Source organism: Salipiger thiooxidans, assembly GCF_900102075.1.
GTDB classification, from domain to species: Bacteria; Pseudomonadota; Alphaproteobacteria; order Rhodobacterales; family Rhodobacteraceae; genus Salipiger; species Salipiger thiooxidans.
Genome location: NZ_FNAV01000004.1, coordinates 114,143 through 168,748, shown reverse-complemented (window position 1 = coordinate 168,748; position 54,606 = coordinate 114,143). Strand labels below are relative to the sequence as shown.

Below are 54,606 nucleotides of genomic sequence, written 5' to 3'. Positions count from 1 at the left end.
GAGGTCTACCTCGGCGGCGGCACGCTCTTCAAGGAGGACAGCCATGCTTAGCGTCGAGCGCATCCACAGCTACTACGGCAAGGCGCACATCCTGTCGGACCTCAGCTTCGAGGTCCGCCGCGGCGAGGTGGTGGCGCTGCTGGGCCGCAACGGCGCCGGCAAGTCGACGACGATGAAGTCGGTGATGCAGCTGGTGCGGCCGCGCCAGGGGCAGGTCACCTTCCAGGGCCGCAACCTGGTGGGCGAGCCCGCCTTCCGCGTCGCCAAGACCGGCATCGGCTACGTGCCCGAGGACCGGCGCATCTTCACCGACCTCACCGTGATCGAGAACCTCGAGGTCGGGCGCCAGCCCGCCCGCAAGGACGCCCCGCACTGGACCGTCGAGCAGCTCTTCCAGATCTTCCCCAACCTCTCGGAGCGGCGCGGCAACCGTGGCAAGCACATGTCGGGCGGCGAGCAGCAGATGCTGACCATCGCCCGGACGCTGATGGGCAACCCGTCGCTGCTGCTGCTGGACGAACCCTCCGAGGGCATCGCCCCGGTGATCGTCGAGCAGATGGCGGCCACAATCCTGCGGCTCAAGGCCGAGGGGCTGACGGTGATGATCTCGGAACAGAACCTGCATTTCGCCCGCGCCGTGGCCGACCGTGCCATCATCATCGAAGGCGGCGAGAAGAAGTTCGACGGCAGTTTCACCGAGCTCGAAGCCCATCCCGAGATCAGGGACGCCTATCTGTCGGTGTAAAACGGTGCCAACCATACGCTTCCGGATTGTCCTTGGGGTGAAATGCCGGTAGGGCAACATGCCTTAAAGGAGAACCTTGCCCGTGGATGACATCCCCAAAGCCCGCACCAGCGCCGATCACGGCTACCTGCTGGACGAGCAGATCGGATTCCTGCTGCGCAAGGCCTACCAGCGCAACTCGACGATTTTCGCCGAGACGGTTCCCGGCAAGCTGACGCCCACGCAGTTCTCGGTGATGCACCGGCTGGCCGAGGACGGGCCGATGTCGCAGAACCGGCTGGGCCGCTCGGTGGCGATGGACGGGGCGACCACCAAGGGCGTGGTCGACCGGCTGATCGCCCGCGGCCTGCTTCAGACCGCGCCCGATCCCGACGACCGCCGCCGCCATCTCGTGTCGCTGACCGCCGACGGCGTGACGCTGATCGACGAGGCGGTGGACGCCGCCATCACCGTCAGCACCGAAACCACGGCCCCCCTGCGCGAGCGCGAGAAGGAGACGCTGCTGCGTCTCCTGAAGAAGATCGGCGGCGACTGAGCCACGGTGGATCCGCCGGGACTGCCGCAGGCGCGTTGCCGGTTCCTGTGACGGGGTCTTGCGGAGCCTCCCCCGGCAGCCTCGCCGGTTCCGACGCACTGCCTCGCTCAGTCCGCTCTTGCTCCGGGTGGCCGCGTCTGTTCCCCAGCGTTGCCTTACCCCGACGCCACAAGGTCCAGATGCGGCGCATCCGTGTCCGTGCCGCAAGGTCGAGGCGCGACTTCACCGCCTCGTTGTCCCGGCGTCAGGCACCGCCCCTCCGCGCCACACGCTGAAGAGCCTCCCCCGCTTGGCCTTCTCCGATAAAACACCCGGCACCTCGGGCACGACGGCCCCGGACCAGGCTGTCAGGTCAGGGCGGCCGTCATCGCGCGGCGGACACGCGAAGGGCACGAAACCAACCCTCGGGGAGCTCCAGCACTTTCGATGTCAGGTCAGGGCGACGTCCCGCCCCGAGGGAAGACACCCGCGCTCGGCGCAGACACCTGTCCCCCGGCACGGGGTCAGGGCCACGTCCCGCGAAGGTCCGCCTCACCCCAGCTCAGGCGAGGAAGCCCTTCACCTCGGCGCTGCTCACCACGTGGCAGTAGATCATGTTGATGATCCGCAGCTCGGCCTCGTGCAGTTCGCGTGTCGCGGCGGCGCAGCAGTCCTCGACCACCACCACGCCGAAGCTCTCGTCTGCGAGGCTTCGCACCGAGGACGAGATGCACTGGTCGGTGAAGATCCCCGCCACGATCACGTCCTTGATGCCCATGTTGTGCAACGCCATCCGCAGGTTGGTCCCCGTCAGCGCCGAATCCGTGGTCTTGGTCACCACGATCTCATCCCCCACCGGCCCCACCGCGTCGACGATCTGGGAATCCTCGCGGTCCTTGGGCAGCAGCAGGTAGTTGAACCCCGGCTTCTTCTGGCTCAGCGAACGGTCGCGGCCGTCTTCCTTGAGGCAGGCGATGCGGGCGTGGATGACCTCGATGCCGTTGTCGCGGGCCCAGGCCTGCAGCTTCGCGGTGTTGGGAATGACCACCTCGTGCATGCGCTCGAAGAACGGCGCCCAGCGGCGCGCCTCGGCCGGGTCCTCGGGCAGGTCGAGGTAGGTGTTCTGGATGTCGATGACCAGAAGCGCCGTGCGCGGCGCCTCCAGCACGATGTCCTCGGGCTCGTCGGCGGTCTCGTAGTAGAAGCTGCGCCAGTCGGTCTTCCAGCCCATCAGATTTCCCCGATCGCCTCGAGGCTCTCGGGCAGGATCTGCCCGCCGTCCACCACGATCTGCTGGCCGGTGATGTAGCCCGCCTCGTCGGAGGCGAAGAACAGCGCCGCGTTGCCGATGTCCTCGACCGCACCCAGCCGCTTCAGCGGGATCGAGGCGGCCATGGTCTCGAGATAGTCCTCGCCCAGATCCTGCAGCCCCTCGGTGTAGATGTTGCCCGGCATCACCGCGTTGATCGTGGTGCCGTAGCGCGCAAGCTCCATCGCCGCGGTCTTGATGAACCCCAGCTGGCCCGACTTCGACGCGCCGTAATGCGACCAGCCCGGGTAGCCGGTCACCGGCCCGGTGATCGACGAGGTCAGCACCACCCGGCCCTTGCCCGCCGCCTCGAAGATCGGGATGCAGGCCTTCACGCAGAGAAAGCTCGACTTGAGGTTCACCGACATGACGTAGTCCCAGTCGTCGGGGGACATGTCGACCATCTTCTTCTGCGGGAAGATCCCGGCGTTGGCGCAGAGGATGTCGACGCCGCCGAAGGCGCCCACCGTGGCCGCGACCATGGCCTGAACCGAGGTCCAGTCGGCCACGTCGGTCGGATGCCACGCCGCGGTGCCGCCCGCCGCCTCGATCTCGGCCACCGCGAGCTTGGCGGAATCCTCGCCCCGGGCAGCGATCATGACCTTGGCGCCCTGCGCGGCGAAGACCTTGGCGATGCCCTTGCCGATCCCCTTGGACCCGCCGGTGACGATCACCGATTTTCCGGCAATGGATGTGAGCATGTGTCTGTTCCCTGTCTTTTCAGTCTGTTATGCATTTCTGTCGTTCAGGCGTTCCGCGCCGCGCGGGCGCGCTTGAAGATGAGCGCCGCCGTTAGCCCCAGCGCGAGCAGCACCGCCGAGGTCCCCACGGTCAGGATGCCCACCGTCGGCACCAGCGGCGAATAGCCCGAGACCATCTTGGCATAGAGCCATTCCGGCAACGTGCTGTCTGCCCCCGTCGTGAACAGCGACAGCGGAAAGTTGCCCCAACTCAGGAGGAAGGCGAAAAGCCCGGCCGAGATCACCCCCGGCATCAGCAGCGGGATGGTCACCTCGCGCAGCGTGTCCCAGGTGGTGGCGCCCATGTCGCGGGCGGCCTCCTCGAGCGCGGGATCGAAGCTGTAGGCGCGGATCGAGATCACCAGCGTGGCGATGGGGGCGATCCAGACGAGATGCGCCACCACGGCGGTCTTCCACGACGGGATGATGCCCACGGTGTTGAACCACATCAGCAGCGCCAGCCCCAGCACGGTCTGCGGGAAGAAGATCGGCAGCAGGATGAGCTTCTGGTAGGCCTTGCGGAAGCGCCACGAGTAGCGCGCGAAGGCGAGCGCGCCCAAGAAGCCTATGACCATGCTCAGCACCGTGACGATGCCCGCGACCTTGAGCGAGACCAGCAGCAGGTCGCGCACCGTGTCCGAGGCCAGCGCCTCGCCGTACCAGTCGTAGGCATAGCGCCGGATCGGGAAGGTCAGGTAGCGCGCCTTGGAGATCGAGGCGAGCCCCACCGACACCAGCGGCAGGTAAAGGAAGGCCAGCACCGCGCAGCCGTAGGCCACCAGCAGCCAGCCCATCAGGCGGGAGGTCCTCATCTCAGCGTCTCCCCATCATGCGGTCGAGATCGGCCCGACCGATGCCCCAGATCGCGATGCCGCCCACGATGACGATCAGCACCATCGCGAGCGCGGCCCCCAGCGGCCAGTTCTGGCCGTAGGTGAATGCCGTCTCGACCTCCTCGGCGATGACGATGACAGCCTGCCCGCCCAGAAGCTTGGTCTCGGCCAGCGCCCCCGCCGCCAGCACGAAGGTCAGCAGGCTGCCCACGAGGATGCCGGGCATGGCCAGCGGCAGCTCGATCTCGCGGAAGATCTGCCAGCGCGTGGCGCCAAGGTCGAAGGCCGCGGCACGGGCGTCCTCGGGCACCATGGCGATGCCCTGCGCCAGCGGGAACAGCATGAACGGCAGGTAGACGTAGCAAAGCCCGAAGACGATCACCGGCACGTTGTAGAGCAGCCCGTCGAAGCCGGTGCCGGTCCACGCGCGGATGTAGCCCTCGACCAGCCCTCCCTTCATCAGCGTCAGAACCCAGCCGAAGAGCCGGATGTTCTCGGACACGAAGAGCGTCATCACCACGCCGATGGTCAGCACCAGCGAGAACCGCCCGAAGACCTTGGCCATGCCGTAGGCGAGCGGCCAGCAGACCACGAAGAGGATCAGCGTCGCCGCCATCGACATGCCCAGCGACCACGCCACGGTCTTCCAGTAGCCCTGCGTGATCACCGTGTAGTAGGCGCTGAAATCCGGCATGTTCCAGATGCTGAAGACCTTGGGCGGCATGGTCGAGAAGGCCGCGACCAGCAGGATCGGCGCCAGGAAGGCCACCGCCAGGAAGACCCCGATCGGCAGCGCGTAGAGAAGCCCGAGCTGGCGGTCACGCCGCTGCATCGCGGGCCTCCGGCGCGATCAGGTGACAGGCCGAGGTGCCGAAGCCCATGACCACCGGCGCGCCGGGGCCACCCACCGCGTTCTCGCGCAGCACCTCGACGGTGACCGGGGCCGCGCCTTCGCGCGCCACGGTGTACTGCACCCGGCTGCCCAGCAGGTACTCCGACTCGATGATGCCCTCGAGCGCCACGTCCGCCTCCTCGCCCGGGGCCAGCAGCGCGACGCTTTCGGGGCGCACCACCAGCGTGCCGGTCTGGCCCACGAAGAGGTTCGACGCCCGCGGCCCGAAGCGCAGCCCCGGCACCCGGCCGTCGACCATGTCGAAGAGGTTCACCTCGCCCATGAACTCGGCCACGAAGCGCGAGCGCGGGCGGGCGTAGATCTCGGCCGCGGGGGCGATCTGCTCGAAGCGGCCCGCCTTCATGATGGCGATGCGGTCGGACATGACCATCGCCTCCTCGAGGCTGTGGGTGATGTAGATGAAGGTCTTGCCGGTGCGCCGGTGCAGGTCCTTCAGCTCTTTCTCGAGCGTCTTGCGAAGCCGGTAGTCGAGCGCCGAGAGCGGCTCGTCGAAAAACAGGATCTCGGGGTCGAATGCCAGCGCGCGGGCCAGCGCCACGCGCTGCTTTTCGCCGCCCGAGCATTCGTCGATGCGCTTGTCGTAATAGCTCGCCGGCAGCCGCAGCAGCTCGAGCAACTCCAGCGCACGGGCCTTGCGGGTGGCGGGCGCCACCTTGCGCAGCTTCAGCGGAAACTCGATATTCTGCCCCACCGAGCGGTGCGGGAAAAGCGCCAGCGACTGGAACACCATGCAGGTCGGGCGCTTGTTGGCAGGCACCGCGTCGATGCGGCTGTCGCGCAGCCAGATTGCGCCCTCGGTAGGCTCGTCCATGCCCACCAGCAGGCGGATAAGGGTGGTCTTGCCGCTGCCCGACGGGCCCACGATGGCGAGGAACTCGCCGTCGCGGACGTTCAGGTCGATGCCGTGCAGGGCGGTGAACTCGTTGAACCGCTTGGTGAGCGCGTTGATCCGCAGGATCGGTTGGTCGCCCATGGTGCCTCTTGGTCTTAGGGGTCTGGATCAGGTCGGGATCGGCGGGGGTCCGGAACAGGCCGAAGGCCCCGCGCGGGCCGCATGGACGCGCGCGGGGCCCCGTGGTCGGGCGCGCTCAGGCCCGGCGCGCGGCGGTGTAGAGTTCCATGAGCTTGTCGTAATCGGTCACCACGTCGTACTCGACCGAGTTGGCCATCTCCTCCTCGAGGCTGTCCCACTGGATCGCGTCCAGCTCATCCTCGTCCCAGAGCGCGAAGACCTCCGGGTCGCCCATCTGCGCCACCGGGTTGTAGGTGCCCTCGGCAAAGCCCACGGCCTTGCAGATCTCGGGCTTCTGCACGAACTCGAGGAAATCCTCGGCCAGCGGCGAGCCCTGCGGGTTGTTCACCACCGAGGTGAGCTCGATCCAGACCACGCCGCCCTTGCCGTTGATCGGCCCGGACCTGGGGGTAATCGCCCTCACGTTGGTCAGCCCGTCCAGCCGCGCCGGCGAGGCGGTGTAGGTACCGCCGGTGAAATAGGCGTCGATCTCGCCGTTGATGAGCGCGGTGTTCATCGCCACAAGATCGTCGGTCAGCAGCTTGGCGCCGGCGAAGATGGTCCTCGCCACCTCGTCGAACCTGGCGAACCCGGCCTCGTCCAGCGGCTCGAACGGATTCAGGTCGCCGGTGATGCACATGTGCATGAGGTTCCAGTTGTCATAGGTCAGCACGCCGTAGCGCCCCGCCATCGCCGGATCGAGGAAGATCTTCCAGCCCTCGTCCTCGGCCAGCTCGCGGCTGATGACATCCGTGTTCACCACGAAGGAGAACGGCCCGTAGCGCTGCGGCATCCCGATCAGCTCGTCCGCAGGCGAGAAGGCCAGCGGATAGGTGGGGTTCGAGAACTCCGGCGCCATCTTCTCGAAATAGGGCAGGAAGCGCTCTTTGTTGAGCGGCTTGATCAGCCCCTCGGGCATCAGCTGCCCGCGCGCCCAGGGCTGGTTGAGGTTGATGAGATCCCAGACGTTGACCTCGCCCGCGCGCAGCTTGTTGATCATGTCCGGATCCGAGGTGCCGCTCTCGGCGCGCACCGTGGCGCCGGGATGCAGGTCGCGGAACGGGCCCAGCACGTCATCGGTGTTGTAGCCTTCCCAGCACAGGATGTTCAGCTCGTTCTCGCGGGCGGCACGGGCGGCGCGGGGCAGCAGCGACGACGCCCCCGCGGCCCCGAGACCGGCGGTAAAGGCACGACGGGACAGGTTCATGGCAAATTCCTCTCTGTTGGCGCGGTCCGGTCATCTGCCGGCCCGTCGTTTCCGCTTGGCGGTATTCTGGAGAAATGCCGAAATTCTGGCATCTGACTAGGATGATTCCGGCGAGAACCTCCCCAGGCAAGCAAAAATGTTGCAAGCCACAGATTCTCCTCCTAGCAAATGAGGGGATTGCAAAGAAAAAGGGCACGGCATGGCAGGACTGTATGAGGACGGCTTCGTGGAGCGCTTGCGACAGGGGGTCGTATCGCTTGCGGACCAGTGGGACCTGAGCCCGGCGACCGAGGTCACGCTTCTCACCCTCTCCGAGAACGCCACCTTCATCGCCCGCGACCCGGAGCGCGAAGCGCCGCTGATCCTGCGCGTGCACCGTCCCGCCTACCACACCAAGACCGAGATCGAATCCGAGCTCGCCTGGATCAACGCCTTGCGCGACGGCGGCGCGGTCGAGACGCCCGAGCCGCTGCTGGCGCGAAACGGCACCCACATCGCCTCGTTCGAGGATGGCGACGAGACCCGCCACGTGGTTGCCTTCACCTACATGTCCGGGCGCGAGCCCGAGGCCAGCGAGGGGTTGGCGCAGGGGTTCGAAATCCTCGGCGCGATCTCGGCCCGGCTGCACCAGCAGGTGCGCGACTGGACCCCGCCCGAGGGCTTCACCCGCAAGACCTGGAACTTCGAGACCTCCTTCGGCCCGGCCCCGCTCTGGGGCGACTGGCGCGCGGCGCTCGGCATGACGCCGGCGCAGAAGGAGGTGCTCGACCGGCTCTGCGACGTGCTCGAAGCCAGGCTCGCCGCCTATGGCGCGGGTCCCGACCGCTTCGGCCTCGTGCACGCGGATCTGCGACTCGCGAACCTCTTGCAGGACGGCGACCGGCTCGGCGTGATCGACTTCGACGACTGCGGCTTCTCGTGGTTCATCTACGATTTCGCCGCCGCCGTGTCCTTCCTCGAGACCGAACCCTACATCCCTGCCCTGCAGGAGGCCTGGGTCCGGGGCTACCGCAGCGTGGCGGAGCTCTCGGACGAGCACGTGGCGATGATCCCCACCTTCATCCTGTTCCGACGGTTGCTGCTCACCGCCTGGATCGCCTCGCATTCCGAGACCGAGACCGCGGCGGCGGCCGGGCTCGCCGCCTATACCGACGGCACGGTGGCGCTGGCCGAGGCCTATCTCGCGGAGCAGGGCGCATGAGCAAGGTCCGCCAGATCCTCGACATGAACGCCTTCGACGCCACTCAGGGCGGCACCGGCGCCGTCGCGCGGCGGCTCGCCAACCTCGGAGCGGCCTCGGTGCTGTTCTACCGCGAGCCCATCGAGATGGTCTCGGCCAAGGGGGCCTGGATGGTCGCCCGCGACGGCACGCGCTACCTCGACTTCTACAACAACGTGCCCTCGGTCGGGCACTCCCACCCGGCGGTGGTCGAGGCGGTGTCGCGCCAGATCGCGGTGCTCAACACCAACACCCGCTACATCGTCGAGGTGGTCGACGCCTACCTCGAGGCGCTCAAGGACAAGCTCCCCGCCGCACTCTCCAACGTGGTGATGACCTGCTCGGGCAGCGAGGCCAACGACCTCGCGCTGCGGGTGGCGCGGGCGGCGAGCGGCGCGCAGGGGATCATCGTCACCGAGACCGCCTATCACGGCAACACCGCGCTGGTGACCGAGGCCTCTCCCTCGGCGCTCAGGCGTGGAACCCTGCCCCCGCATGTGGTCACCGTGCCGGCGCCCAGCCGCGCCGCGTTCGGCGAGGACATCGCCGGCGGCTTCCGCGCCGCGGTCGAAGCCGCCATGGCCGAGCTGCAAGGCCGCGGGCTCGGCACCGCCGCCTTCCTCGCGGATTCGATCTTCTCGTCGGACGGCATCTTCGCCGACCCCGCAGGCTTCCTGCGCCCCGCGGTCGAGGCGGTGCAGGCGGCGGGCGGGCTCTACATAGCCGACGAGGTGCAACCGGGCTTCGGCCGCACCGGCGACGCGTTCTGGGGCTTCGCCCGGCACGGCATCGCCCCCGACATCGTCACCATGGGCAAGCCGATGGGCAACGGCTTCCCGATGGCAGGCATGGCCGCGCGCCCCGACCACCTCGCGGCCTTCTGCGAGGACGTAGGCTATTTCAACACCTTCGGCGGCAACCCGGTGGCGGCGGCCGCGGGCCTCGCAGTGCTGCAGGTGATCGCCGAGGAGGGCTTGCAGGAAAACGCCCGCACCGTCGGCGCCCATCTCAGGGCCGGGCTCGAGGCGGTGGCCGCCGACGCTCCGCAGGTGGCCGCGGTGCGCGGCGCCGGGCTTTTCACCGGCGTCGATCTCTGCTCCCCGGATACGCCCGACATCCCGGATGCCGCCGTCACCGTGCGAATCATCGACGCCATGCGCGACGCGGGCGTGCTGATCGGGGCCGCCGGCCGCTACGGCGCCACGCTCAAGGTCCGCCCGCCGCTCTGCCTGAACAGGGACGAGGCAGATCGCTTCATCAACGCCTTCGCCAACGCCACCCGCACCACCCTGTGACCACACAGACCGGCCGGGCGCCCCGTTCGGCGCCCGCGCCAGCCCCTCCCCAAACGACCACCGCACCACCAAACCGCGCCCACGCCTCCCGCTCAGGCACCCCACTCTTCATCTTGCCAGACAAACTCCCGCCGGAGGCATCCGACCTCCGCCACCGGCACCGCGCCCCAAGACCTCAGAGCACCGCCAGCCGCACACCCACCCCGGCCAGCTGCAGCGCCCGCCCCAGCGGCCCCTGCGGCCGGGCATCGCTCACCAGCACGTCGATCTCGCCCCAGTCCGAGTAGCGCGCCGTGGCCATCCGGTCGAATTTCGAGTGATCCGCCACCACCATGTGGCGCGCGCTCTGGCGCAGCATGGTGGCGTAGACGTCGCCCGCCTCGATCAGCGCGTCCGAGGGGCCGAGCGGCGACATGGCGCTGGCCCCGGTGACCGACCAGTCCGCCGAGTAATCCGACAGGAAGCGCACGGTCTGCGCCCCGTGCAGCGCGCCTTCGCCCGCGTGGTAGACCCCCGGCGCCACCACCACCTGGATCGACGGGTTGACCGCGAGCGCCGCCGCCACCGAGACCGAATGGGCGATCACCGTAACCTCGCTCATCTCGAGCGCGATGCGCCGCGCGATCTGCGTCGTGGTCGCACCCGAGCCCATCATGATCACCCGCGCCCCGGCCAGCAGCGGCGCCGCGGCTCGGCCGATGGCGGCACGCTCCTCGACCAGCTCCTTGTGGCGCTCCGACAGCGCAGGTTCCATCGGCTGGCGCAGCATCGCGCCGCCGTAGGTCCGCGCGATGAGCCCCTGCCCCGCCAGCTCCTCGAGATCACGGCGGATGGTCTCGGTGGTCACCTCCAGCGTCTCGGCGAGCCGCCCCACGCGCATCGTCGGCGTGATGGAGAGCTGTTCGAGGATCGCCTTCTGGCGCCGTTCCTTCTTGCGCGACATTCCGTTTCCTGCCCGGCGCGGCCCCCTGTTCAGCCGATCCAAGCAGAGGTCCCGCCGGCAATCAAGACCGCCCGCCCGTCCCGGCACGCTCAATCACCTCAGGGCGCTCTCCGCGCCTCAGGCAGCGGCAGAACCGCGACCCTGCACGGACAACGGCACACGCCGCGCCCCCTGCGCGCTACGCGAAACGTGGCTCCCTTGTCCCGGGACCGCGAAGGTGTCCGCCCGCGTCCTCAGTGATCTCTTCACCGAAGACATCAGCCGAAGCCCCCCAACCGAGGTACTTGCGGGCTATGCAGATGAGCTGGCCCCCGGGGGATTGAGGTCATGCGCGGACATGCGGGTGACGTCGCGCCGGCGTCGAAACCGACGGCGCAAACCCGAACCGCACCGGCAAGACGCCAGGCGGGAATGCCACACAGAACTCCATCGCGAAACCGCTGCGCAGGGCCGTTCCGCCAGGAGAATACAGCAGAACACTGCACTCACCCCCCCGCACTCAGGACACGGCGCTCAGAACCAACCGAACTCCGCCTCCTCGGCCACCGGGTCGGCTCGCGCGCCAGTGTCGCCGCAGAGCCGCCCCCACATCGCCCGAACGCAGGCTCCGCAGCAGCACGTTGACCCTGGCGAGGCCCGCCTGGGTCTGGATTTCGCTCAGCGCGCCGATGGCGCATTCCATCTCGGCCAGGGTGGCGATGAGCGCCGAGATTCGGTCCTCGAGCATGTGCCGGATGCGGATGAGCGCAGCCGCTGACCACGCCCCCGGCCCTGGCGGTCAGCCCATGCGCTCGCTGGCATAGCTGCCGGGCGAGGCCGGGAAGACCACGGTCTTGTTCCCGTTCAGGAACACCCGGCGGTGGATGTGGGCGTGAATGGCGCGGGCCAGCACCTGCGCCTCGACGTCGCGGCCGAGCGAGACATAGTCCTCGGGCGATTGCGCGTGGGTCACGCGCACCGTGTCCTGCTCGATGATCGGACCCTCGTCCAGATCGGCGGTCACGTAGTGCGACGTGGCCCCGATCAGCTTCACCCCGCGTTCGAACGCCTGCTTGTAGGGGTTGGCTCCCTTGAAGGAGGGCAGGAAGGAATGGTGGATGTTGATGATCCGGCCCGACATCCTGGTGCACATCTCGTCCGAGAGGATCTGCATGTAGCGCGCCAGAACGATCAGGTCGGCGCCGGTCTCTTCGACCACCTCCATGATCCGGCCCTCGGCCTGCGGCTTGTTTTCCTTGGTCACGCGGATATTGTGGAAGGGGATGTCGTGGTTCACGACAACCTTCTGGTAATCCATGTGGTTCGAGATCACCGCCACGATGTCGATGGGCAGCGCGCCAATGCGCCAGCGGTAGAGCAGGTCGTTCAGGCAATGCCCGAAGCGCGAGACCATGATCACCACCTTCATCTTCTCCGCCTCATCGTGGAAGGCGTAGTCCATGCCGAAGCCCTTGGCGGTCGCCGCGAACTGCTCCTGCAGGCCGTCGAGCGAGGCCCCGGTCTCGGACTGGAAGCTCACCCGCATGAAGAAATTGCCGGTCTCGAAATCGTCGAACTGCGAGCTGTCGGTGATGTTGCAGCCGTGCTCGGCAAGGAAGGTGGCGATGGCGGCCACGATCCCGCGGGTCGAGGGACAGGTCACGGTCAGGGCGAACTTACTCATTCGGTCTTCTCCAGTCGTTCGGCGGCCTCGGTCGGCACATGCCGGAGTTTAGCCGCAGCCGGGCGCATCGTCAGCACCGCAAGCCGGCTCCGGCACGACGGATGACGAAGACGTCCGGGGGCGGTCCAGCCCGGTGCGCGTGGCCCGACCGGGAGCCCGCGTGTCAGACGGCAGATTGACCAGTTTCTCGGGGAGCGCAAGCGTCGGGGCCGCGCGGGTCGACGAGACGCTCACGGTCGGGTCACCGGTCCGACCGGTGACCGCCCCGCCGGGCGCCTCGGACGCGACCCGTGGGGGCGAAATCGCCCGCGGCGCGGTGCCCCGCAGCGATCCCCCTCCGCATCGGTCCGGACGTTTCGACCGAACGCAACCGCTCGCCCGCGCGAAGGAGCAATACCCTCCCATACAGACGGAAGTTCCGCCTGAGGCTCAGCGCGCCTGCGGGTAGGTGATGATCGACAGGTAGCGCGAGGGCAGCTCGACCAGCACCTCCGGACCATGCGGCGCGTCGGCGTCGAAGAGCAGCGAGTCGCCGGGCTCGAGCAGGTAGAGCTGGTCGCCGTGGCGATAGTCGATGACGCCCTCGAGCATGTATATGAGCTCGATCCCCTCGTGCTGGAAGGCGGGGAAGCGGTCGCTCTCGCTGTCGAGCGTGATCAGGTAGGGCTCGACCACGACGCCCGAGTTGTTCGACCCGATATGGCCCAGAAGCTGGTACTGATGCCCGGCGCGGGTGCCCGCACGTTCGATCTCGACCCCCTGCCCGGCCTTGACGTGCATCGCCCCGCGCGGCTCCTCGAAGCCCGAGAACAGCTGCACGAGCGGCACCCGCAGCGCATTGGCCAGAGCCTGAAGCGTGTTGAGCGAGGGCGAGATGACACCGTTCTCGATCTTGGACAGCATCCCCACCGAGAGCCCGGTCTGCTGCGCCAGCTCGGAGCCGGTCATGCGCTGGCGCTTGCGGAGCTCGCGCACCTGCCGGCCGATGGCGACCTCGAGGTTCTTCTCCCGCAGCTCGCGGACCGCGTGGGGGTTCTGCGTCAGTTTCGAGCTCGCGCCGTTCTTCATGGGGTTTCCAGTTCCGGTCGGGGACCCCCCTCGTGCCGGTCCGGGCACGTTCATGTCAAGCCTCCGTCACCAGTGGGGTCTCGACGGGTCGTGCGGGGCGCGGGACGCAGAGGCTGGATCGTCATTCGCACCTCAGGTTTCGAAACAGCTTTGCAGAAGCGGCAGAATGTTCTCGCGGGTCAGCGGCACCGGGTTGCTGCCGGCGGTCGGGTCCTTGAGCGCCGAGGCGCAGAGCGCGTCGAGGTCGGGATCAGAGACGCCCAGCGCGTCGAGCGTCTTGGGAATGTCGAGTTCGTGCAGCAGGTCGTCGATGAAGGTGAGGAAGGCGTCGAAGCTGGGCTCGAGCCCGAGATAGGCGGCGGCGCGCACGATCCGCTCCTCGATGGCGGGGCGGTTGAAGCGCAGCACCGGCAGCATGACGACGCCGTTGGTGGTGCCATGATGGGTGTCGTAGCGTGCCCCGATCGGGTGGCTCAGCGAATGGATCGCACCCAGCCCCTTCTGGAAGGCGGTGGCCCCCGCCGCGGCGGCGGTCATCATCTGCGCCCGCGCCTCGAGGTCCGAGCCGTCGCGATAGGCGCGCAGCAGGTACTCCTTGCAAAGCCGCATGCCCTCGAGCGCCACGCCGTCGGCCATGGGACCGTAGAGCGGCGAGCAATAGGCCTCGATGCAATGGGCGAGCGCGTCGACGCCGGTGCCCGCGGTGATCACGGGCGGCATGCCCACGGTGAGTTCAGGGTCGCAGATCACCTGCGCAGGCATCATCCTGGGGTGGAAGATGATCTTCTTCTCATGCGTCTCGGAATTGGTCAGCACCGCGGCGCGCCCGACCTCCGATCCGGTGCCGGCAGTGGTGGGCACCGCGACGACCGGCGCGATGGCCTCGGCATCGGCGCGGGTCCACCAGTCGCCGATATCCTCGAAATCCCAGACCGGGCGCGACTGGCCCGCCATGAAGGCCACGAGCTTGCCGAGATCGAGCCCCGAGCCGCCGCCCAGCGCGACCACCCCGTCGTGCCGCCCCTGCTTGAAGGTCACCACCCCCACGCCGAGGTTGCGCTCGTTCGGGTTCGGGTCGACCTCGGCGAAGAGATCCGCGTCCAAGCCCGAGCGGCGGAGGATGTCCATGACCTGCAGGGTCAGTGGCAGACGGGCAAGCCCGCGGTCGGTCACAACGAGCGGCTTGCGGATGCCGGCGGTGTGGCAGGCCTCGGCCAGTTCGGCGATGCGCCCGGCGCCGAAGCGGATCGGCGTGGGCCAGGACCAGTTGGCGGTGATCGTCATGGCTTTCGTCCTTTCGTGAAGACCCGAAATGCACTCATGACTTCAGCCGCGCATGGGTCGGGTCGTAGAGCGGCGACAGCGTCACCTCGCAGGGCACGCGCTCGGTGGCGACCTCGAGCTCGTAGCTCCCGGTCAGCACCCAGTCGCGGGTCACCCCCTCGGGGTTCTTGACATAACCCATGCCGATGGCCTTGCCCACCGTGTGACCGTACCCGCCAGAGCTGAGGTAGCCCACCCGCTCGCCGTTTCGGAAGATCGTCTCGCGCCCCAGCAGGATCACCTCGGGCGCTGCGGTGACGGTGGCGAGCATCTTGCGCAGCCCCTTGGCTTTCTGCGCCACGATGGCCTCGCGCCCGCGGAAATCCCCCTTGCCGGGCTTCACCGCGAATCCGAGCCCCGCCTCGAGAGGCGTGCTGTCCGGCCCGATGTCCCCGGCCCAGGCGCGGTAACCCTTCTCGAGCCGCAGGGTCTCGATGGCGCGGTAACCCGCGTCGACCAGCCCGTGCGAGGCGCCGGCCATGTGCAGCGCGTCGAACACCGTGGCGGCGCTTTCCACCGGCATGTGCAGCTCCCACCCGAGTTCACCCACGTAGGAGACGCGCAGCGCCCAGACCGGCGCGCCGGCGATGGCGATCTGCCGAGCGGTGCCGAAGGGCAGCGCCGCGTTCGTCAGGTCGGCACGGGTGACACGAGCAAAGATGTCGCGCGCCATGGGCCCCATGAGCGACAGCACCGCATGGCCCGAGGTCACGTCGATAAGCTGGGCATTGGCCCCCTTCGGGATGCCGCGCTTGATCCAGTCGAAATCGCGGGTGGCAAAGCCGGTGCCGGTGACGATGTAGAATTCGTCCTCGGCCCGGCGCAGGACGGTGAGATCGGCCTCGATCCCGCCCCGGTCGTTGAGCATCTGCGTATAGGTCAGGGTGCCGACGGGGCCGCCGATGTCGCCCGCACAGATCCATTGCAGCGCGCTTTCCGCGTCGGGGCCCTTGAGCAGGAACTTGGCAAAGCTGGTCTGGTCGATCAGCACTGCGGCCTCGCGCGCCGCCCTGTGCTCGCGCCCGACGGCGGCGAACCAGTTGGGGCGCCCGTAGCTGTAGATGTCGCCCGCGTGCTCACCTTCGGCGGCGAACCAGTTGGGCCGCTCCCACCCCATCTTCTCGCCGAACACCGCGCCGCGTGCCTTCAGCCGGTCATAGAGTGGCGAGCGCCTCCCGGGCCGTCCGCTGTCGTGTTCCTCCGAGGGCCAGGCCATGGTGTAGTGCTTGCCATAGGCCTCGACCGTCCTCGTGCGCACCCAGTCGGTGTCGAAATGCGGGCGCCCGAAGCGGCGGATGTCGACCGGCCAGAGATCGAAGGGAGGCTCTCCCTTGGCGACCCATTCGGCCAGCGCCATGCCCGCACCCCCACCCGAGGCAATGCCGAAGGCGTTGAACCCCGCCCCCACGAAGAAGCCCTTCTGCTCGGGCGCCTCGCCGAGGATGAAGTTGCCGTCCGGTGTAAAGCTCTCGGGCCCGTTGGTGAGCGTCTTGATCCCCGCCGTCTGCAGCGCGGGAACGCGGCCCAGCGCAAGCTCCATGATCTGCTCGAAATGGTCGAAATCGCTGTCGAGCAGCGTGTAGTGAAAGCCTTCGGGGATTCCCGAAATGGCCCATGGCTTGGGGTTGGGCTCGTATCCCCCCATGACGAGCCCCCCCACCTCTTCCTTCCAGTAGGTCAGCCGGTCGGGATCGCGCAGGGTCGGCAGGTCGCGGGTCACGCCGTCGATGGGCTCGGTCACCATGTACTGGTGCTCCATCGACACCAGCGGCACTGTCACGCCCAGAGGTGCCGCGAACTCGCGGGTCCACTGGCCGCAGCAGGCGACGACCACGCCGGTCCTGATAACCCCGTGCCGGGTCTTCACCCCGGTGATGGTGCCCTTCTCGCGCTCGACCGACAGCACGGCGCAATCCTCAATGATCCGCGCCCCCGCCATGCGCGCGCCCTTGGCGAGCGAGAGCGTGATGTCCGAGGGGTTGGCCTGCCCGTCGGTCGGCAGGAAGGCGGCCCCCACCACGTCCGAGACATCCATCAGCGGCCAGAGCTCACGCGCCTCGGAGGGTGTGAGCAGCTGCATGTCGAGCCCGAAGCTGCGGGCGGTGGTGGCCTGTCGCTTGACCTCGGTCCAGCGTTCCTCATTGCAGGCAAGCCGCAGCCCGCCGTTGCGCTTCCATCCCGTGGCCTGCCCGGTCTCCTGCTCGAGCGTGTCGTAGAGCTTGACCGAGTAGCCGAGCAGTTCGGTGATGTTGGCGGAACTGCGCAGCTGGCCCACGAGCCCCGCGGCGTGGAAGGTGGTGCCCGAGGTCAGCTTGTGGCGCTCGAGCAGCACCACCTCCCAGCCGAGCTTGGCGAGGTGGTAGGCCGTCGAACAGCCGATGATCCCGCCGCCGACGATGACCGCCTGCGCGGTCGTGGGAAAGTCGTTCATGCGCCCTCCTTCCAGGCGTCGAGTGCGGCCTCGAAGCGCGACAGGTTCTCTGCCGTGTAGGCCGCGTAGTCGAAGTCGATGTCCGAGCTGATCTCGGACACCATGCTCCACATGGCCTCGCGCAGCAGCGAGGCGCATTTCATTGCCCCGTAGCGTCGCATGTAGCCGGTGTCGGGATCATGACCGTGATAGAGGCGCAGCATCTCGGCCTCCGTGTCTTCGGGAAGACCCGAATTGGAGGCGAGCCCGCCGAGATCGAAGAGCGCAGAGTTGAAGCCGCCGTATTCCCAGTCGACCAGCCAGAAGCGCCCGTCCTCGGCCCGCAGGATGTTCTGCGGCAGCAGGTCGTTGTGGCCAAGCACCAGCCCGACCCTGCCCACCGCCTCTTCCAGCTGCATGGCCTCGGTCATCATCATCGGCAGGCGCACCATGTGGGGCGAGCCATTCCTCGCGAGGAAGGCGGCGTAGCTGCGCAGCACGTGGAAGACCCAGAAGGTCACCACGGGCCCGGTGAGCCTGGAGGTGAGTTCGCGATGCACCCGCCCCACCAGCGCCACCGCACCGGCGAGCGTTTCGGGGTCGTGCAGGTCGGCGCCGGTCAGTGCCTGCGAGGTCACGAAATCGGTGACCATGATCCCCGGCTCCGCATGGCGCAGCGCGGGCGAGAGCCCCGCTGCGGCGGCAGCCTCGGTCAGCGCGCGTTCGTTCCAGCGCATGACGAGATGCTCGGGGATGTCCTGCCCCATGCGCACGACGTATCGCCGTCCGGCGTCGGTCACCACGTAGTTGAGGTTGGTGATGCCGCCCGAGAGCGGCTCGATGGTCACAGGGCCGGACCAGAAGTCCATCGCCCGGACGCGGTCTTCCGGTGTCATGCGCCGCGGTCCCTCCTTGCGCGGGTCCTGACCGTGCGCGCGTCACCGGCGGGCGCGGGTCTCCCCTTGGGCAGGCTCGGACCGGGGGAGATCTCCCCCGACCGCGCCGCGCGGCTCTTGCAGGTCAGTCCCATGGCTTACTCGGCCGCTTCCGAGCTCTGCAGGTAGCTCGCGAGGCTGTCATCCATCGCGTGCCGCCACGGCGTGTGATGCGGCGGCGCCATGGTGCCGGTGATGGGCGAGACATAGCCGTTGTCGCGGAAGGACATGATCGCCTTCTTCTTGTGCTTCTTCCACTGGAAAAAGGCCTCGTTGGCGCCGTCGACGTCGAAGGACGGGTAGTCGGTCTCGGCGATCAGCTCCTTCACGTAATCGCCCTGATAGACGATGGCGTCGTGGTCGCTGTCAAAGGCGTCCTCGTCGGCCTGCCGCTTCTGCCAGTCGGCCTCCATGGCTGCGGCATCCGGCAGGGCGATCCTGCCCATGATGACGTCGCGCACCCACCACGCCTGCGCGTCGAACATGTTGAAGGTGAACCACTGGTCCTGCATCCCGAGGTAGAAGAGCCTGGGGTTCTTCGTCCATACCACGCCCTTGTAGAGATCCGTGGTCGCGAGCCGGTTCGCGGTCTTGAGCCGCAGGTCGTCGGGCAGGAACGGGAAGTGGTGCTTGTAACCGGTGCAGAGGATGATGGCGTCGACCACCTTCTCGGTGCCGTCCCTGAAGGTCGCGGTCTTGCCCTCGACCTTCTCGAGCGCCGGGACCTCGCGCCAGTCATCGGGCCAGTCGTAACCCATTGGCGCGGTGCGGTGGGCCACGGTGATCGACTTGGCGCCGTATTTCCAGCATTGCGAGCCGATGTCCTCGGCTGAATACGAGGTGCCGAGGATCAGGATGTCCCTGCCCTCGAACTCGCGCGCATCGCGGAAGTCATGGGCGTGCAGGATACGGCCGTTGAAGCTTTCGAAACCGGGATAGTAGGGCACGTTGGGGAAGGAGAAATGCCCCGAGGCCACGATCACGTGGTCGAAGGTCTCGGAGCTTTCGGTGTCGGTCTCGCCATTGCGGGCTATGACGGTGAAGAGCCCCGTGCCCGCGTCGTAGGTCACGTCGCGCACCACGGTCGAGAAACGGATCCAGTCGCGCACCCCGGCCTTCTTCACCCGCCCCTCGATGTAGTCGAAGAGCACCGCGCGCGGCGGGTAGCTGGCGATGGGTTTGCCGAAATGCTGGTCGAAGCTGTAGTCGGCGAACTCCAGCCCCTCTTTGGGACCGTTGGACCAAAGGTAGCGATACATCGAGCCGTGCACGGGATTTGCGTATTCGTCGACGCCGGTGCGCCAGTCGTAGCGCCAGAGCCCGCCCCAGTCCGGCTGCTTCTCGTAGCACACGGTCTCGGGAATCGCCGCGCCCTGCGCCGCCGCCGACTGGAACGCCCGAAGCTGCGCCAGACCCGACGGCCCCGCCCCGATCACACAAACCCTCATGTCCCTGTTCTCCCTCTGTGCAGGTATTCCCGATGGTTGCAAAGCTTCACTCTGGCGCAACAATATTTCTTGTGGGTTCTGGCGCTGGATGGGAATTTGCAGGGGAAGACAGGTACGGTGCCCACGGATGAGGCAGCGGCCCCGAAACAGGGAGACGGACATGCATTTTCTGGTCCTGCAACACGAGCGGATCGAACATCCGGCGGCCTTCCGCCCGATGATCGAGGGCGCCGGCCACACCTGGTCCGCGGTTCATCTCAACGAAGGCGAGCCGCTGCCCTCGCTCGACGGCGTCGACGCGCTCTGGGTGCTGGGCGGGCCGATGGATGTCTGGGAAGAGGCGGCGCACCCGTGGCTGGTGGCTGAGAAGGCCTTCATCCGCGAGGCGGTGGTGGACCGGAACCTGCCCTATCTCGGGCTCTGCCTCGGCCACCAGCTTCTGGCCTGCGCGCTTGGCGGCGAGGTCGGCAGGGGCACGGCTGAGGTCGGCATCCTGACGGTCGCGCAGGTGGCGGTCTCACCCTTCCTCGAGCGCGTGCCCGACCCGCTGCCGGTGCTGCAATGGCACGGCGCCGAGGTGAAGGCCGTGCCCGAGGGCGCTACGGTGCTCGCCACCTCGCCCGCCTGCGCCGTGCAGGCGATGAGCTGGGGCACGCGCGCCTTCTCGACGCAGTTCCACCTCGAAGTCGAGACCGACACCGTGCGGCTCTGGTCCGCAATCCCGGAATACGCAGCCTCGCTCGAAGACACGCTGGGCAAGGGCGCCGTCGCCCGGCTCGAGGCCGAGGCGCAGGCCACCATGCCCGCCTTCAACGCCGCGGCGCGCCGGATCTTCGACAACTGGTGCCGGGAATGCGGCATCCCGTCGGGGGTGGCGGCATGAGCGCGGAGCTGCCCCCCCCAAGACATCGTCGATGCCGGGCGCGTGCACCTGCAATGCGGCATCACCCTGCCCGACGTCGGGCTCGCCTACGCCACATTCGGGCGGCTCAATTCCGCATGGGACAACATCATCGTCTAAACCACCCGCTACGGCGGCTCGCATGCGGACAACGAATTCCCGATCGGCCCCGGCATGGCGCTCGACGTGGTTCCGGCGGTAGCTCTGGCGCGGCATGGGTTTCGTGACGCTCGAGGGCTACCTCAAGAACACCTGGGACGCGAAGTACTACGGGCTCGACGCCAACGACATGCTGTCGCTGATCCGCATTTGGCAGGCCTGCGACATCTCGGCCAACCCGCTCTCCAACGGCCACCGGGGGGCGGCGCTGGCAGCGATCACCGCGAGATCCATTGTCCTGCCCTGCCGCACGGATCTCCACTTCCCGCCCGAGGACAACGCGCGCGAGGTGGCCGCCATGCCAAACGCCGAGCTGCGCGTCATCGACCCGGTCTGGGGCCATTACGCGGGCGGCGGGCGCAATCAGCCCGACAGCGACACCATCGACGCCGCCCTGCGCGAGCTTCGTCGAGGCGGGCGGCCAGATGGGCGACCCGGTGCGGGAATCGGTCAAGGGCCAGGCCGAAGGCTTCGGCCTCTTCCGCCTGAACGTGAAGGACGGCAAGCGGTGGAGCAGCGCCAAGGCCTATCTCGCCCTCGCCAAGTCCCGCCCCAACCTCGAGATCAGGAGTCGCGTCGAGGTGCTGCGCCTCACCGGCGACGGCCCCCGCATCGACGGGCTGCGGGTGATGACGCCCTCCGGCGAGGAACAGCTCGCCGCCGGCCACGTGGTCCTCAGCGCCGGTGCCATCGGCACGCGGGCATCGCCCCCCCACGCTGCTGCGCCCGTTCGGCATCCGGCTGCGCGCGGACCTGCCCGGCGTGGGCGAGAACCTCGCACGAGACCACCTCGAGGTGAAGGTCAAGCACCGCATGACCGAGCCGCTGTCGCTCTGGGGCCATGCGACGTTTCCGAACGCCCTCAAGGTCGGCGCCGGGTGGCTCATCACCTGCAAGGGCGTCGGCACCCAACACGGGCTCGAGGCCGGCGCGTTCCTGCGCCTCGGCGCGGGCCCTGGCCGGCCGGACACGCAGCTTCATTGCATCAATATGCTGGAACATGCTGGCCTTCGACGGCGCCACCGCCGAAGACCGCGGTCACGGCTTCGCCATCGACGTGACCCAGCCGCAGCCCGAGAGCCGGGGGCGACTGAACATCGGCTCCAACGATCCCCGCGAGGCGCCGCTGATCGACCCGAACTCCCTCGCCGCCGGGACGGACCGCATCGCCCTGCGCGACGGGCTGAGGATGCTGCGCGCGCTCTGCCGCCAGCCCGGCCTCGCGCGCGTCGCGGGCACGGAGCTGCTCCCCGGCCCCGCCGCGGCCAGCGACGCGGATCTCGACCGGTTTGCGCGGCGGACGACGGATTCGATCTACCACCCCCTCGGCACCGCCACGATGGGCCGCGACGCGCTGGCGGTGGTCGACCCCGCGACCATGGGCGGGCACGGCATCTCCGGGCTCTCGGTCGCGGACGCCTCGGTGATGCCGAGGATTGTCGGCGGCAACACCAGTGCCGCCCCGATCCTCATCGGTGCCCTCGGCGCAGGGAAGATCGACGCGGCCCTCTGACACCGGTGGGCACCGGCATAGCCCCCGAGACCCGCCCAGCGCCGCCACGCAACCAGAAAGACCACAAGCACAGCCCCAGGACCCATGGCCACCCAGCGCGTGAGCCCAATTCGCAGACCAGTCCCGCCAAACCCCACCAAATCCGAAAACCATCACCAAACCGCCCCGACGCCGCGCCCCCCGCCATCACATCAGCCGGCGCTCCGCGCCACCACCCACACCAGACCCCACCCAAAGAAGCCGCACCAACCTCAATCAGAACGCCCCGCCAGCAGCGCCCCCCCCTCAAATCAAAACGCACACTTCCAGACGCCCCCAGCGCCGCGTCCGCCCTTCATCTTGCCCCTAAACTCCGAGGAGTGTGAGGGGCTGGCCCCTCACTCCTGCCCCCGTCACCAGGCGCACCGCCCCCGCTTCAGCGCGGCGCGAAGGTGATCGGCAGCGCGATGGGCCCGGTGTTGCCGCTGTCGGCGAGCCATGTCGCCCCCTCGCCCACCACCGGCGAGGTCATGCGGGCCGAGAGCACCCGGTAGGCCACCGCCATGTCGTTGCGCGCCACGAGGTTGCCGAGGCAATGGTGCACGCCGCCGCCGAAGCCATAGTTGCGGGGGCGTTTCCCGGTGATGTCGAAGGGCGCGTCGGCCATCACCGCGGGATCGGTGCCGGCGCTCTCGGAGTAGAGGTGCAGCACTGTACCGCGCGGGATGGTGATGCCACCGTAGTCGAAGTCGCGCGTCGCCTCGCGCGAGACCCAGGTGATGGTCGGTCGCATCCGCATCACCTCGGTCGCCGCCGCCATGTCGAGCGAGGGATCGGCGGCCAGCGCCTCCCACTGCCCGGGGTGGTCGGCGAACATCGACATCCCCAGTCCAAGCTGATTGCGGGTGGTGTCCACGCCGGCGAAGGCCAGCATCAGCGCAAGGTTCCAGAGTTCCTCATGCGACAGCCGGTCGCCCTCGTCGCGGGCCTGCACCATAACCGAGAGGATGTCGTCGCCGGGGTCGGCCTCGCGCGCCTTCAGCACCTCCGAAATGAAACCGCCCAGCTCGACGGTGGCCGCCTCGATCTCGTCCACGAGGTTGGGGAAGTTCACCCCCAGCGCCAGCCCCATGGTGGCCGAGGTGCGCAGGATGAAGGGCGCCTCGCTTTCGGGCAGGCCCAGCAGCAGGCACAGCACCCGCGCCGCGTAGGGGTCGGCGAACTCGGCCATGAAATCGCAGGCGCCGCGGTCGATGAACCCGTCGGCGAGATCGTTGGCGATGCGCTCGAAATCCCCCATCAGCGTCTTCACGATCTTCGGCGAGAAGGCCGGATTCACCAGCCGCCGCAGGCGCCAGTGGTCGTCGCCCTCGGTCACCAGGATCGACTTGTTCCACCAGTCCGCGAAGACCCCGCCGGTCACGCCGTTGAGCGCGGGCCAAGCGTGGCTGCCCTGGATCAGCGCCTCGTGGGTCAGCAGTTCGCCCATCTCCTTGTGGCGCAGCACCGCGAGCCCGTAGGGCGTGCGCGCGTACCAGCTGCGCGCCCGCGCCGCGCGCACCGGCGCGGAGCGGAGCGAGAAGGCGGGGTTGGCCACGTCGAGAAACGGCGCGTCCGCGAAAAGCGTCCCGGTGCTCACGGCAGGCACTCCATGTGGGTCTCCTTGTCCCAGTCGGTGACGGTGGACAGGAAGCGCACCCATTCGTCCGACTTGCACTCATGGTAGAGCCGGAACATCTCGCCCGGAAGCCCGCGCTTCACCACCTCGTCATTCTCCGGATGCACCAGCGCCTCGCCAAGGCTCATCGGCAGCTTCCGGACCTTCTTGCCCTGTGCCATTGCCTCGTAGATGTTGCGCTCTTCCGGTGCCCCCGGGTCGAGGTCGTTGTCGAGCCCGTCGTCCATGGCGGCAAGCAGCGTCGAGCCCATGAAATACGGGTTTACCATCGAGTCGACCGAACGGTCTTCGAACCGCCCCGGCGCCGAGACGCGCAGGCCCGTGGTGCGGTTCTGGAATCCCCGGACCGCGAACACCGGCGCCCAGAACCCGGTATCCCGGAGCCTGCGGTAGCTGTTCACGGTCGAGGCCCCGATGGCGGTCAGCGCCTGCAGGGGATGCACCACGCCACCGATCGCCTTGAGGCCGGTCTTGCCGGGCATCTGCGGGTCGTCGGTGTCGGGGATGCCCACCAGCTCGGCGGCCTCGGGGCCGTAGCCGAGGCAATTGCCCTCGCGGTCGGTGAAGAGGGTGACGGTCGAGCCCTAGACGAGCTGGACGCCCTTCTTCGCCTCGCTCTCCCAATGGTCGGCGGGAATGCCCTAGCCCATCACCTTTCCGGTGACCGAAACGACTTGGCGGTAGAGATATGCGATGCCGAGCCGTCGATCTTCGCGCGCACCGCTTTGATCTTCTCGTCGCGGCCCGGCTCCTCGACGGAGCGTTCGATATCCATGACGTCCATCCCTGCAAATTTTTCTTTGCCCGGGAAAATTCAGCCCGAGCGACTCGGGTCCTGTCCATAGAGAGTCATTACTGAGGGGAAAGATATATTCGCACGGGTGGAATCGCCTGCTCAATCAGCGTGCGCTGTTTTCATTTCGCACGGGTTTAAGGCAGACGCCGCGGGAACTTGCCCTGCATGGGACAAAAACGATTATCGCCCGGCCTCCGCCAACCGGCGCAGTTTGCCGCAACGCAGGCTTAATCAAGCTGAGGCGCAGGGGCATCTCAAGCCCTGAACAATAACATCCGCAATGGGGAACAGAGGACAATGGAACAGGAACTCGCCGCCCTGACGGAACGGCTGGCCGCTCTCGAGAGCGCCTCCGCGATGTCAGGCACGATCAACTCTGAAATCTTTTACTGGTGGTGTACCGCGCTGATGATCGCCATTCACGCAGGCTTCCTGGCCTACGAGATGGGCGCGAGCCGCGTGAAGAACGTGCTGGCCTCGGGGATCAAGAATATCCTCGCCTTCGCCTTCATGGTGCCGACCTTCTACTTCTTCGGCTGGTATATCTACCTGTCGTTCTACAACGGCTTCCTGCCGGCCGAGGACGCCTCGGGCTGGCCGTGGGAAATGTCCATGGGCCCGAACCTCGCGGACAACGCGACGGGCATCTTCTGGGCCGCCTTCACGCTCTTTGCCGCCACCACCGCCTCGATCTTCTCGGGCGCGGTGATCGAGCGCATCCAGACTGCGGGCTTCCTGATCCTCGCCATCCTGCTGGGCTCCGTCGTCTGGATCCTCGGCGGCGCATGGGGCTGGCACCCGACCGGCTGGCTCACCGTCAAGTTCGGCTACCATGACGTGGGCGCCGCCGGCGTCGTGCACATGGTCGCGGGCTTCTTCGCGCTCGGCGTGCTGCTGAACCTCGGCCCCCGGGTCGGCAAGTTCAACGCCGACGGTTCCGCCAACGCGATCCTCGCGCACAACATCCCCTTCACCATCACCGGCCTGATGCTGATCATCGTGGGCTTCTTCGGCTTCCTCGGCGGCTGCATCATCTACATGCCCGGTGAGCAGTGGATCAACATCTACGGCCAGCCGACCACGCTGTCCGCCTTTGCCTTCAACACCCTGATGGGCATGGCCGGCGGCATCATCGGCGCCTGGGTCAAGACCCGCGATCCGTTCTGGATGATGTCCGGCGCGCTGATCGGCATCTTCGCCGCGGCCTCAGGCCTCGACGTCTACTACCCGCCGGTGGCCTTCGTGCTCGGCACCTTCGGCGGCTTCGTGGTCCCGATGGTTGCCGTCTGGCTCGAGAAGATGGGCATCGATGACGCCGTGGGCGCCTTCCCGGTGCACGGCATCGGCGGCCTGATCGGCGTGATCTCCTGCGGCATCTTCGCCGCCGGCTACCCCAACGTGGACGGCATGCCGCCGGTCTCCCTCTGGGGCCAGATCGTGGGTGCCGCGACCATGGCGGTGCTGGGCTTCGTGCCGGGCTATATCGCGTCCTTCATTCTGAAGGTGCTGGGCCTGCTGCGCGTGCCCGACCACATCCAGGAAAAGGGCCTCGACATCGTCAAGGTGCCGGTTGCCGCCTACCCCGAGAACTTCATTCCCGGCCCGGTGAACACCGCCACCCCCGCCGGCGCCTCCGCGGCTGCGGCCGAGTAAGAAAGGACTTTACGGATGAACACCTCTCCGATCGAAACCTGGGAAGGGGCCGAGGCCTACTTCACCTTCGCGGACAAGCCCGCGATCATGATGCTGTTCCTGCTGCTCTCCGTGGCGATCACCTTCGGGACCATCGTCATCGCCGCGCTGCACGAGAAGCACGCCTACAACAATCACTGACGTCCCTTGCTCCGGTGATGAAGGAAGGGGGCGGGCCTTGCGGCTCGCCCCCTTTCACATGGCCCTCCGGTCGTGGCTGCAGCCTGCTGGCCGCAAGCGGTGGGTCGCGTCCCTCGGCAGGCATGCCATCGCCTTCCCCAAGGCAGCGCATGCCGTCCGGCCCCGCCGCCCAGCTACTGCCCGGCCAGCGCGAAACTGCGCAGTGCCTCGGCGTCGCGCAGGCCGATGCAGCCGTAACCGAGCTGCACCCATCCCTCGTTCGCGAAGCGCTTGAGCACCGCGTTCGCCGTATGGCGCGAGACATTGGCCATCTCGCTCAGTTCGGCCTGGGTCACGGTGCAGGGCGTCGGGCCGTCGATCTCCGAGCCGGTGTCGCTCTCGAGCAACCGCAGCAGCACCGAGGCCAGCCGCAGGTCGGCCTTGCGGATCAGCAGGTCCGCAATCGTCCGCGTCATCAGCAGCTGGTTGTACTCCGACAGCGACAGGAACTGCCGCTGTCCGTCCGGCACCCGGCGCATCACCCGGTCGATCGCCGGCAGCGACACGGTCAGGATGCGCGACGGCTCCATCGCCTTGAAGGCAAGGTAGCGCGGTATGTCCGCGGTCATCGGCCCCTGCCCGAACCACGCCCCGGGACGGAAGATGTGGCCGAGGATGACCCCGGCCCCGTCGCTCGACGCATAGACCCCGAAACTGCCCTCGATCACGCAGTAGATGCCGCCCGGACCGTCGCCGATGTGGTGGGTGTATTCCCCCTCTTCGAAGCGCTGCACATGGACTTCCTCGCGCAGGGCCTGCCGGAATTCCGGCGTGCGTGTCGCAAGCCAGCCGCTCTCGGCGATGCGCCAGATCCGCTCGGGTCTCGTTTCGTCCTTCATCTCTTTCCGCCGTGTCACAATTCGTTTGAGAATGTCGGATATTGAACAATTTCGCCCAGAATCTGCACTAGAGGGACACCGGGGCGGATGATCCTTGATCATCGTAACTGGTATCCATGTTTCCCCGTGTCTGCCCCGGGGGCTGCGCGCCGATCCGGAAGGCGTGCAGCCCCATTTACCTCTGCCTGCAACGGGATGGAACCCATCCCTGCCGCTCGCGGCCCTGCCCGATCCTGCACCCCGGGCGATGAAAAGCCGGTCACCCCGCGCGCCGGGCTGATATGCCGCAATGCAGAAACTTCACAGGAATGACCTAGTGACCAAGCTGGAACCGGTGGCACCGGATCACGAATCAGCGGAGGTTTGAGATGTTCTCACTGGAAGGCCGCAAGGCGCTCGTCGTCGGCATCGCGAACGAGCATTCGATCGCCTGGGGCTGCGCCAAGGCGCTGCGGGCGCAGGGGGCCGAGATCGCGGTCACCTATCTCAACGAGAAGGCCGAACCCCATGTCCGCCCGCTCGCCGAGGAGCTCGGCGCCGAGATCGTGCTGCCGCTCGACGTCGGCCGCGAGGGCGCGCTCGAGGCGGTGTTCGACGAGATCGGAAGCCGCTGGGGCCGGCTCGACACGCTGCTGCATTCCATCGCCTTCGCGCCGCGCGACGACCTGCATGGCCGGGTGATCGACTGCTCGGCCGAGGGCTTCAAGATGGCGATGGACGTCTCGGTGCATTCCTTCCTGCGCATGATCCGTCTCGCCGAGCCGCTGATGCACGAGGGCGGCACCTGCCTCACCGTGTCGTTCTTCGGCTCGGTCCGGGTGGTCCGCGACTACAACATGATGGGCCCGGTGAAGGCCGCGCTGGAAAGCGCCGTGCGCTATGCCGCGGCCGAGCTCGGCGACAAGGGCATCTCGGTGCACGCGCTGTCGCCCGGGCCGCTCAAGACCCGCGCTGCCAGCGGCATCAGCCATTTCGACGAGATGCTGAACGCCGCCGCCGGGCGCGCGCCCATGCACGTGCTGGCCTCGATCGAGGACGTGGGCGCCATGGCCGCCTTCCTCGCCTCGGACGAGGCGCGCAACCTCACCGGCGGCGTTCACGACATCGACGGCGGCTATTCCATCACCGCCTGAGCCCGTCGCAAGCGACACCAAAGCAAGAGCCTTCCCATGACCAAGACCCCCGTCGCCCTGACCCTCAATGCCGGATCCTCCTCGCTGAAGTTCGGCCTCTTCGCCATCGAGAGCACGCCTGTCGAAATGGCGGTGGGGCTCATCGAGTCGATCGGCAAGACGCCGCGCCTGAAGGCAAGCTTCGGGCCCGGCATGTCGCCGCTCGCCCGCGACCTGACCCCGGCCGAGGCCGCCGACCACCGCTCGGCGCTGGCGACGGCGCTCTCGGTGCTGCGGGCGCATTTCCCCGACGCCAGGGCCAGCGCCGTCGGGCACCGGGTCGTACACGGCGGCCCGAGCTACGACCGGCCGATGGTGCTCACCCCCGAGGTCATGGCCGAGCTCCAGCGGCTGTCGCCCTTCGCGCCGATCCACCAGCCGCACAATCTCGCGGGGATCGGGGCCGCGATGGAGGCCTTTCCCGACGCGCTGCAGGTGGCCTGTTTCGACACCGCCTTCCACCGCACCCATCCCAAGGTGAACGACGTCTTCGCCCTGCCCCGCGAGTATTACGACAAGGGCGTGCGCCGCTACGGCTTCCACGGGCTCAGCTACGACTACATCGCGGGCGAGCTGAAGCGCATCGCGCCGCTGATCCACGACGGCCGGGTGATCGTCGCCCACCTCGGCAACGGCGCCTCGATGTGCGGCATGATCGGCGGGCGCTCGGTGGCCTCGACCATGGGCTTCACCGCGCTCGACGGGCTGCCCATGGGCACCCGCACCGGACAGATCGACCCGGGCGTGATCTTCTACATGGTCCAGCAGGAGGGAAAGAGCATCGACGAGGTGCGCGAGCTCTTCTACTCGCGCTCGGGGCTGCTCGGGCTCTCCGGGCTCAGCAACGACATGCGCGCACTCGAGGCCGCGGGCACCGTCGAGGCCAACGAGGCCATCGACTATTTCGTCTTCCGCATCCGACGCGAACTGGGCGGTCTGGCGGCGGCGCTCGGCGGGCTTGACGCGCTGGTCTTCTGCGGCGGCATCGGGGAGAACTCGCGCCTGATCCGCGAGCGCGTCTGCGAGGGCATGGGCTGGATCGGGCTCGAGCTCGACCGCGAGCGCAACGGCCGCAATGACACCGTGATCTCGACCGACATGAGCCGTGCCCGCATCATGGCCGTGCCCACCAACGAAGAGCTGGTGATCGCCCGCGCCGCGAAGAAATTTCTCGAATCCGCAAGCACTTGATGCGCGGGCGACACGTTCTGTTTACCGAAGGTAAGGAATCCATGACTCCTTCTGACGTCGGGTAAATGTTACCAAATTATTACCGGGTCCGTGAGACGCTCGGCTCCGCCTCCAGTATTGATCGGAGGTGGATCAGATTGGATTGTACCGCGTAAAGCTGCAAAGCCATTTTGACGTCGGGGGACGGTGCCGTGAGCCGTCCTCCGACACCCCCTTGCCCGCTCCTGGCCACGCTCTCGTTTCCACCTTGTCGCCCCTTGCCTTCAGGCCGCATCCCCCCCATATCGCCAAGCCGTGCCGCATGCCGCGGGGTGACGCAGCCGGGGCGCGCTGATAGGGTGCGCTCGCGCCAGCAAGAAGGTCTCCGATGCAGAACTATGAATACAAGGTCCTCCCCGCCCCCGCGAAGGGCGAGAAGTCGAAGGGCCTCAAGAACGCCGAAACCCGCTTCGCCTACGCAATCGAACGCCTGATGAACGACATGGCGGCGGAGGGCTGGGAATACCAGCGGGCCGAGACCCTGCCGAGCGAGGAACGCAGCGGCCTGACCTCGAGCCAGACCGTCTGGCGCAACCTTCTGGTGTTCCGCCGTCCGCGCGCGTCGGCAGAAGCGGCGCTGGACGACAGCGGCCTCGAGCGCCGTCGCCTGACCTCGGCGGCAGACCTTGCGCGCACGAACGCGCCCGAGGGCGCCAAACCCGAGGCCCCTGAAGAGGCGCCCCGTCCGGAGCCCGTCGCCGAGACGGAAGCAGAGACCGAGACCGAGCGTCCGGAGGACGACGACCGTCAGCCCGAGCGCGCCACCACCAGCTGACGCGCCGCAGAGGTCACGGGAAACGCCCGGCCAACCGAGACCGGCGGCCGGGCGTCGTTTCAGGCGTCGAGATCCAGCGACAGCGCGTGGATAGCGCCGGTCAGATCCGCGCCGAGCGCCTTGTGCACGGCCCGGTGCCGCGCCACGCGGCTGAGCCCCTCCATCGCGGGCGCACGCATCTTGACGTGGAAATGGCTCTCGCCCCCACCGTCGTGACCCGCGTGCCCCGCATGGTGATCGCTGTCGTTTCGCACTTGCAATTCCGATGGCGAGAAAGCCTCGCGCAACCGTGTCTCGATTTCCGCCGACCGTGACAAATTTCGCCTCCTGACCTCTTCCAGTTACCTGAGGATTGTCTAAACTCCCTCGTCCGAGTCGAAAAGGTGAGACCATGAGCAGACCTGATCCCTTCGGTTTCGACATGTCCGTCAAATCGTCGAAGAAGAAGAATCCACGCGGCAGACGCGGCATGACGGGCGAACAGGAGACCTCCACCCGCGTGTGCGAGCACGAAGGCTGCAACGAGCCCGGCAAGTTCCGCGCCCCCAAGGCACCGGACGTGCTGGATGAATTCCTGTGGTTCTGCAAGGAACACGTGCGCGAATACAATGCGAAATGGAGCTTCTTCGACGGCAAGACCGAAGCCGAGATGAACGCCCAGCAGAGCGCCGACAAGGTGTGGGAGCGCAAGACCAAGGATTACCGTGACCCCGAGGCCCGTGCATGGGCGCGTCTCGGCATCGAGGATCCGCATCAGGTGCTTGGCGACAACGCCACCCGCAACCCCGGGCGCAGCGCCCCGGGCGGCGGGCGCAAGCTGCCCCCGACCGAGAAGCGCGCGCTCGAGATCCTCGACATGGAGCGGGCCGAGACCAAGGCCGACGTGCGCAAGGCCTACAAGGCGCTGATCAAGGTGCTGCACCCGGACATGAACGGCGGCGACCGCAGCCAGGAAGAGCAGCTGCAAGAGGTGGTCTGGGCCTGGGACCAGATCAAGGACAGCCGGAACTTCAAATAGAACTTACATGCGGTGCGCCCCGTCGTGCGCCGCATTCCGCCCCGCCGGGCCCTGAGGGGCCGCGGCCGCGCGGCCAGCGTCCCGTCTCCTGGTCAGATGGACCGGCGGGAGGACGACTCAACGCACAGGCGAATCCCTTTCCGGTTGTCGGGTGAAAACTCTTCGACTGCCGCATGCGCAAATTTTCGCCAAAAGCTCGCGCGATCCCGTGGAAATGCCTTTTCGGCGGGCCGCTTCCGGGCCTCTCGCTCTGATTGAGAGCTAATTTTCATAAGCGCGCCAAAGGTGATAGACACACTCGTTCAGGTTGTGCTAGCCTGGGTGTACGGCGGAATTATGCCGCCGACTTGTTCCCGGACCACCCTGCACCGGGCACTCACGGACCGACGAGGCCTGTGCGCCAATCCCCTGGGCGCACAGGCCGACCCCTCCCCCCGAATGCGTTAGACTGTCGCGGATGTCCGTTTCGTCGGGATTTGCGCCCTGCTCATGTCACCCGGAGTCACGGGACCGGTGCCGGGTCAGGGCCGGATCAGGCCGGGCGAAATGTCAGCGAAACCCCGTTGATGCAGTGGCGCTTGCCGGTGGGCTGCGGCCCGTCGTCGAAGATGTGCCCGAGGTGCGAGCCGCAGCGGCGGCAGTGGCACTCGGTCCGGGTCATGAAAAACGACCGGTCGGCCTTGGTCTCGACCGCATCGGGCAGCGCCTGCCAGAACGACGGCCAGCCGGTGCCGCTGTCGAACTTGGTCTTCGAGGGATAGAGCGGCAGATCACACCCCTTGCACAGGAAGGTGCCCGCGCGCTTCTCGTCGTTGAGCGGCGAGGTGAAGGCGCGCTCGGTGCCCTCCTCGCGCATCACCTTGTATTCCAGATCGCTCAGCATCGCGCGCCACTCGGAGTCGCTGCGAGAGATCTCGAAACGCTCCGCGGCAAGCGCGGCATCGGTTCCAAGGCCAAGCGCGGCGGCCGTGGTGGCAAGAAATCCTCTGCGGGTCATGGTTCCCCTCCCTTCTCTTACGGAAATGTTGCGCCCCCGGCCGGGTTTCGTCCAGCCGGGGACAGCGCACGTCTGCGCGAGAGCCCTGTAACAAGGGGACGACGAGGGCAGCTTGCAGACATGCGCAGCGTCGCCCGGCGATGTCGCGAACCGGGCGTCGCAGGAATTACATCGCAGGCAGCAGCACCCGGTCGATGACGTGAATGACCCCGTTCGATTGCTTGACGTCCGCAATCGTGACTGTGGCCGTGCGCCCCTGCTCGTCCGTCAGGGTGATCTTCTCGCCGTCCATCTTGGCCTGCAAGGTGCAGCCGCCCACCGTCGGGACAGGGTGCATCCCGCCGTCATCGGCAATCATCCCGGCGATGGCATCGGACATCGCGCTCGTCGCGACCACGTGGCAGGTGAGGATCTTGGCGAGCTGCGCCTTGTTCTCGTCCATCATCAGCTGGCTCAGGCTCTCGTCCGAGATCATGTCGAAGGCCGCGTCGGTCGGAGCGAAGACGGTGAAGGGGCCTTCGCCGTTCAGGGTGTCCACAAGTCCGGCCTGCTTCACCGCCGCCACAAGGGTTTCGTGGTCCGCCGAGTTCACGGCGTTCTCCACGATGGTCTTGTCGGGATACATCGCGGCGCCCCCGACCATCGGGTTGTCGGCCGCGAAGGCCGGGGCCGAGACTGCAACGATTGCGGTGGCGAGAAGCGTGCTCTTGAGATGGATCATGATTTCCTCCGTGTTCATGCCGTCCGACCTCCTCTTGGCCGGATCTGCACGTAGCCACGAAGGCGCAGCGTCCCTTGTTTCAAAGCATCGGTCACAGCTCCGTGAGGACCTGGCGGTCGCTATGCCTCCGTGCATGCCCCCGCGCCGCGCCGTTCCTGGTGACGAGCGTTCGGCCCCAAGCCGCCTTGGGGCCGAACGGCCGCGCCGAAAGGACCGCCGCCGGACCGGAGCCCCGCCGGGATTGTCTGAAGCCGCAATTCCTGTCTGCGGTCCCGCCGTTCGCGGCACCACCGCGCGGCCTTGTCCGGGCAGGGACGACCGCGCGGGGGCTTCAAGAAAACGCCACCCGTCGGACCAGCTTGCCGTTCGACACGGTCAGGCAACTTCGAAGAAAACCGGCCTGGCGGTCCCTCCCCGCCCTGCGTCAGCCCACCTGCCGGCCGTGGCTCCAGACGCCGCGGATCACCGGCACGCCGTCGATATGCGCGACGCGCACCATGTCGGCGAGCAGCCCTTCGGCGATCACGCCCCGATCCTCGAGCCCCGTGGCCCGCGCCGGGGTCGCGGTCACCGTCGCCACCGCGCGCGGCAGGTCGTCCCAGAGATCCGCCAGCAGGAAGGCCGAGGTGATCAGCGCCGAGGGCACGTAATCCGACGACAGGATGTCCAGAAGCCCCTTCTCGGCCAGCTCCGCCGCCGCCACGTTGCCCGAGTGCGAACCGCCCCGGATCAGGTTCGGCGCCCCCATCATCACCGCGATGCCGTGGTCATGGCAGGCCTGCGCGGCCTCGACCGTGGTCGGGAACTCTGCCAGCCGCACGCCGTGCCCGGCGCTCACCACCACGTGCTCGCGCACCGTGTCGTCGTGGCTCGCCAGAACCGCGCCCAGCCGCTGCGCCGCGGCCACGGCGCCGGCCTCGTGCGCCTCGCCCAGCCGCGCGTGGATCGCCGTCAGCCCGGCGACGTGGTCGGCGAACTCCGCCTCGTTCATGCCGTGCTTGCCGCAGACGTAGTCCTTGAGTTTCGCGAGGTCGCGGAACTGCCGCTGCCCCGGCGTGTGGTCCATGATCGAGAGGATCCCCACCCGGTCTTCGGCGCCGAACTCCCCGAGCTCGTCGAGCAGCGTCTCGGAACAGACCTCGGCCCGCAGGTGCAGGAAGTGGCTGATCCGCAGCATCCCCTTCGAGCGCGCCTGCATCAGCTCGCTCGCCAGCGGCCGCGCGTACTTGCGGTAATCCGTGCGCCCGCCCGAGATCACCGAGCCCACCCGCATGGCGTCGAACACCGTGGTGATGCCGACCGAGGCCAGCTCGCCGTCATGCGCCTGGATCGCCGCCGCGTGCGGCCAGTCGACCTTGGGCCGCGGCTGGATGTGACGCTCGAGATTGTCGGTGTGCAGCTCGATCAGCCCGGGGATCAGCAGATCGCCCCCGAGATCCAGCGCCCTCGGCGGCACGCCCGCGCCCGCGTCGACCGCCACGATCCGCCCCTCGCGCACCCGCACGCTGCCCCGCACCACCTCGTCGCGCAGCACGACCCGCGCATTCGCCAGCACCGTCTCGCCCGTGGCCTGGATGTGGCCCACGCTCATCTCGCCCATGCTCTGCCCTTTCCTGTGTCATCGTTCCGTGACATGACCGGCCTATGGCTGCCGACATGCAAGAGTTTACCCGTTTCGCGATCTACTACGCCCCCGAGCCGGGGGCGCTGGCCGATTTCACTGCGGCCTGGCTCGGCTGGGACGCCGCGACCGGCACGGACTGCCCGCACCCCGAAGTCCCGGGGCTGCCGCGACCCGTCGCCGAGATCACCGCGACGCCGCGCAAGTACGGCTTTCACGGCACGCTGAAGCCGCCCTTCCGCCTGACCGGCAGCCGCGCCGCGCTCGAGCGCGACCTCGCGGCGCTGGCGGCCCGGCTGGCGCCCGCCGAGATGCCCGGCCTCGCGCTCTCGCGCCTCGGAAGCTTCCTCGCGCTGACCCCGCAGGGCGACACCGCGCCCCTGTCCCGGCTCGCAGCCGAGGTGGTGCGCGGGCTCGACGCCCATCGCGCCCCCGCCTCCGAGGCCGAACTCGAACGCCGCCGCAAGGCGCGCCTGAGCCCCGCGCAGGAAGAGAACCTGCTGCGCTGGGGCTATCCGTACGTGGTGGACGCGTTCCGCTTCCACCTGACCCTCAGCGGCCGCCTCGCGCCCAACGAGCTGGAGTCCGTGGCGCAGGCGCTCGCACCGGTGCTCGCGCCTCTCCTGCCCACGCCCTTCCGCGTGGCCGAGCTCTGCCTCTTCGGCGAGGACGATGCCGGTCGCTTCCACCTGCTGCACCGCTACGCCCTCGCCGGCTGAAGCGCCGCCAGCATCTGCGCCACGGCCTCCTCGAGCGCGCCGGAATTGTCGATCTCGGTGACCCGGAGCCCACCCGGCAGCGGATAGCCCGCACGGGTCAGCCGCGCCGCGATGTCGCCTGCGCTCTCGCGGCCACGCGCCGCCAACCGCCCAGCCAGCACCTCGGGCCGCGCGGTGACGTGCAGCACCCGCATCCCGGGGAAGCGCTCGGCGGCATCGGGCAGCACCGCCCGCGACAGGTTGCAGAGCATCATCCGCCCCGCCGCGAGATCGCTCGCGACCGAGACCGGCACGCCGTAGCCCAGCCCATGCGCGCGCCAGTGCAGCGCAAAGCCTCCCGCCGCCACCCGTGCGGCGAAGTCCTCCTCGGTGACGCCCTCGAAGGCCTCGCCACCGGCACTCGACGGCCGGGTGATGACCCGTTGCACCAGCCGCACCTCCGGGCGCCGCGCCGCCACCGCCTCCATCAGCGTGTCCTTGCCGGCGCCCGAGGGGCCAACCACGGCGAAAAGACCGCCGGTCATGCGGCGAGCCCGGGCGCAAAGGCGCTCACGTCGATCTCTCGGTCGCAGACCGCCTCGCGCGCCGCCGCGTCGTGGAAGATGCCCACGATCGCCGCGCCGCGCGCCTTGGCCTCGGAAATGAGCTCCAGCACCACCGCCCGGTTGGTGGCGTCGAGCGAGGCCGTCGGCTCGTCGAGCAGCATCGCCGGAAACGCATGCGCAAAGCCCCGCGCGATGTTCACCCGCTGCTGCTCGCCCCCCGAGAAGGTGGTGGGCGACAGCGACCACAGCCGCTCGGGCACGTTGAGCCGGGCCAGCAACCCCCGCGCCCGCGCCTCCGCCACCTCATGCGCGCCGCCTGCCGCCAGCACCGGCTCGGCCACCACGTCGAGCGTCGGCACCCGCGGCACCACGCGCAGGAACTGGCTCACATAGCCCAGCACCTCGCGCCGCATCCGCAGGATCTCGCGCGGCTCGGCCCGCGCCACGTCGAGCCCGCCCACGACGATGCGCCCGGCGTTGCACAGGTAGTTGCCGTAGATCATCCGCATCAGCGTCGACTTGCCGGCGCCGGAGTTGCCCACCAGCGCCACGCATTCGCCGGGCCGCACGCTCAGCGCCGCCCCCGCCATCACCGGGATCACCGCGCTGCCCTGGTTGTGCAGCACGAAACTCTTCGAGACATCGGCCAGCTCTATCATCTTCATCTTGCCCCTAAACTCTCGGGGGGTGGGGGGGGCAGACCGCCCCCCGCGGTCCCGCCCATCAAACCTGCAGAACGCTCGAGACGAGCAGCTGCGTGTAGCCATGCTGCGGATCGTCCAGCACCTGGTCGGTGAGGCCGGTCTCCACCACGTGGCCCGATTTCATCACCATCAGCCGGTCCGCCAGCAACCGCACCACCGCAAGGTCGTGGGTGACGATGATGGCCGACAGCCCCATCTCGCGTACCAGCCCGCGCAGCAGGTCCAGCAGCCGCGCCTGCACGCTCACATCGAGCCCGCCGGTGGGCTCGTCCATGAACACCAGCCGCGGCCCGGTCACGAGGTTGCGCGCGATCTGCAGCCGCTGCTGCATGCCGCCCGAAAAGGCCCGCGGGCGGTCGTCGACCCGGTCCTCGGCGATCTCCACCCGGCCCAGCCAGTCCACCGCCTGCGCCCGGATGTCGCCGTAGTGGCGCGCGCCCACGGCCATCAGCCGCTCGCCCACGTTGGCGCCCGCGCTCACCCCCATGCGCAGCCCGTCGCGCGCGTTCTGGTGCACGAAGGCCCAGTCGGTGCGCCCGAGCATCCGCCGCGCCGGCTCGGACATGGTGACCGTGTCCACCGGCCCGTCGCTGCGGGTGTCGAAGATCACCTGTCCCGCGTCCGGCGCCTGGTGCCCCGCGAGGCAGTTCAGCAGCGTCGACTTGCCCGAGCCGCTCTCGCCCACGATGCCCATGACCTCGCCCGGCCAGAGATCGAAGCTCACATCGCCGCAGCCAAGCCGCGTTCCGTAATGCCTGGTGAGACCCGTCACCTGCAACAAGGGCGTCATGCCGCATCCTCCCCCGAGAGCCGTCCGCTGTGCCCCTCGGCCCGCCGACCGGCGCAGAAATCCGTGTCCGAACAGACGAACATCCGCCCGCCCGCGTCGTCGACGATCACCTCGTCGAGATAGCTGGTGCCGCAGCCGCAGAGATCGCAGTCGTGATCCGCCTTGCTGGCCTCGAACGGGTGGTCCTCGAAATCGAGGCTTACCACCTGCGTATGGGGCGGCACCGCGTAGATGCGCTGCTCGCGCCCGGCCCCGAAGAGCTGGATCGCGGCGCTCTCGAGCCGCGGGTTGTCGAACTTGGGGATCGGCGAGGGATCCATCACGTAGCGCCCCTCGACCTTCACCGGGTAGGCGTAGGCGGTCGAGATCGCACCGTTGTGGGCGATGTCCTCGTAGAGCTTCACGTACATGAGCCCGTATTCCTCGAGCGCGTGCATCTTGCGGGTCTCGGTCTCGCGCGGCTCGAGAAACCGCAGCGGCTCCGGGATCGGCACCTGGTAGACGAGGATCTGGCCCTCGGTCAGCGGTGCCTCGGGGATGCGGTGGCGGGTCTGGATGATCGTCGACTCCGTGGTGTGCTCGGTCGTCTCCACCCCTGCCGTGCGCTCGAAGAACTTGCGGATCGAGACCGCGTTGGTGGTGTCGTCCGCGCCCTGGTCGATGACCTTGAGCCGGTCCTCCGGGGTGAGGCAGGCGGCGGTCACCTGCACGCCGCCGGTGCCCCAGCCATAGGGCATCGGCATCTCGCGCGAGGCAAACGGCACCTGGTAGCCCGGGATCGCCAGCGCCTTGAGCAGCGCGCGGCGGATCATCCGCTTGGTCTGCTCGTCGAGATAGGCGAAGTTATAGGCCGGATCGTGCTGCATCGCGGTCATTCCGCAGCCTCCTTCATCGCGTCCAGGGCGCCTTTCCGCATCTTGCGCACCAGTTCAAGTTCCGACTGGAAGTCCACGTAATGCGGGAGCTTTATGTGCTCGAGGAAGCCCGTCGCCTGGATGTTGTCCGAATGTGCCAGCACGAATTCCTCGTCCTGCGCCGGGGCGCCGACGTTCTCCTCGCCAAGCTCTTCCCAGCGCAGCGCCCGGTCGACCAGCGCCATGGCGATGGCCTTGCGCTCGGTCTGGCCGAAGACCAGCCCGTAGCCCCGCGTGAACTGCGGCGGCTCGGTCTTGGAGCCGGCAAACTGGTTCACCGTCTCGCATTCGGTCAGCACCACCTCGCCGATGCAGATGTCGAAGCCCAGCTCGGGGATCTCCATCTCGACCTCGACCGCCCCGATGCGCAGCTCCCCCACGAAGGGGTGGTTGCGCCCGTAGCCGCGTTGGGTGGAATAGGCCATGCCAAGCACGAAGCCCTCGTCGCCGCGGGTCAGCGCCTGAAGCCGCAGGGCGCGGTTGGCCGGGTATTCCATCGGCTGGCGGGTCATGTCGGGCGGCGTATCCTCGCTTCGGACCTCGTCCTGTATCAGCCCGTCCTTGTTGAGGAATTCCGTGATCCGCGGCACTTCGGGCGCCAGCGGATCGGCCTCGCGCGCACTCGGCGTCCCGGCCTCGGCCGCCAGTTTGAAATCGAGCAGCCGGTGGGTGTAGTCGAAGGTCGGGCCCAGCACCTGCCCACCGGGCGCGTCCTTGAAGGTCGCGCTGATGCGGCGATCGCAGCGCATGGCGCCGGTGTCGACGGCGCGCGAATGGCCGATGCGCGGCAGGGTCGTGCGATAGGCGCGGATCAGGAAGATCGCCTCGATCAGGTCGCCGCGCGCCTGCTTGATCGCGAGCGCCGCGAGATCGGGATCGTAGAGCGAGCCCTCGGCCATCACCCGGTTCACCGCGAGGCTCATCTGCTCGCGGATCTGCGCGAGCGACAGCTCGGGCACCGACGCATCGCCGCGCCGCTCCTCGGCCAGCCACTCGTGCGCCGCGTCGATCGCGCGCTCGCCGCCTTTCACTGCAACATACATCAGCCGGCCTCCACAACACTGGTCCGGGGCAGCGCCGCGAGGCGGTCGCCGCAGGTGAAGAAGGCATCCCAACCCAATGGGAAGAGATGGTGATTTCGCTGGAACGCCGCGACCTCGGGCAGCGACAGCCGCGCGGTCTCGCGGATGCCCGGGCCGCTGAGCCGCGCGCCCTCGGGGGCGAGGTTCACGAGTTCGGCGATCAGCGTCACCGCACGGTCGGGATAGTCGGGGGTGCCGATGCGGTAGGCGTCGAGCGGCGCCAGCGCCTGCCAGCCGCCCAGCGCGAACATCGCCTCGGAGGCGCCAACCAGCGGCGCACCGATGTGGAAGGCCACCCAGTCGCGGACAGGCGCCACGTCATGGCCGGGTGCGAGGTAGAGCGGCGTCTCGCGGTCGCAGAGCGTCAGCAGCAGCACCGCCGCCGCCTCCGAGACCGGTGCCGGGGCGCGCGCGCCCTCGACCCGGTGGATGCTGCCCGGCCGGGCCATCGCCTCGAGCGCCGCACGGAAGGCCCGCGCCGCCTCGACCGGGGTGTCGGCGAAGCCGCCGGAAAGTACGTCGTCGCGCATCAGCCCTCTCCCCGGACCATGGTGAAGAAATCGACCTTGGTGGCCGCCGCCCGTGCCGCCCGCCCCCGGCGCGCCGCGGCCTCGGCCTCGGCCAGCGGCGCCAGCACCGCCTCGCGCAGCTCGGGGGCCCGGGGCCCCTGCATCAGCGCGTCGACCAGCGCGGCGCGCTCGGCATGGGCCTTGTCGCGGCCCTGCACGTAGGCGTGGCCAACCTCGCCCGTCTCCAGCCGCAGCGCGCAGCGGGTGACCGTCATCTCGCCCATGTTGAAGGGCGCGCCGGTGCCGCCGGTGCGGCCGCGCACCATCACGCCCCCGGTCTCGGGCGTCCGCAGCCATTCGAAGCCCGGCGTCGCCCCCAGAGGGTCGAACACCCCCGCGAGCCGCGCCGCGGGCGCCCGGGCCAGCAGCCCCATCCAGCCCCTGCGGGCCTCCGTTCCGATTTCTGTCACGCTCATCTGGACAACCTTGCCGACTTGTCTAGAGTTCTATACAACTAGACAAATCATAGAGGTGAGTCGGCTTTCGACGCAAGCCCGCATACGTGAAATTTCGGTGACAGGGCCCGGCAGCGGCCCCGACAGAAGAGGCAGGACATGGCGCGCAGCCCGATCTGGAAATCCATCGCCGAGGAGCTCGCGGGCGAGATCGGCCGCGGGCTCTACCGCGCCGGAGACAAGCTCCCGACCGAGGCGGAGCTCTCGTCGCGCTTCGGGGTGAACCGGCACACCGCGCGCCGCGCGCTCGCGGACATGGCCGAGCGCGGACTGGTGCACGCCCGGCGCGGCGCCGGGGTCTTCGTGCAGGCGGCGCCCTTCGACTACCCGATCGGCGGGCGGGTGCGGTTCTCGCAGAACATCCGCGCCTCGGGCCGGCTGCCGGAGAAGCGCGTGCTGCGGGTCGAGACCCGCCCCGCCGACACCCCCGAGGCCGAGGCGCTCGCCCTTCCCGCGGGCGCGCCGGTCATCGTCTACGAGGGGTTGTCGTTGGCCGAGGGAGTCGCCATCGCGCATTTCGTCAGCTGCTTTCCCGCCGAGCGCATGCCCTGCCTGCCGGAGACCCTGAAGGAGGTGCCGTCGGTCACCGAGGCGCTGCGGCTGAACGGCGTCGCCGACTACACCCGCGCCCACACCCGCCTCACCGCCGAGGCCGCCACGCCCACGCAGGCGCTGCACCTCGCCACCCGCGAGGGCGCACCGCTCCTGCGCAGCGAGGGCGTCAACATCGACCCCGAGGGCGTGCCGGTGGAATACGGGCTGACATGGTTCGCCGGGGACCGTGTGGCGCTCACCTTCTCCGCCGATGAGAGCTGACGGGGCGTGTCCGGGCTTGAGAAGGCCCGCGAATAAAACCCAAGGTTGTGAATTGCTGTGTCCTCCACGTCACGCGGGTGACACGTTGCCTCGCTAGAACCTGTGGAAAACCTCCGAGCGGGTCACCAGAATGACGGCACTCCTTCCCCCCCTGCGCCTTGTGGGCGCCACCCTTCTACGCGAGGGCGAGCTGCAGAAGCGGTCGCTGGTGATCGAGGGCGGGCTCATTACGAAGGGCCCGCTGCCCGAGGTCGACATGTCGGGCTACCTGATCCTGCCCGGCATCATAGACCTGCACGGCGACGCCTTCGAGCGCCACATCGCCCCGCGCCCCTCGGCCCCCTTTCCGATCGAGGCAGGGCTGCGCTCGACCGACCGCGAGGCCGCCTCCCACGGCATCACCACCGCGTGGCTTGCGCAATGCTGGAGCTGGGAGGGCGGCATGCGCGGCCCCGACTTCGCCGAGGCGGTGATGGCGGCGATGGAGACCTACCGCCCGCGCGCGCTGACCGACCTGCGCGTCCAGATCCGCTGCGAGACCCACATGCCCGAGACCCGCGAGCGCCTGATCGCGGCGGTGAAGCGCTACGGCATCGACTACGTGGTCTTCAACAACCACCTGCCCGAGACGCTCGAGGCGGCCGAGACTGCGCCCCACAAGGTCACGCAATGGGCCGAGCGCGGCGGCCGGTCGCCGGTCGACTTCCTTGCCGTTCTGCAGGCGGCGCGCGCCCGCGCCCGCGAGGTGCCGCGCCACCTCTGCGCCCTGGCCGAGGCCTTCGACGCGCTCGAGATCCGCTACGGCAGCCATGATGACCCCGACGGTGAGACGCGGGAATACTACCGCATCATCGGCGCCCGTATCGCCGAGTTCCCGACCACCGCCGCCGCCGCCAAGCTTGCCAAGGCCTGCAACGACCCGGTGCTGATGGGCGCCCCCAACGTCGTGCGCGGCGGCTCGCAGTCGGGCAATGTCTCGGCGCTGCACCTCGTGTCGCGCGGGCTCTGCGACGCGCTGGTGTCGGACTACCACTATCCCTGCCTCGCGCAGGCGGCCTGGGTGCTGGTCGACCGCGGCATCCGCGACCTGCCGCGCGCCTGGGAGCTGATCTCGAAGGCCCCCGCCGAGATCATGGGCCTGGCCGACCGGGGCACGCTCGACCGCGGCAAGCGCGCCGATTTCGTCGTGGTCAACGAGACCACGCGCGAGATCGAGGCGACGGTCTGCGGCGGGCGGCTGTCCTATCTCGCGGGCGAGGCCGGCGCACGCCTGGTGGGCGCCATGACCGGCCCGCGGCTGGCGGCCGAGTAGCCGTCGCGCGCGCCCCGCGCCAGCCCCCCCGGGACGGGCCGGACGCACCGCCTCCCGGTCCCGTCAGTCGCCGTGACGGCCCGAGTGTCCCCTCCCGGCGGCCGCAAGGATGCCCGGAAAGCGCGTCCCCCGTTCGGCAGGCCGGAGGTGGCCCGGGAGGCCGCTTCGATCTGCCGCCGGCTCCCGGGCCGACCCGAGCGCGCCGCGTCCCGAAGGCCTCAGAGACGCCCGAAGACGCCGCTTGCCCCTCCCTGCGGCCCCCCAAGGCGGCCCGCATGTGCCGCTTCCCCCTCCGACCTGTCTCAGTTGCGAGACAGTTCCGCGCCGTCCGCGACCTTGGTCGGGATGACGTCTCGCGCCGGACTTGCCAGTCTTCAGGTCAACCCGGGTGGAGGACCCGGTGCGCACAGGAGGATTACCATGAACGTCATGACCGAAACGCAGGGCAAGTACGCCTCGCCCTTCAAGGCCCGCTACGACAACTTCATCGGCGGCGAGTTCGTCGCCCCGGTGAATGGCCGCTACTTCGACAACATCACGCCGATTACTGGCGCCAAGGTCTGCGAGGTCGCCCGCTCCGACGCCGCCGACGTCGAGAAGGCGCTCGACGCCGCCCATGCCGCCCGCGAGAGCTGGGGCCGCACCTCGGCCGCCGAGCGCAGCAACATCCTGCTCAAGATCGCCGACCGCCTCGAGGAGAACCTCGAGACCCTCGCCCAGGCCGAGACCTGGGACAACGGCAAGCCGATCCGCGAGACCACCGCCGCCGACATTCCGCTCTCGGTCGACCACTTCCGCTACTTCGCAGGCGTCCTGCGGAGCCAGGAAGGCAACATGTCCGAGATCGACCACGACACCGTGGCCTATCACTTCCACGAGCCGCTGGGCGTCGTCGGCCAGATCATCCCGTGGAACTTCTCGATCCTGATGGCCGCGTGGAAGCTGGCGCCCGCGCTTGCCGCCGGCAACTGCATCGTGCTCAAGCCCGCCGAGCAGACCCCGGCCGCGATCATGGTGCTGGCCGAGCTCATCGCCGACCTGCTGCCCGCCGGTGTGCTGAACATCGTCAACGGCATGGGCGCTGAAGTCGGTGCGCCGCTGGCCAGCAGCCCGCGCATCGCCAAGATCGCCTTCACCGGCTCCACCGCCACCGGCCGCAAGATCATGCAGGCCGCGACCGAGAACCTGATCCCGGTCACGCTCGAGCTGGGCGGCAAGTCGCCGAACATCTTCTTCTCGGACGTGATGGCCGAGGACGACGCCTTCCTCGACAAGGCGGTCGAGGGCTTCGTGCTCTTCGCCTTCAACCAGGGCGAGGTCTGCACCTGCCCGAGCCGCGCACTGGTGCAGGAAGACATCTACGACGCCTTCATCGAGAAGTGCATCGCGCGCGTGAAAGCCATCAAGCAGGGCGACCCGCGCGACATGGAAACCATGGTCGGCGCGCAGGCCAGCGCCGAGCAGCAGGACAAGATCATGTCCTACTTCACCATCGGCCGCGAAGAGGGCGCCGAGGTTCTGGTGGGCGGCGATGCCGCCAGCTTTGACGGCGATCTGTCGAACGGCTTCTACATCCAGCCGACGATCCTGAAGGGCCACAACAAGATGCGGGTCTTCCAGGAAGAGATCTTCGGCCCGGTTGTCTCGGTTACCACCTTCAAGGACGAGGCCGAGGCGCTCGCCATCGCCAACGACACCATGTACGGCCTCGGCGCCGGTGTCTGGACCCGCGATGCCAACCGCTGCTACCGCTTCGGGCGCGCGGTCGAAGCCGGCCGCGTCTGGGTGAACAACTACCACGCCTACCCGGCCCACGCGGCCTTTGGCGGCTACAAGCAGTCGGGCATCGGGCGTGAGAATCACAAGATGATGCTGGACCACTACCAGCAGACCAAGAACATCCTGATGAGCTACAACCCCAACAAGCTGGGCTTCTTCTAAGGCTCCTCCCGTCCCGGGCGTCCCCCCTTGCCAACCATGGACGCCCGGGGCGCACGCCCCGTGCCGGTGCGGCCCCTCCGCGCTGCGCCGGCACACCCCCAAGCGGTGCCTTACCCTTCCCCTCCCAAGGCACCGCTTACCCCTCTCCCTTTCCCTCCGACCTAGGTCGCATCGGCAGCCGTCCGGCCGCTTGCTAGGGTTCCGCCCATGCGCTTTCTGGTTCTCGCCCTTGCCCTGAGTCTCGCCGCCCTCCTGCCCGCCCGGGCCGGGGCGGAGGCGCTCGACCGCGAGGCGATGGAGGGCTTCGTCTACGCCCCCTACGCGCTTGGCGAGCAGGTCAACGAGAAAGGCCTGTGGGAGCTGCGGAATTCCGGCGGAGGGCTCGCCGGCTACGCCTTCGAGACCGAGCTGATGGCGCCCCTGCCCGGCTTCTCCGGCGCCCCGATCAACGTCTTCGTCATGCTCGATCTCGACGGCCAGTTCCTCGACGTCCGGCTGATCTCGCACAACGAGCCGATCTTCGTCTCGGGGCTGGGCGAGGCGCCGCTGCGGGGGTTCCTCGAGCAATATGCCGGGCATTCGATCTCCGAGACCATGGTTGTCGGCAACGCCTATGGCCATGGCTCCGGCGGCTCGGCGCTGGTCTATCTCGACGGCGTCACCAAGGCGACCGCGAGCGTGCGCATCGCGCATGAGAGCATCATGGCAGCGACCCGCGAGGTGGCGCGCGAGAAGATGCAGGGCGTCTCCTCCGGCCCGCCCGCCTTCCCCGACCCCGCCGTCGACGAGCCGCTCGACTGGCAGGCGCTGGTCGATCAGGGCATCGCCACCCACGCGGTGGTGAGCAACGCCGAGATCGACGCGCAGTTCGCCGGCACCATCTGGGCCCATGACGATCCCGAAGCCGAGGACGAGCCCGACGCGCCCTATCTCGACCTCTGGATCGTCGACCTCGGCCCCCCCAGCATCGCCCGCGCGGCGCTGAGCCCCGATACGCAGGCCGAGCTGCAGCGCTTTCTCGCGATCTCGCCCGATGAAGAGCCCATCCTGCTGGTCGAGACCGGGCGCCACGGGCTGGTCTCACCGGACTTCGTGCGCAACACCGCGCCCGACCGGCTTTCGGCGGAACAGGACGGGCTGCCCATCGCCCTGCGTGACGCCGACCTGCTGGTCGAGACCGCACCCGGCGTGCCCGAGGGCACCGCGATGATCCTGCGCACCGACCGGCGGCTCGGCTTCGACCCCTCGCGGGAATGGACGCTCAAGGTCGCGGCGATCCGCGAGCACGGCATGTTCCAGCCCGAGATCGGGCAGCAGGAGCTTGCCGTTTCGCACGCCACGCCCGAACGCTTCTTCGTGCGTCCGGGAAAGGTCCAAACGCTGAGCCCGTGGCGCGAGGCGATCCTGAACCGGCAGACCGACCTGATCGTGCTCTGCGCCTTCCTGATCGTGCTCCTGCTGGCGGTGGGACCGGCGCAGAACCGGCTGGCGGGGCTGCGCTATTTCACCCCGGTCCGGCTCGGTATCCTTGCAGTGATGACCGGCTTCGTCGGATTCTGGGGACAGGGGCAGCTTTCCATCGTCACGCCGCTCGGGGTGTTGCGCACGGCGCTCGACGGCGGCAGCTTCGCCTTCCTGCTCTATGATCCGTTCTCGCTGCTGGTCTGGGCCGCGGCCATCGCGGGCTTCGTGCTCTGGGGCCGCGGGTTCTTCTGCGGCTGGCTCTGCCCCTTCGGCGCGCTGCAGGAATTCGCAGGCCACGTCGGGAGGCTGCTGCGCCTGCCGCAGATCGAGCCGTCGCCGCGTTGGGACCGGCGGCTCAAGGGGCTGAAATACGTGGTGCTGGCGGCGATGATCGGCGTGGTCTTCGTGGCCCCGGGCGAGGTCGACGCGGTGGCCGAGATCGAGCCCTTCAAGACCGCGATCACCACCCATTTCCAGCGGGCGCTGCCCTATGTCGCCTGGGCGGTGGGGCTGCTGCTCTTCAGCGCGGTGCTGTTCAAGGGCTTCTGCCGCTACCTCTGCCCGCTCGGCGCCGTCATGGCCATCGGCGGGCTGTTGCGCGGGCGCGACTGGATCGCACGGCGCAAGGATTGCGGCACGCCCTGCCAGCTTTGCCGGGTGCGCTGCCGCTACGGGGCCATCGAGAAGACCGGCAAGATCGTCTATTCCGAGTGTTTCCAGTGCCTCGACTGCGTGAAGATCCACGACGACCCGGGGCTCTGCGTGCCGCTGGTGCTGGCCGGCAAGGCGCGCAGCCGTGGTATCGCCAAGACTGGCGAGGTGCCCGCCGAATGAACCTGACCCGCCGCCGCTTCCTCTGCATCTCCGCCGCCGCGCTCTGTGCCGGTGCGAGCCCCGCCGCCCCCGCCCGCTGGCGCGGCATCGCACTGGGAGCGGAGGCCGAGATCACCCTGCACGGCCCCGGCGCCGAGGCGGTTCTGACCGAGGCCATCGCCCGTGTGCGCGGCATCGAGCGGGCCTTCAGCCTTTACGACCCGACCTCCGAGCTGGCGCGGCTCAATGCGTCGGGCAGGCTCGCGCCCTCGCCCGCCTTCCGTTTGCTGCTCCGACAGGCGGATGCGGTACACCGCGCGACCGGCGGCGCCTTCGACCCGAGCGTGCAACCGCTCTGGCAGGCGCTGGCGCGTGGCGGCGACGTCGAGGCCGCGCGGGCACTGACGGGCTGGGAGCGGATGACGATCAGGCAGGACGTCACGCTCGCACCGGGTCAGGCGCTGACCTTCAACGGCATCGCGCAGGGCTTCGCCACGGACGTGGTGACCGACCTGCTGGCGTCGCGCGGCTTCGGGCGGGCGCTGGTGAACATCGGCGAGCACCGCGCGCTCGGCGGGCCGTGGCGGCTGGGGCTTTCGGATCCTGCCGCGGGATACCTGGGCACGCGGACGCTGGCGGACGGCGCCATCGCCACCTCGAGCCCGGCCGCGCTGCGCCTCGGGACGGGCGGCCACATCCTCGACCCGCGCGGGCTCCGCGCGCCGCTCTGGTCGACCGCCAGCGTCGAGGCCGAAAGCGCAGCACAGGCCGACGCGCTCTCCACCGCCTGCTGCCTGCTCGACCCGGATGAGATCCGACGGGCCATGGCCGTGCTGCCGCGGATCCGGCGGGTGACGCTGGTGGATGGCGCGGGACGGCTGCGCACGCTGACGGCGGGCTGAGCGCCGCGCGGCGACGCGGAAGGCGCGACGTCAGGTACAGGACCCAACATCGGAGACGTGAGGCGGCACCGCGACAGGCTCGACACGCTGCCCAGCAAGTTCTTCGGCTGAAAGATCGCCGCAGAGGTCTGCGACGGAGAACCATTGAGGTCATGGAGGCGAGATCCCCGCCCCAACGCGCCGCCCCCAGCCAGTCGGCCCGAAACCGGGCGGCTGGCTGGGGAAGGACCCTAGCGCTCAGGCGGCAGGTGGGTCAGGCCGTACTGCTCGAAGATCGCGTCGATGCGCCCGTCCTCGAGCCCGGCGCGGATGGCGTCGTCCACCGCGTAGCCGAGCGAGCGGTAGGCCATGTGCACCGCCACCCCCGCTGTCCAGTGGCTCACCGCGAAGCCGGGCAGCGGCGGCTGGTGGATGGCGATGCCCTCGCCTGCCCCGGCCTCGAGCTGCGCCAGCGGGCCCATGGCGGCCATGGTCTCGCCCGCCGCCAGGGCCTCCATCGCCGCGGCGTGGCTCGGGTAGCGCCGGACGCCCTGCGCCGTCTGCCCGCCCGCAAACGAGGTCAGGTAGAAATCCGAGATCGAGTCGTTTTCCACCGCCACCGTGTCGATGCGGAAATAGGCCGGAACCGGCGGATCCTCCGGGTACGCGTCCTCGCGGTAGGCGATGGCGATCTGCTCGTCGGCGTATTGCCCGGTGAACACCACCTGCTCGACCCGGCAGGCGTATTCGCTGTCATAGGGGACGTGCAGCATGACGTTGGACACCCGCCCGCCCACCACCGCGCCCTTCCAGACGTAGTTGCGGAGGTCGGCATCGAGGTTCTCTCCCGCCGCCACCAGCCGGAAGCGCGGCTCGACGCCCAGCGCCTCGGCGATCAGGCGGCCGATCTCGATGTCGACGCCCTGCACCTTCCCGCCCTCCTCCCAGGACCACGGCGGGAAGTCCTCGTAGGCGGCGAACTCGATCCAGCCGCGCTCGACGATCTCGTCGAGATCCTTGCCGACCACGTCGCGGCCCACGTTCTGCGGCTTCGGCTGCGGCACCCAGCCCTCGCAACGCGCGAACGCCGGGCCTGCGAACGCAAGCCCGGCCAGCGCGGCCATCACAAACCGGCGGCGCATGTCAGTGTGCCGCGGAAAGCCCGATCGTCAGCGTTTCGGCGGCATGCGCCGTGTCCGACGGATTGGCTTCGAGCAGGTTGGCGGCGCGGAAGGCGATGCTGTCGGCAACGGGCGCGCCCGAGAGGGTCTCGATCTCGCCCGCGATCTCGCGGAGGCGGGCCTTCAGCGCCTCGACGTCGGCATCGCCTGCGGCGAGCTGGTCGCGAATGTCCTTGAGCTCGGCCGACTGGTCCTCGATGGCGGCGTCGTCCGGGCGGGCCTCGATGTAGGTGCGGATCGCCCAGGCCGCCTTCTGGCCCAGCAGCTCGCCGAAGGCCGGCATCTTGGTGGTGCCGTTCTGGGTGTATCCTGCGCGGAAGCGCTCGACGAACCACTCGTCGCCGAACTCCTCGGCCTCGAGGAAGCGCAGGTCGGGGGCAAGCCCGCCCGAGATCACCTCGAGCCCGTGGCAGCGCGCGCAGTTCTGGTTGTACCCCGAGGCGCCGATCTGCACCGCGGTCTGCCAGACCTCGTCACCGGCGTCGCGGTAGGGGTTCTCGCTGAGCCAGTCCTCGCCCACCTCGGGCAGCGCATCGGTATTGACCGGCTGCGGTGCCACGTCGCCATGGGCGAAGGCAAGATTGGCAAGGGCGAACAGGGCGACACCGGCAATCAGCGGACGCTTGAACTTGATGACGGACATGGGAACCTCCTCCGTTTCCGAAACTCCCATTTTCGTTAGCAAGCGTCCCGGGCGGGCCATATTGGACCTTGGTCGCGAAGCCGCCCGATCTTCGACCATGGTCTAACGGCGGCAAAAGGCGGAGGGGCGTACCTTGCGTTAAGGGAGGACACTTCATGCGTGTGATCGGACTTGCTGCCGCCTTATCGCTGACGCTCGGCGCCGCCGCCGCGTCCGAGACCAAGGTGCGGATCGGATATATCGGCGTCGAGCAGCCGGCCCCGCCGGTGCTGTCGAATCTCGACCCCGTGCCCGACGACCGCGCCCTCGCGGGGGCGCGGCTGGGGCTTGCGGACAACCAGACCACCGGCAAGTTCATGGGTCAGGAGTGGGTTCTCTCGGAAACGCTGGTGCCCGAGGGCGGCGACGCGCTGGCCGCCGCACGTGCCGCGCTGGCCGCGACCCGGGTGCTGGTGCTGGACGCGCCGGCCGAGACGCTCACCGCCATCGCCGACCTGCCCGAGGCCGAGGGCGCCCTGCTGTTCAACGCCACCGCCCCCGACGCGGCGCTGCGCGACGGCGCCTGCCGGGCGAACCTGTTCCACACCCTGCCCTCGGATGCCATGCGCGCCGACGCGCTGGCGCAGTTCCTCGTGCAGCGCCGCTGGACCGACGTGGCGCTGATCTCGGGCGCCCACCCGCGCGACCACGCCTTTGCCGAGGCGCTCAAGGCCTCGATCGCGAAGTTCCGGCTGACGCTCACCGGCGAGAAGGAATGGGTCTTCGACGCCGACATGCGCCGCAACGCCAGCGCAGAGGTGCCTCTCTTCACCCAGCAACTGGGCGAGCACGACGTGTTGCTGGTGGCCGACGAGATCGGCGATTTCGGCCGCTACGTGGTCTACAACACCTGGCTGCCCCGCCCGGTCGCGGGCTCCGAGGAGCTGGTGCCGCAGGCCTGGTCGCCGGTGGTCGAGCAATGGGGCGCCGCGCAGCTGCAGTCGCGCTTCGAGGATCAGGCCCACCGCGACATGACGCCCGAGGATTACGCCGCATGGGCCGCGATCCGCACGCTCGGCGAGGCAGTGACCCGCACCGGCTCGGACGACATCGCGGTTCTGCGCGACTACATCCTGTCGGATGCCTTCGAGCTCGCGGGCTTCAAGGGTCGCCCTCTGAGCTTCCGGCCATGGAACGGCCAGCTGCGCCAGCCGATCCCCATCGTCACCGACCGCGCCGTGGTCGCCACCGCCCCGCTCGAGGGCTTCTTCCACCAGGGCAACGAGCTCGACACGCTGGGCCGCGACGCCCCCGAGACGACCTGCCGCGCGTTCCAGGAGTGAGACACATGCTGAGACTGACCACCGCCCTCGCCCTGCTGGCCGCCACGCCGGCCTTCGCCGACGAGATCTGGGTGACCAACGAGAAGGACAACACGATCAGCGTGATCGACGCCGACACGCTCGAGGTCACCCGCACGCTCGAAACCGGCGAGCGCCCGCGCGGCATCACCTTCAGCCACGATTATTCGCGGGTCTACATCTGCGCCTCCGACAGCGACGCGGTGCAGGTGATGGATCCGGTCTCGGGCGAGATCCTGCACGACCTGCCCTCGGGCGAGGACCCCGAGCAGTTCGTGCTGCACCCGGACGACCGGCGGCTCTACATCGCCAACGAGGACGACGCGATCACCACCGTGGTCGACACCGAGACCCGTCGGGTGGTGGCCCAGATCGACGTCGGCATCGAGCCCGAGGGCATGGCGGTGAGCCCGGACGGGAAGATCGTCGTGACCACCTCCGAGACCACCAACATGGCGCACTGGATCGACACCGAAACCGAGACGATCTTCGCCAACACGCTGGTCGACAGCCGCCCGCGCCACGCCGAGTTCGTCAAGGACGGGGCCGAGCTCTGGGTCTCTGCCGAGATCGGCGGCACGGTCACCGTCTTCGACACCGCGACACAGACCGAGAAGGCCAGGATCCGCTTCGCCATCAAGGGCGTGCACGAGGACCTGATCCAGCCGGTGGGCTTCGAGCTGACGCCGGACGGCAAGACCGCCTTCGTGGCGCTGGGGCCCGCCAACCACGTGGCCGTGGTGAACGCCGAGACCTGGGAGGTCGAGGAATACCTGCTGGTCGGCCGCCGGGTCTGGCACATGGCCTTCGACGGCGACCACTCCCGGCTCTTCACCACCAATGGCATCTCGGGCGACGTGACGGTGATCGACGTCGCGCGGCGCGAGGCCATCAAGACCGTCAAGGTCGGCCGCTTCCCCTGGGGCGCGGCCTACCGGCCCACCGGAGGCTGACCCCGAAAGGAGATCCCATGCGCCGCGCCCTTCTCGCCCTCTGCCTGCTCGCCACGCCCGCCGTGGCGGATGAGTACGGCACGACCAACCCCGAGGAGCTGACCTGGCGCTCGGTGCGGGACCGCGCCGAGCGCGGGCAGACGGACATGATGACCTGCGCCGCGGGCTACCTCATGACCAAGTCCGGCGACCACGAGACCGCGCGCAAGATCTTCGAGGCCTGCGCCGCGGCGGGCTACACCGGCGCCATGACCTGGATGTCCTACATGGAGCAGAACGGCTTCGGCGGCGAGTTCGACCCGGACGCCGCCGCCGAATGGGACCGCCGCGCCGCCGAGGCCGGCGACCCGGTGGGCAAGTTCAACTACGGCATCAGCCTGATGCGCGGCTTCGGCGTGGCGCAGGACGAAGCCCGTGGCCGGGCCCTGGTCGACGAGGCCGCCCGCGACGGGCTCGCCATCGCCAGGCGGCTTCAGGGCGCCGAATACGACCTCGACGAGGTGACGCCCGACGCCGACACCTGGCGCTACGCGCCGCTGTTCTGAGGCCGCGGGATCCGGTTGGTTCCGGGCTGCATGGTTCGGGGCTTGGCCGCGCGTGCGAGCGACGGGGACGGTCCCCGGTGTGCCGTGCAGGTGGTCGGTGAGGAAGGGGGCGCTGCCCCCTCGGCGCTTTGCGCCTCACCCCCGGAGTTTGTCTGGCAAGATGAAGATGGGGCCCGGGGTGGGTGGCGTCGCGGCCTTGGGCGGCGGGCGTTTGGGGGCTATCGGGTCGAATTTCGCTGATGCGGGTGGGTCTGCGGTCGCCGTTTGGGGTCTGGCTATAGACCTTGGTGCAATTCACCCCACGGGGCGGCGGCGAAATACTCGGGGGCGGAAACGCGCGCATCTCAGCCACCCCGGGCTCGGTATTCGGGCCGGGGGCGCCAAACGGGAGAAATCCAAATGCTCCGCCTGACCCTGCCTGTCGTCCTGTGCTTCGCGGCACCGGCACTGGCCGACACCTTCGACGAGATCAAGGTCTCGGCCGGCCAGAAGCTTTTCGATGCCGAGTGCCGCCGCTGCCATGCGGTTGATTCCAAAGACCCTTCTTACGGGCCACCACTCACGAACATCCTCTACCGGGGGGCTGGCACCTTCCCCGATTACGACTATTCCACCGCGCTTTCGGCCTCGGGCATCGTCTGGACGCCGGCGGCCCTGCGCGCCTGGATGGAGGACAACGACGGCTTCATGCCCGGCACGAAGATGCGCCACGTGGGCATCGAGGACCGCACGGTGCAGGACTTCATCCTCTCCTACCTCGCCGCCATCACCACGCAGGACAACCGCGCCGTCGAGGGGAAGGACTAGGCTTGCCGAAAGGTCTTACGACCATGGTGCAATTCATCTCCGGCCCCGAGCCGGAGATGCTTTGCACCGGAGGAGCGACCGGCCCCCGCACGGCCGCAGCAGAATCGCCACAACCGTTCCTAGGGAGGACAACATGAACCGTTTCATCCTGGCCGTCACCGCCAGCCTGCTCGCCACCGGCGTCGCACAGGCGCAGGTCACCGAAGAGGATCTGGCCAACGACCAGACCATCACCAATCAGGTGGTCACCAACGGCATGGGCCGGCATCTCCAGCGCTACAGCCCGCTGGACATTCTCAACAAGGACAACGTCAAGAACCTGATGCCGGCCTGGGCCTTTTCCCTGGGCGGCGAGAAGCAGCGCGGCCAGGAGACCCAGCCCATCGTCTATGACGGCGTGATGTACGTCACCGGCTCCTACTCGCGGCTCTACGCCATCGACCTCGCCAGCGGCGAGGAGCTCTGGCAGTACGACGCCCGACTGCCCGAGGGCATCCTGCCCTGCTGCGACGTGATCAACCGCGGCGCCGCGATCTACGGCGACAAGATCGTCTTCGGCACACTCGACGCCCGTCTCGTGGCCCTCGACCGCAAGACCGGCGACGTGGTCTGGCGCGACAAGATCGCCGACTACAAGGCGGGCTATTCCTACACCGCAGCCCCGCTCATCGTGAACGGGCTGGTGATCACCGGCAACTCGGGCGGCGAGTTCGGCATCGTCGGCGAGGTGCAGGCCCGTGACGTCGAGACCGGCGAGATGGTCTGGACCCGCCCGGTGATCGAAGGCCACATGGGCACGCTCAACGGCGAAGAGAGCACCATGACCGGCACGCTCAACGCCACCTGGCCGGGCGACCTGTGGAAGACCGGCGGCGGCGCCACCTGGCTTGGCGGCTCCTATGACGCCGAGACCGACACGCTGGTCTTCGGCACCGGCAACCCGGCGCCCTGGAACAGCCACCTGCGCGGCGCGGGCACGCCCGTCGAGGGCAACACCGGCGACAACCTCTACGCCGCCTCCCGCCTCGGCATCGACCCGGCCACCGGCGAGATCAAGTGGCACTTCCAGACCACCCCGCGCGAGGGCTGGGACTACGACGGCGTGAACGAGGTCGTGGCCTACGAGGATGCCGAGGGCAACAAGCGCTTCGCCACCGCCGACCGCAACGGCTTCTTCTACGTGCTGAACCGCGAGGACGGCGGCTTCGTCTCGGCCCATCCCTTCGTCAAGGACATCACCTGGGCCAGCGGCATCGACGAGACCGGCCGTCCGATCTACGTCGA

Annotated in this window: 56 protein-coding genes and 1 pseudogene (2 of these 57 only partly in view); 25 read left to right on the top strand and 32 right to left on the bottom strand. The window is 68.6% G+C overall.

Annotation, left to right across the window (positions count from 1 at the left end; all coding sequences use genetic code 11):
- The 3 genes from BLQ77_RS07170 to BLQ77_RS07160 all read left to right on the top strand — a co-directional run.
- Positions 1 to 51, top strand: the final stretch of a protein-coding gene (locus BLQ77_RS07170; protein ID WP_008883806.1) for an ABC transporter ATP-binding protein. Its footprint begins 720 nt before the window's first position; the window shows 51 of its 771 coding nt (coding positions 721-771); its start codon lies off the left edge, out of view; it ends in the stop codon at positions 49 to 51.
- The gene (locus BLQ77_RS07165; RefSeq protein ID WP_089957271.1) at positions 44 to 745 is read left to right on the top strand and encodes an ABC transporter ATP-binding protein; all 702 of its coding nucleotides are present in this window, start codon (positions 44 to 46) and stop codon (positions 743 to 745) included. Before BLQ77_RS07170 ends, BLQ77_RS07165 begins: the two co-directional genes overlap by 8 nt.
- Before the next feature lie 82 nt (positions 746 to 827).
- Positions 828 to 1,280: a MarR family winged helix-turn-helix transcriptional regulator gene (locus BLQ77_RS07160; RefSeq protein ID WP_089957268.1), complete on the top strand. Its 453-nt coding sequence runs from the start codon at positions 828 to 830 to the stop codon at positions 1,278 to 1,280.
- Between the two features lie 541 nt (positions 1,281 to 1,821).
- Here the strand turns inward: BLQ77_RS07160 and BLQ77_RS07155 are convergent.
- The 6 genes from BLQ77_RS07155 to BLQ77_RS07130 form a co-directional block, all read right to left on the bottom strand.
- Entirely contained in the window at positions 1,822 to 2,490 is a 669-nt protein-coding gene (locus BLQ77_RS07155; protein ID WP_089957263.1) for a cysteine hydrolase family protein, read from the bottom strand.
- On the bottom strand, positions 2,490 to 3,269 hold the full coding sequence (fabG, locus tag BLQ77_RS07150; protein ID WP_008884084.1) for a 3-oxoacyl-ACP reductase FabG: 780 nt from the start codon (positions 3,267 to 3,269) through the stop codon (positions 2,490 to 2,492). The genes BLQ77_RS07155 and fabG overlap by 1 nt, the downstream gene beginning before the upstream one ends.
- A gap of 44 nt (positions 3,270 to 3,313) precedes the next feature.
- Complete coding sequence (locus BLQ77_RS07145) at positions 3,314 to 4,120, bottom strand: ABC transporter permease (protein ID WP_089957260.1); 807 nt, start codon at positions 4,118 to 4,120, stop codon at positions 3,314 to 3,316.
- A 1-nt stretch (position 4,121) separates the two neighbouring features.
- On the bottom strand, positions 4,122 to 4,973 hold the full coding sequence (locus BLQ77_RS07140; protein ID WP_008885587.1) for an ABC transporter permease: 852 nt from the start codon (positions 4,971 to 4,973) through the stop codon (positions 4,122 to 4,124).
- A complete protein-coding gene (locus BLQ77_RS07135) occupies positions 4,960 to 6,027 on the bottom strand; it encodes an ABC transporter ATP-binding protein (RefSeq protein WP_089957256.1) in 1,068 nt (355 codons plus the stop codon). The genes BLQ77_RS07140 and BLQ77_RS07135 overlap by 14 nt, the downstream gene beginning before the upstream one ends.
- Before the next feature lie 115 nt (positions 6,028 to 6,142).
- Complete coding sequence (locus tag BLQ77_RS07130) at positions 6,143 to 7,273, bottom strand: ABC transporter substrate-binding protein (protein WP_008885907.1); 1,131 nt, start codon at positions 7,271 to 7,273, stop codon at positions 6,143 to 6,145.
- Between the two features lie 199 nt (positions 7,274 to 7,472).
- Between BLQ77_RS07130 and BLQ77_RS07125 the strand changes: the two genes are divergently transcribed.
- Both BLQ77_RS07125 and BLQ77_RS07120 read left to right on the top strand, forming a co-directional pair.
- Positions 7,473 to 8,474, top strand: a complete 1,002-nt coding sequence (locus BLQ77_RS07125) for a phosphotransferase enzyme family protein (RefSeq protein WP_089957253.1) — start codon at positions 7,473 to 7,475, stop codon at positions 8,472 to 8,474.
- A complete protein-coding gene (locus BLQ77_RS07120; protein ID WP_089957250.1) occupies positions 8,471 to 9,787 on the top strand; it encodes an aspartate aminotransferase family protein in 1,317 nt (438 codons plus the stop codon). The genes BLQ77_RS07125 and BLQ77_RS07120 overlap by 4 nt, the downstream gene beginning before the upstream one ends.
- A gap of 175 nt (positions 9,788 to 9,962) precedes the next feature.
- On the opposite strand, the gene BLQ77_RS07115 is transcribed toward BLQ77_RS07120, so the two are convergent.
- The 8 genes from BLQ77_RS07115 to BLQ77_RS07080 all read right to left on the bottom strand — a co-directional run bounded on the left by BLQ77_RS07115 (position 9,963) and on the right by BLQ77_RS07080 (position 19,577).
- Positions 9,963 to 10,730: a DeoR/GlpR family DNA-binding transcription regulator gene (locus BLQ77_RS07115; protein ID WP_089957246.1), complete on the bottom strand. Its 768-nt coding sequence runs from the start codon at positions 10,728 to 10,730 to the stop codon at positions 9,963 to 9,965.
- Between the two features lie 499 nt (positions 10,731 to 11,229).
- On the bottom strand, positions 11,230 to 11,457 hold the full coding sequence (locus tag BLQ77_RS07110) for a hypothetical protein (RefSeq protein ID WP_089957242.1): 228 nt from the start codon (positions 11,455 to 11,457) through the stop codon (positions 11,230 to 11,232).
- Positions 11,458 to 11,508: 51 nt separating this feature from the next.
- Entirely contained in the window at positions 11,509 to 12,393 is an 885-nt protein-coding gene (purU, locus tag BLQ77_RS07105) for a formyltetrahydrofolate deformylase (protein WP_089957239.1), read from the bottom strand.
- Positions 12,394 to 12,822: 429 nt separating this feature from the next.
- A complete protein-coding gene (locus BLQ77_RS07100) occupies positions 12,823 to 13,461 on the bottom strand; it encodes a helix-turn-helix domain-containing protein (protein WP_089957236.1) in 639 nt (212 codons plus the stop codon).
- A gap of 132 nt (positions 13,462 to 13,593) precedes the next feature.
- Positions 13,594 to 14,745: an iron-containing alcohol dehydrogenase gene (locus BLQ77_RS07095; protein ID WP_008885948.1), complete on the bottom strand. Its 1,152-nt coding sequence runs from the start codon at positions 14,743 to 14,745 to the stop codon at positions 13,594 to 13,596.
- Positions 14,746 to 14,779: 34 nt separating this feature from the next.
- The gene (locus tag BLQ77_RS07090) at positions 14,780 to 17,215 is read right to left on the bottom strand and encodes a GcvT family protein (protein WP_089957233.1); all 2,436 of its coding nucleotides are present in this window, start codon (positions 17,213 to 17,215) and stop codon (positions 14,780 to 14,782) included.
- Positions 17,212 to 18,090 carry a choline/ethanolamine kinase family protein gene (locus tag BLQ77_RS07085; RefSeq protein WP_089957230.1) on the bottom strand — a complete coding sequence of 293 codons (879 nt, stop codon included), beginning with the start codon at positions 18,088 to 18,090 and terminating at the stop codon, positions 17,212 to 17,214. The genes BLQ77_RS07090 and BLQ77_RS07085 overlap by 4 nt, the downstream gene beginning before the upstream one ends.
- Before the next feature lie 137 nt (positions 18,091 to 18,227).
- Positions 18,228 to 19,577, bottom strand: coding sequence for a trimethylamine monooxygenase (locus tag BLQ77_RS07080; protein ID WP_089957227.1), 1,350 nt, complete (start codon positions 19,575 to 19,577; stop codon positions 18,228 to 18,230).
- Positions 19,578 to 19,737: 160 nt separating this feature from the next.
- Here BLQ77_RS07080 and BLQ77_RS07075 point away from each other — a divergent pair, with 160 nt between their 5' ends.
- Complete coding sequence (locus BLQ77_RS07075) at positions 19,738 to 20,460, top strand: type 1 glutamine amidotransferase (RefSeq protein ID WP_089957223.1); 723 nt, start codon at positions 19,738 to 19,740, stop codon at positions 20,458 to 20,460.
- A 410-nt stretch (positions 20,461 to 20,870) separates the two neighbouring features.
- Positions 20,871 to 21,275: pseudogene (locus BLQ77_RS29815) on the top strand (GMC family oxidoreductase N-terminal domain-containing protein); the annotation flags it as partial.
- A gap of 37 nt (positions 21,276 to 21,312) precedes the next feature.
- Here BLQ77_RS29815 and BLQ77_RS29260 read toward each other — a convergent pair.
- The gene (locus BLQ77_RS29260) at positions 21,313 to 21,639 is read right to left on the bottom strand and encodes a hypothetical protein (protein WP_242661657.1); all 327 of its coding nucleotides are present in this window, start codon (positions 21,637 to 21,639) and stop codon (positions 21,313 to 21,315) included.
- Between BLQ77_RS29260 and BLQ77_RS29255 the strand changes: the two genes are divergently transcribed.
- Positions 21,638 to 22,150, top strand: coding sequence for a GMC oxidoreductase (locus BLQ77_RS29255; protein ID WP_242661643.1), 513 nt, complete (start codon positions 21,638 to 21,640; stop codon positions 22,148 to 22,150). The two genes, BLQ77_RS29260 and BLQ77_RS29255, sit on opposite strands and share 2 nt — an antisense overlap.
- Positions 22,151 to 22,565: 415 nt before the next feature.
- Here BLQ77_RS29255 and BLQ77_RS07060 read toward each other — a convergent pair whose 3' ends face one another.
- From BLQ77_RS07060 to BLQ77_RS29620, 3 genes are all read right to left on the bottom strand, one after another.
- A complete protein-coding gene (locus BLQ77_RS07060; RefSeq protein ID WP_242661642.1) occupies positions 22,566 to 23,777 on the bottom strand; it encodes a cytochrome P450 in 1,212 nt (403 codons plus the stop codon).
- Positions 23,765 to 24,319 carry a type I glutamate--ammonia ligase gene (locus BLQ77_RS07055; protein ID WP_242661641.1) on the bottom strand — a complete coding sequence of 185 codons (555 nt, stop codon included), beginning with the start codon at positions 24,317 to 24,319 and terminating at the stop codon, positions 23,765 to 23,767. Before BLQ77_RS07055 ends, BLQ77_RS07060 begins: the two co-directional genes overlap by 13 nt.
- 137 nt (positions 24,320 to 24,456) lie before the next feature.
- On the bottom strand, positions 24,457 to 24,582 hold the full coding sequence (locus tag BLQ77_RS29620) for a hypothetical protein (protein WP_008884814.1): 126 nt from the start codon (positions 24,580 to 24,582) through the stop codon (positions 24,457 to 24,459).
- A gap of 318 nt (positions 24,583 to 24,900) precedes the next feature.
- Between BLQ77_RS29620 and BLQ77_RS07050 the strand changes: the two genes are divergently transcribed.
- Both BLQ77_RS07050 and BLQ77_RS28695 read left to right on the top strand, forming a co-directional pair.
- Positions 24,901 to 26,256 carry an ammonium transporter gene (locus BLQ77_RS07050; protein ID WP_089957221.1) on the top strand — a complete coding sequence of 452 codons (1,356 nt, stop codon included), beginning with the start codon at positions 24,901 to 24,903 and terminating at the stop codon, positions 26,254 to 26,256.
- Positions 26,257 to 26,271: 15 nt separating this feature from the next.
- On the top strand, positions 26,272 to 26,436 hold the full coding sequence (locus BLQ77_RS28695; protein WP_008885732.1) for a hypothetical protein: 165 nt from the start codon (positions 26,272 to 26,274) through the stop codon (positions 26,434 to 26,436).
- 173 nt (positions 26,437 to 26,609) lie between these two features.
- Here the strand turns inward: BLQ77_RS28695 and BLQ77_RS07045 are convergent, their stop codons facing one another.
- Positions 26,610 to 27,314 carry a Crp/Fnr family transcriptional regulator gene (locus tag BLQ77_RS07045; protein WP_165617045.1) on the bottom strand — a complete coding sequence of 235 codons (705 nt, stop codon included), beginning with the start codon at positions 27,312 to 27,314 and terminating at the stop codon, positions 26,610 to 26,612.
- Between the two features lie 368 nt (positions 27,315 to 27,682).
- On the opposite strand from BLQ77_RS07045, the gene fabI reads away from it, so the two are divergent.
- The 3 genes from fabI to BLQ77_RS07030 all read left to right on the top strand — a co-directional run bounded on the left by fabI (position 27,683) and on the right by BLQ77_RS07030 (position 30,491).
- Entirely contained in the window at positions 27,683 to 28,447 is a 765-nt protein-coding gene (gene fabI / locus BLQ77_RS07040; RefSeq protein WP_089957215.1) for an enoyl-ACP reductase FabI, read from the top strand.
- A gap of 36 nt (positions 28,448 to 28,483) precedes the next feature.
- The gene (locus tag BLQ77_RS07035; protein ID WP_008885293.1) at positions 28,484 to 29,677 is read left to right on the top strand and encodes an acetate/propionate family kinase; all 1,194 of its coding nucleotides are present in this window, start codon (positions 28,484 to 28,486) and stop codon (positions 29,675 to 29,677) included.
- 367 nt (positions 29,678 to 30,044) lie between these two features.
- A complete protein-coding gene (locus tag BLQ77_RS07030; RefSeq protein WP_089957212.1) occupies positions 30,045 to 30,491 on the top strand; it encodes a DUF4177 domain-containing protein in 447 nt (148 codons plus the stop codon).
- 59 nt (positions 30,492 to 30,550) lie between these two features.
- Here the strand turns inward: BLQ77_RS07030 and BLQ77_RS07025 are convergent, their stop codons facing one another.
- Positions 30,551 to 30,808, bottom strand: a complete 258-nt coding sequence (locus tag BLQ77_RS07025; protein ID WP_089957209.1) for a BolA family protein — start codon at positions 30,806 to 30,808, stop codon at positions 30,551 to 30,553.
- 74 nt (positions 30,809 to 30,882) lie between these two features.
- On the opposite strand from BLQ77_RS07025, the gene BLQ77_RS07020 reads away from it, so the two are divergent.
- Positions 30,883 to 31,509: a J domain-containing protein gene (locus tag BLQ77_RS07020; protein WP_008884256.1), complete on the top strand. Its 627-nt coding sequence runs from the start codon at positions 30,883 to 30,885 to the stop codon at positions 31,507 to 31,509.
- Between the two features lie 532 nt (positions 31,510 to 32,041).
- Here the strand turns inward: BLQ77_RS07020 and msrB are convergent.
- From msrB to BLQ77_RS07005, 3 genes are all read right to left on the bottom strand, one after another.
- Entirely contained in the window at positions 32,042 to 32,506 is a 465-nt protein-coding gene (msrB, locus tag BLQ77_RS07015; RefSeq protein WP_008884016.1) for a peptide-methionine (R)-S-oxide reductase MsrB, read from the bottom strand.
- A 166-nt stretch (positions 32,507 to 32,672) separates the two neighbouring features.
- Complete coding sequence (locus BLQ77_RS07010; protein ID WP_089957741.1) at positions 32,673 to 33,227, bottom strand: fasciclin domain-containing protein; 555 nt, start codon at positions 33,225 to 33,227, stop codon at positions 32,673 to 32,675.
- A gap of 424 nt (positions 33,228 to 33,651) precedes the next feature.
- Positions 33,652 to 34,827 carry an alpha-D-ribose 1-methylphosphonate 5-triphosphate diphosphatase gene (locus tag BLQ77_RS07005; RefSeq protein ID WP_089957205.1) on the bottom strand — a complete coding sequence of 392 codons (1,176 nt, stop codon included), beginning with the start codon at positions 34,825 to 34,827 and terminating at the stop codon, positions 33,652 to 33,654.
- A gap of 56 nt (positions 34,828 to 34,883) precedes the next feature.
- Here BLQ77_RS07005 and BLQ77_RS07000 point away from each other — a divergent pair, with 56 nt between their 5' ends.
- Positions 34,884 to 35,567: a DUF1045 domain-containing protein gene (locus BLQ77_RS07000; protein ID WP_375360198.1), complete on the top strand. Its 684-nt coding sequence runs from the start codon at positions 34,884 to 34,886 to the stop codon at positions 35,565 to 35,567.
- Here the strand turns inward: BLQ77_RS07000 and phnN are convergent.
- From phnN to phnG, 7 genes are all read right to left on the bottom strand, one after another.
- Entirely contained in the window at positions 35,549 to 36,091 is a 543-nt protein-coding gene (gene phnN, locus BLQ77_RS06995; RefSeq protein WP_089957200.1) for a phosphonate metabolism protein/1,5-bisphosphokinase (PRPP-forming) PhnN, read from the bottom strand. The genes BLQ77_RS07000 and phnN overlap by 19 nt on opposite strands.
- Positions 36,088 to 36,771, bottom strand: a complete 684-nt coding sequence (gene phnL, locus BLQ77_RS06990; protein WP_089957197.1) for a phosphonate C-P lyase system protein PhnL — start codon at positions 36,769 to 36,771, stop codon at positions 36,088 to 36,090. The genes phnN and phnL overlap by 4 nt, the downstream gene beginning before the upstream one ends.
- Before the next feature lie 64 nt (positions 36,772 to 36,835).
- Entirely contained in the window at positions 36,836 to 37,606 is a 771-nt protein-coding gene (gene phnK / locus BLQ77_RS06985) for a phosphonate C-P lyase system protein PhnK (RefSeq protein WP_089957194.1), read from the bottom strand.
- Complete coding sequence (locus tag BLQ77_RS06980; protein ID WP_089957190.1) at positions 37,603 to 38,481, bottom strand: alpha-D-ribose 1-methylphosphonate 5-phosphate C-P-lyase PhnJ; 879 nt, start codon at positions 38,479 to 38,481, stop codon at positions 37,603 to 37,605. Before BLQ77_RS06980 ends, phnK begins: the two co-directional genes overlap by 4 nt.
- A complete protein-coding gene (locus tag BLQ77_RS06975; protein ID WP_089957185.1) occupies positions 38,478 to 39,563 on the bottom strand; it encodes a carbon-phosphorus lyase complex subunit in 1,086 nt (361 codons plus the stop codon). The genes BLQ77_RS06980 and BLQ77_RS06975 overlap by 4 nt, the downstream gene beginning before the upstream one ends.
- Positions 39,563 to 40,132, bottom strand: a complete 570-nt coding sequence (phnH, locus tag BLQ77_RS06970) for a phosphonate C-P lyase system protein PhnH (RefSeq protein ID WP_089957182.1) — start codon at positions 40,130 to 40,132, stop codon at positions 39,563 to 39,565. Before phnH ends, BLQ77_RS06975 begins: the two co-directional genes overlap by 1 nt.
- Positions 40,132 to 40,587 carry a phosphonate C-P lyase system protein PhnG gene (gene phnG, locus BLQ77_RS06965; protein ID WP_089957179.1) on the bottom strand — a complete coding sequence of 152 codons (456 nt, stop codon included), beginning with the start codon at positions 40,585 to 40,587 and terminating at the stop codon, positions 40,132 to 40,134. Before phnG ends, phnH begins: the two co-directional genes overlap by 1 nt.
- 138 nt (positions 40,588 to 40,725) lie before the next feature.
- Here phnG and phnF point away from each other — a divergent pair, with 138 nt between their 5' ends.
- From phnF to BLQ77_RS06940, 5 genes are all read left to right on the top strand, one after another.
- A complete protein-coding gene (gene phnF, locus BLQ77_RS06960; RefSeq protein ID WP_089957176.1) occupies positions 40,726 to 41,442 on the top strand; it encodes a phosphonate metabolism transcriptional regulator PhnF in 717 nt (238 codons plus the stop codon).
- Between the two features lie 130 nt (positions 41,443 to 41,572).
- A complete protein-coding gene (locus BLQ77_RS06955) occupies positions 41,573 to 42,754 on the top strand; it encodes an alpha-D-ribose 1-methylphosphonate 5-triphosphate diphosphatase (RefSeq protein ID WP_089957172.1) in 1,182 nt (393 codons plus the stop codon).
- Positions 42,755 to 43,174: 420 nt separating this feature from the next.
- Positions 43,175 to 44,695, top strand: a complete 1,521-nt coding sequence (gene adh, locus BLQ77_RS06950) for an aldehyde dehydrogenase (RefSeq protein ID WP_089957168.1) — start codon at positions 43,175 to 43,177, stop codon at positions 44,693 to 44,695.
- Positions 44,696 to 44,902: 207 nt separating this feature from the next.
- The gene (locus BLQ77_RS06945) at positions 44,903 to 46,993 is read left to right on the top strand and encodes a 4Fe-4S binding protein (RefSeq protein ID WP_089957163.1); all 2,091 of its coding nucleotides are present in this window, start codon (positions 44,903 to 44,905) and stop codon (positions 46,991 to 46,993) included.
- Positions 46,990 to 47,874, top strand: coding sequence for an FAD:protein FMN transferase (locus BLQ77_RS06940; protein WP_089957160.1), 885 nt, complete (start codon positions 46,990 to 46,992; stop codon positions 47,872 to 47,874). Before BLQ77_RS06945 ends, BLQ77_RS06940 begins: the two co-directional genes overlap by 4 nt.
- 230 nt (positions 47,875 to 48,104) lie before the next feature.
- On the opposite strand, the gene BLQ77_RS06935 is transcribed toward BLQ77_RS06940, so the two are convergent.
- Complete coding sequence (locus tag BLQ77_RS06935) at positions 48,105 to 48,977, bottom strand: substrate-binding periplasmic protein (RefSeq protein WP_089957738.1); 873 nt, start codon at positions 48,975 to 48,977, stop codon at positions 48,105 to 48,107.
- Between the two features lie 19 nt (positions 48,978 to 48,996).
- Positions 48,997 to 49,677 carry a cytochrome c-550 PedF gene (pedF, locus tag BLQ77_RS06930; protein ID WP_008884418.1) on the bottom strand — a complete coding sequence of 227 codons (681 nt, stop codon included), beginning with the start codon at positions 49,675 to 49,677 and terminating at the stop codon, positions 48,997 to 48,999.
- A 155-nt stretch (positions 49,678 to 49,832) separates the two neighbouring features.
- Here pedF and pedA1 point away from each other — a divergent pair, with 155 nt between their 5' ends.
- The 5 genes from pedA1 to BLQ77_RS06905 all read left to right on the top strand — a co-directional run.
- Positions 49,833 to 50,999, top strand: coding sequence for a lanthanide ABC transporter ABC transporter substrate-binding protein PedA1 (gene pedA1 / locus BLQ77_RS06925; protein WP_089957157.1), 1,167 nt, complete (start codon positions 49,833 to 49,835; stop codon positions 50,997 to 50,999).
- A 5-nt stretch (positions 51,000 to 51,004) separates the two neighbouring features.
- Positions 51,005 to 51,970, top strand: a complete 966-nt coding sequence (locus BLQ77_RS06920; protein ID WP_008884072.1) for a YVTN family beta-propeller repeat protein — start codon at positions 51,005 to 51,007, stop codon at positions 51,968 to 51,970.
- Between the two features lie 17 nt (positions 51,971 to 51,987).
- Positions 51,988 to 52,515, top strand: a complete 528-nt coding sequence (locus tag BLQ77_RS06915) for a tetratricopeptide repeat protein (RefSeq protein WP_089957153.1) — start codon at positions 51,988 to 51,990, stop codon at positions 52,513 to 52,515.
- 399 nt (positions 52,516 to 52,914) lie between these two features.
- Complete coding sequence (locus tag BLQ77_RS06910) at positions 52,915 to 53,322, top strand: c-type cytochrome (protein ID WP_089957150.1); 408 nt, start codon at positions 52,915 to 52,917, stop codon at positions 53,320 to 53,322.
- 133 nt (positions 53,323 to 53,455) lie between these two features.
- Positions 53,456 to 54,606: the 5' portion of a PQQ-dependent methanol/ethanol family dehydrogenase gene (locus tag BLQ77_RS06905; protein ID WP_008885644.1), read on the top strand. The gene runs 616 nt beyond the window's last position; only the first 1,151 of its 1,767 coding nucleotides appear in the window; the start codon lies at positions 53,456 to 53,458; its stop codon lies off the right edge, out of view.

Coding starts and splice junctions, on each gene's coding strand:
- BLQ77_RS07000 (WP_375360198.1), top strand. CDS start 34,884: ATGCAAGAGTTTACCCGTTTCGCGATCTACTACGCCCCCGAGCCGGGG.
- BLQ77_RS06980 (WP_089957190.1), bottom strand. CDS start 38,481: ATGACCGCGATGCAGCACGATCCGGCCTATAACTTCGCCTATCTCGAC.
- BLQ77_RS07085 (WP_089957230.1), bottom strand. CDS start 18,090: ATGACACCGGAAGACCGCGTCCGGGCGATGGACTTCTGGTCCGGCCCT.
- BLQ77_RS28695 (WP_008885732.1), top strand. CDS start 26,272: ATGAACACCTCTCCGATCGAAACCTGGGAAGGGGCCGAGGCCTACTTC.
- BLQ77_RS07100 (WP_089957236.1), bottom strand. CDS start 13,461: ATGAAGAACGGCGCGAGCTCGAAACTGACGCAGAACCCCCACGCGGTC.
- BLQ77_RS07035 (WP_008885293.1), top strand. CDS start 28,484: ATGACCAAGACCCCCGTCGCCCTGACCCTCAATGCCGGATCCTCCTCG.
- BLQ77_RS07005 (WP_089957205.1), bottom strand. CDS start 34,827: ATGGGCGAGATGAGCGTGGGCCACATCCAGGCCACGGGCGAGACGGTG.
- pedF (WP_008884418.1), bottom strand. CDS start 49,677: ATGTCCGTCATCAAGTTCAAGCGTCCGCTGATTGCCGGTGTCGCCCTG.
- BLQ77_RS07120 (WP_089957250.1), top strand. CDS start 8,471: ATGAGCAAGGTCCGCCAGATCCTCGACATGAACGCCTTCGACGCCACT.
- BLQ77_RS07045 (WP_165617045.1), bottom strand. CDS start 27,314: ATGAAGGACGAAACGAGACCCGAGCGGATCTGGCGCATCGCCGAGAGC.
- BLQ77_RS29255 (WP_242661643.1), top strand. CDS start 21,638: ATGCTGGCCTTCGACGGCGCCACCGCCGAAGACCGCGGTCACGGCTTC.
- BLQ77_RS07140 (WP_008885587.1), bottom strand. CDS start 4,973: ATGCAGCGGCGTGACCGCCAGCTCGGGCTTCTCTACGCGCTGCCGATC.
- BLQ77_RS07110 (WP_089957242.1), bottom strand. CDS start 11,457: ATGCTCGAGGACCGAATCTCGGCGCTCATCGCCACCCTGGCCGAGATG.
- msrB (WP_008884016.1), bottom strand. CDS start 32,506: ATGACCCGCAGAGGATTTCTTGCCACCACGGCCGCCGCGCTTGGCCTT.
- fabG (WP_008884084.1), bottom strand. CDS start 3,269: ATGCTCACATCCATTGCCGGAAAATCGGTGATCGTCACCGGCGGGTCC.
- BLQ77_RS07020 (WP_008884256.1), top strand. CDS start 30,883: ATGAGCAGACCTGATCCCTTCGGTTTCGACATGTCCGTCAAATCGTCG.
- BLQ77_RS06910 (WP_089957150.1), top strand. CDS start 52,915: ATGCTCCGCCTGACCCTGCCTGTCGTCCTGTGCTTCGCGGCACCGGCA.
- BLQ77_RS07075 (WP_089957223.1), top strand. CDS start 19,738: ATGCATTTTCTGGTCCTGCAACACGAGCGGATCGAACATCCGGCGGCC.
- BLQ77_RS07090 (WP_089957233.1), bottom strand. CDS start 17,215: ATGAACGACTTTCCCACGACCGCGCAGGCGGTCATCGTCGGCGGCGGG.
- BLQ77_RS06940 (WP_089957160.1), top strand. CDS start 46,990: ATGAACCTGACCCGCCGCCGCTTCCTCTGCATCTCCGCCGCCGCGCTC.
- BLQ77_RS29260 (WP_242661657.1), bottom strand. CDS start 21,639: ATGTTCCAGCATATTGATGCAATGAAGCTGCGTGTCCGGCCGGCCAGG.
- BLQ77_RS07155 (WP_089957263.1), bottom strand. CDS start 2,490: ATGGGCTGGAAGACCGACTGGCGCAGCTTCTACTACGAGACCGCCGAC.
- BLQ77_RS07135 (WP_089957256.1), bottom strand. CDS start 6,027: ATGGGCGACCAACCGATCCTGCGGATCAACGCGCTCACCAAGCGGTTC.
- phnG (WP_089957179.1), bottom strand. CDS start 40,587: ATGAGCGTGACAGAAATCGGAACGGAGGCCCGCAGGGGCTGGATGGGG.
- BLQ77_RS07145 (WP_089957260.1), bottom strand. CDS start 4,120: ATGAGGACCTCCCGCCTGATGGGCTGGCTGCTGGTGGCCTACGGCTGC.
- BLQ77_RS07115 (WP_089957246.1), bottom strand. CDS start 10,730: ATGTCGCGCAAGAAGGAACGGCGCCAGAAGGCGATCCTCGAACAGCTC.
- BLQ77_RS06975 (WP_089957185.1), bottom strand. CDS start 39,563: ATGTATGTTGCAGTGAAAGGCGGCGAGCGCGCGATCGACGCGGCGCAC.
- phnL (WP_089957197.1), bottom strand. CDS start 36,771: ATGATAGAGCTGGCCGATGTCTCGAAGAGTTTCGTGCTGCACAACCAG.
- phnN (WP_089957200.1), bottom strand. CDS start 36,091: ATGACCGGCGGTCTTTTCGCCGTGGTTGGCCCCTCGGGCGCCGGCAAG.
- BLQ77_RS06935 (WP_089957738.1), bottom strand. CDS start 48,977: ATGGCCGCGCTGGCCGGGCTTGCGTTCGCAGGCCCGGCGTTCGCGCGT.
- BLQ77_RS07165 (WP_089957271.1), top strand. CDS start 44: ATGCTTAGCGTCGAGCGCATCCACAGCTACTACGGCAAGGCGCACATC.
- BLQ77_RS06945 (WP_089957163.1), top strand. CDS start 44,903: ATGCGCTTTCTGGTTCTCGCCCTTGCCCTGAGTCTCGCCGCCCTCCTG.
- pedA1 (WP_089957157.1), top strand. CDS start 49,833: ATGCGTGTGATCGGACTTGCTGCCGCCTTATCGCTGACGCTCGGCGCC.
- BLQ77_RS07050 (WP_089957221.1), top strand. CDS start 24,901: ATGGAACAGGAACTCGCCGCCCTGACGGAACGGCTGGCCGCTCTCGAG.
- phnH (WP_089957182.1), bottom strand. CDS start 40,132: ATGCGCGACGACGTACTTTCCGGCGGCTTCGCCGACACCCCGGTCGAG.
- BLQ77_RS06915 (WP_089957153.1), top strand. CDS start 51,988: ATGCGCCGCGCCCTTCTCGCCCTCTGCCTGCTCGCCACGCCCGCCGTG.
- BLQ77_RS07130 (WP_008885907.1), bottom strand. CDS start 7,273: ATGAACCTGTCCCGTCGTGCCTTTACCGCCGGTCTCGGGGCCGCGGGG.
- phnF (WP_089957176.1), top strand. CDS start 40,726: ATGGCGCGCAGCCCGATCTGGAAATCCATCGCCGAGGAGCTCGCGGGC.
- BLQ77_RS07080 (WP_089957227.1), bottom strand. CDS start 19,577: ATGAGGGTTTGTGTGATCGGGGCGGGGCCGTCGGGTCTGGCGCAGCTT.
- BLQ77_RS07010 (WP_089957741.1), bottom strand. CDS start 33,227: ATGATCCATCTCAAGAGCACGCTTCTCGCCACCGCAATCGTTGCAGTC.
- BLQ77_RS06955 (WP_089957172.1), top strand. CDS start 41,573: ATGACGGCACTCCTTCCCCCCCTGCGCCTTGTGGGCGCCACCCTTCTA.
- adh (WP_089957168.1), top strand. CDS start 43,175: ATGAACGTCATGACCGAAACGCAGGGCAAGTACGCCTCGCCCTTCAAG.
- BLQ77_RS29620 (WP_008884814.1), bottom strand. CDS start 24,582: ATGGATATCGAACGCTCCGTCGAGGAGCCGGGCCGCGACGAGAAGATC.
- BLQ77_RS06920 (WP_008884072.1), top strand. CDS start 51,005: ATGCTGAGACTGACCACCGCCCTCGCCCTGCTGGCCGCCACGCCGGCC.
- BLQ77_RS07095 (WP_008885948.1), bottom strand. CDS start 14,745: ATGACGATCACCGCCAACTGGTCCTGGCCCACGCCGATCCGCTTCGGC.
- purU (WP_089957239.1), bottom strand. CDS start 12,393: ATGAGTAAGTTCGCCCTGACCGTGACCTGTCCCTCGACCCGCGGGATC.
- BLQ77_RS07125 (WP_089957253.1), top strand. CDS start 7,473: ATGGCAGGACTGTATGAGGACGGCTTCGTGGAGCGCTTGCGACAGGGG.
- phnK (WP_089957194.1), bottom strand. CDS start 37,606: ATGACGCCCTTGTTGCAGGTGACGGGTCTCACCAGGCATTACGGAACG.
- fabI (WP_089957215.1), top strand. CDS start 27,683: ATGTTCTCACTGGAAGGCCGCAAGGCGCTCGTCGTCGGCATCGCGAAC.
- BLQ77_RS07030 (WP_089957212.1), top strand. CDS start 30,045: ATGCAGAACTATGAATACAAGGTCCTCCCCGCCCCCGCGAAGGGCGAG.